The 57,671-nt window shown below is 45.4% G+C and carries 41 protein-coding genes, 1 rRNA gene and 1 pseudogene (1 of these 43 running past the window's edge); 12 read left to right on the top strand and 31 right to left on the bottom strand.

Going from position 1 to position 57,671, the window contains the following annotated elements; translation table 11 throughout:
• The 4 genes from Q0499_RS11235 to Q0499_RS11220 form a co-directional block, all read right to left on the bottom strand.
• A protein-coding gene (locus Q0499_RS11235) for a Calx-beta domain-containing protein (protein WP_299199344.1) crosses the window boundary here: on the bottom strand, nt 1-3,345 show its 5' portion. 14,007 nt of this gene lie to the left of the window's left edge; the window shows 3,345 of its 17,352 coding nt (coding positions 1-3,345); its start codon is at nt 3,343-3,345; the stop codon falls past the left edge of the window.
• A 77-nt stretch (nt 3,346-3,422) separates the two neighbouring features.
• Complete coding sequence (locus Q0499_RS11230) at nt 3,423-4,766, bottom strand: TolC family protein (RefSeq protein ID WP_299199342.1); 1,344 nt, start codon at nt 4,764-4,766, stop codon at nt 3,423-3,425.
• 975 nt (nt 4,767-5,741) lie between these two features.
• The gene (locus tag Q0499_RS11225; RefSeq protein ID WP_299199340.1) at nt 5,742-6,425 is read right to left on the bottom strand and encodes a response regulator transcription factor; all 684 of its coding nucleotides are present in this window, start codon (nt 6,423-6,425) and stop codon (nt 5,742-5,744) included.
• A 15-nt stretch (nt 6,426-6,440) separates the two neighbouring features.
• On the bottom strand, nt 6,441-7,802 hold the full coding sequence (locus Q0499_RS11220; RefSeq protein WP_299199338.1) for a HAMP domain-containing sensor histidine kinase: 1,362 nt from the start codon (nt 7,800-7,802) through the stop codon (nt 6,441-6,443).
• Nucleotides 7,803-8,190: 388 nt separating this feature from the next.
• Here Q0499_RS11220 and Q0499_RS11215 point away from each other — a divergent pair.
• Nucleotides 8,191-8,952 (top strand): annotated as a pseudogene (locus tag Q0499_RS11215) (IS5 family transposase); the annotation flags it as partial.
• 195 nt (nt 8,953-9,147) lie between these two features.
• On the opposite strand, the gene Q0499_RS11210 reads toward Q0499_RS11215, so the two are convergent.
• The 14 genes from Q0499_RS11210 to Q0499_RS11145 all read right to left on the bottom strand — a co-directional run bounded on the left by Q0499_RS11210 (nt 9,148) and on the right by Q0499_RS11145 (nt 26,001).
• Complete coding sequence (locus Q0499_RS11210) at nt 9,148-10,200, bottom strand: hypothetical protein (RefSeq protein WP_299199336.1); 1,053 nt, start codon at nt 10,198-10,200, stop codon at nt 9,148-9,150.
• Nucleotides 10,197-11,144 carry a DUF6625 family protein gene (locus Q0499_RS11205; RefSeq protein WP_299199334.1) on the bottom strand — a complete coding sequence of 316 codons (948 nt, stop codon included), beginning with the start codon at nt 11,142-11,144 and terminating at the stop codon, nt 10,197-10,199. Before Q0499_RS11205 ends, Q0499_RS11210 begins: the two co-directional genes overlap by 4 nt.
• Before the next feature lie 13 nt (nt 11,145-11,157).
• Nucleotides 11,158-11,967, bottom strand: a complete 810-nt coding sequence (locus tag Q0499_RS11200) for a glycoside hydrolase family 16 protein (protein ID WP_299199332.1) — start codon at nt 11,965-11,967, stop codon at nt 11,158-11,160.
• A 1-nt stretch (nt 11,968) separates the two neighbouring features.
• Complete coding sequence (locus Q0499_RS11195; protein WP_299199330.1) at nt 11,969-12,727, bottom strand: hypothetical protein; 759 nt, start codon at nt 12,725-12,727, stop codon at nt 11,969-11,971.
• Between the two features lie 467 nt (nt 12,728-13,194).
• A complete protein-coding gene (locus tag Q0499_RS11190; RefSeq protein WP_299199328.1) occupies nt 13,195-13,950 on the bottom strand; it encodes a hypothetical protein in 756 nt (251 codons plus the stop codon).
• A complete protein-coding gene (locus Q0499_RS11185) occupies nt 13,947-14,957 on the bottom strand; it encodes a glycosyltransferase (RefSeq protein WP_299199326.1) in 1,011 nt (336 codons plus the stop codon). The genes Q0499_RS11190 and Q0499_RS11185 overlap by 4 nt, the downstream gene beginning before the upstream one ends.
• Nucleotides 14,958-14,960: 3 nt before the next feature.
• Entirely contained in the window at nt 14,961-15,884 is a 924-nt protein-coding gene (locus Q0499_RS11180) for a glycosyltransferase family 2 protein (protein ID WP_299199324.1), read from the bottom strand.
• Complete coding sequence (locus Q0499_RS11175; RefSeq protein WP_299199322.1) at nt 15,874-16,893, bottom strand: glycosyltransferase; 1,020 nt, start codon at nt 16,891-16,893, stop codon at nt 15,874-15,876. The genes Q0499_RS11180 and Q0499_RS11175 overlap by 11 nt, the downstream gene beginning before the upstream one ends.
• An 877-nt stretch (nt 16,894-17,770) precedes the next feature.
• Nucleotides 17,771-19,255, bottom strand: coding sequence for an oligosaccharide flippase family protein (locus Q0499_RS11170; protein WP_299199321.1), 1,485 nt, complete (start codon nt 19,253-19,255; stop codon nt 17,771-17,773).
• An 11-nt stretch (nt 19,256-19,266) separates the two neighbouring features.
• Nucleotides 19,267-20,445 (bottom strand): glycosyl transferase family 1, encoded by a 1,179-nt coding sequence (locus Q0499_RS11165; protein ID WP_299199320.1) that lies wholly within the window; start codon nt 20,443-20,445, stop codon nt 19,267-19,269.
• Nucleotides 20,446-21,705, bottom strand: coding sequence for an O-antigen ligase family protein (locus Q0499_RS11160; protein ID WP_299199319.1), 1,260 nt, complete (start codon nt 21,703-21,705; stop codon nt 20,446-20,448).
• 1 nt (nt 21,706) lies between these two features.
• A complete protein-coding gene (locus Q0499_RS11155) occupies nt 21,707-23,587 on the bottom strand; it encodes an acyltransferase family protein (RefSeq protein WP_299199317.1) in 1,881 nt (626 codons plus the stop codon).
• Between the two features lie 16 nt (nt 23,588-23,603).
• Entirely contained in the window at nt 23,604-24,563 is a 960-nt protein-coding gene (locus Q0499_RS11150; protein WP_299199315.1) for an NAD(P)-dependent oxidoreductase, read from the bottom strand.
• A gap of 1 nt (nt 24,564) precedes the next feature.
• Nucleotides 24,565-26,001: an undecaprenyl-phosphate glucose phosphotransferase gene (locus Q0499_RS11145; RefSeq protein WP_299199312.1), complete on the bottom strand. Its 1,437-nt coding sequence runs from the start codon at nt 25,999-26,001 to the stop codon at nt 24,565-24,567.
• A gap of 262 nt (nt 26,002-26,263) precedes the next feature.
• On the opposite strand from Q0499_RS11145, the gene Q0499_RS11140 reads away from it, so the two are divergent.
• A complete protein-coding gene (locus Q0499_RS11140; protein ID WP_299199310.1) occupies nt 26,264-26,743 on the top strand; it encodes a hypothetical protein in 480 nt (159 codons plus the stop codon).
• Between the two features lie 63 nt (nt 26,744-26,806).
• On the opposite strand, the gene Q0499_RS11135 is transcribed toward Q0499_RS11140, so the two are convergent.
• Nucleotides 26,807-26,980 (bottom strand): hypothetical protein, encoded by a 174-nt coding sequence (locus Q0499_RS11135; protein WP_299199308.1) that lies wholly within the window; start codon nt 26,978-26,980, stop codon nt 26,807-26,809.
• 103 nt (nt 26,981-27,083) lie between these two features.
• On the opposite strand from Q0499_RS11135, the gene Q0499_RS11130 reads away from it, so the two are divergent.
• The gene (locus tag Q0499_RS11130; protein WP_299199306.1) at nt 27,084-28,181 is read left to right on the top strand and encodes an O-antigen ligase family protein; all 1,098 of its coding nucleotides are present in this window, start codon (nt 27,084-27,086) and stop codon (nt 28,179-28,181) included.
• A gap of 222 nt (nt 28,182-28,403) precedes the next feature.
• Here the strand turns inward: Q0499_RS11130 and Q0499_RS11125 are convergent, their stop codons facing one another.
• The 8 genes from Q0499_RS11125 to pdhR form a co-directional block, all read right to left on the bottom strand.
• Nucleotides 28,404-29,801 (bottom strand): MBL fold metallo-hydrolase, encoded by a 1,398-nt coding sequence (locus tag Q0499_RS11125; RefSeq protein WP_299199304.1) that lies wholly within the window; start codon nt 29,799-29,801, stop codon nt 28,404-28,406.
• Nucleotides 29,802-30,105: 304 nt separating this feature from the next.
• Entirely contained in the window at nt 30,106-30,402 is a 297-nt protein-coding gene (locus tag Q0499_RS11120; RefSeq protein WP_299199302.1) for a nucleotidyltransferase domain-containing protein, read from the bottom strand.
• Nucleotides 30,395-30,787: an HI0074 family nucleotidyltransferase substrate-binding subunit gene (locus tag Q0499_RS11115; protein WP_299199300.1), complete on the bottom strand. Its 393-nt coding sequence runs from the start codon at nt 30,785-30,787 to the stop codon at nt 30,395-30,397. Before Q0499_RS11115 ends, Q0499_RS11120 begins: the two co-directional genes overlap by 8 nt.
• Nucleotides 30,788-31,153: 366 nt before the next feature.
• Nucleotides 31,154-32,161 (bottom strand): NAD-dependent epimerase, encoded by a 1,008-nt coding sequence (locus Q0499_RS11110; RefSeq protein WP_299199298.1) that lies wholly within the window; start codon nt 32,159-32,161, stop codon nt 31,154-31,156.
• 216 nt (nt 32,162-32,377) lie between these two features.
• Nucleotides 32,378-33,718, bottom strand: coding sequence for a UDP-glucose/GDP-mannose dehydrogenase family protein (locus Q0499_RS11105; RefSeq protein WP_299199296.1), 1,341 nt, complete (start codon nt 33,716-33,718; stop codon nt 32,378-32,380).
• An 889-nt stretch (nt 33,719-34,607) separates the two neighbouring features.
• Nucleotides 34,608-36,569 (bottom strand): dihydrolipoyllysine-residue acetyltransferase, encoded by a 1,962-nt coding sequence (aceF, locus tag Q0499_RS11100; protein ID WP_299199294.1) that lies wholly within the window; start codon nt 36,567-36,569, stop codon nt 34,608-34,610.
• 33 nt (nt 36,570-36,602) lie between these two features.
• Nucleotides 36,603-39,314 (bottom strand): pyruvate dehydrogenase (acetyl-transferring), homodimeric type, encoded by a 2,712-nt coding sequence (gene aceE / locus Q0499_RS11095; protein ID WP_299199291.1) that lies wholly within the window; start codon nt 39,312-39,314, stop codon nt 36,603-36,605.
• Nucleotides 39,315-39,608: 294 nt separating this feature from the next.
• The gene (gene pdhR, locus Q0499_RS11090; protein WP_299199289.1) at nt 39,609-40,373 is read right to left on the bottom strand and encodes a pyruvate dehydrogenase complex transcriptional repressor PdhR; all 765 of its coding nucleotides are present in this window, start codon (nt 40,371-40,373) and stop codon (nt 39,609-39,611) included.
• A 392-nt stretch (nt 40,374-40,765) separates the two neighbouring features.
• Between pdhR and Q0499_RS11085 the strand changes: the two genes are divergently transcribed.
• From Q0499_RS11085 to mnmH, 9 genes are all read left to right on the top strand, one after another.
• Entirely contained in the window at nt 40,766-41,839 is a 1,074-nt protein-coding gene (locus Q0499_RS11085; protein ID WP_299199287.1) for a TRAP transporter substrate-binding protein, read from the top strand.
• A 293-nt stretch (nt 41,840-42,132) separates the two neighbouring features.
• Complete coding sequence (locus Q0499_RS11080; protein ID WP_299199285.1) at nt 42,133-42,663, top strand: TRAP transporter small permease subunit; 531 nt, start codon at nt 42,133-42,135, stop codon at nt 42,661-42,663.
• Nucleotides 42,663-44,048, top strand: a complete 1,386-nt coding sequence (locus tag Q0499_RS11075) for a TRAP transporter large permease subunit (protein ID WP_299199282.1) — start codon at nt 42,663-42,665, stop codon at nt 44,046-44,048. The genes Q0499_RS11080 and Q0499_RS11075 overlap by 1 nt, the downstream gene beginning before the upstream one ends.
• A 142-nt stretch (nt 44,049-44,190) precedes the next feature.
• Nucleotides 44,191-47,070, top strand: a complete 2,880-nt coding sequence (locus Q0499_RS11070; RefSeq protein WP_299199280.1) for an FAD-binding and (Fe-S)-binding domain-containing protein — start codon at nt 44,191-44,193, stop codon at nt 47,068-47,070.
• A gap of 19 nt (nt 47,071-47,089) precedes the next feature.
• On the top strand, nt 47,090-47,578 hold the full coding sequence (locus Q0499_RS11065) for a universal stress protein (RefSeq protein ID WP_299199278.1): 489 nt from the start codon (nt 47,090-47,092) through the stop codon (nt 47,576-47,578).
• A gap of 685 nt (nt 47,579-48,263) precedes the next feature.
• Nucleotides 48,264-49,646 carry a sodium:proline symporter gene (locus Q0499_RS11060; protein ID WP_299199276.1) on the top strand — a complete coding sequence of 461 codons (1,383 nt, stop codon included), beginning with the start codon at nt 48,264-48,266 and terminating at the stop codon, nt 49,644-49,646.
• On the top strand, nt 49,643-50,494 hold the full coding sequence (locus Q0499_RS11055; RefSeq protein ID WP_299199274.1) for a metallophosphoesterase family protein: 852 nt from the start codon (nt 49,643-49,645) through the stop codon (nt 50,492-50,494). The genes Q0499_RS11060 and Q0499_RS11055 overlap by 4 nt, the downstream gene beginning before the upstream one ends.
• Nucleotides 50,495-50,592: 98 nt before the next feature.
• A complete protein-coding gene (locus tag Q0499_RS11050; RefSeq protein ID WP_299199272.1) occupies nt 50,593-51,195 on the top strand; it encodes a DUF2238 domain-containing protein in 603 nt (200 codons plus the stop codon).
• A 43-nt stretch (nt 51,196-51,238) separates the two neighbouring features.
• On the top strand, nt 51,239-52,336 hold the full coding sequence (gene mnmH, locus Q0499_RS11045; protein ID WP_299199268.1) for a tRNA 2-selenouridine(34) synthase MnmH: 1,098 nt from the start codon (nt 51,239-51,241) through the stop codon (nt 52,334-52,336).
• A 362-nt stretch (nt 52,337-52,698) separates the two neighbouring features.
• Here the strand turns inward: mnmH and Q0499_RS11040 are convergent, their stop codons facing one another.
• From Q0499_RS11040 to rrf, 4 genes are all read right to left on the bottom strand, one after another.
• Nucleotides 52,699-53,646, bottom strand: a complete 948-nt coding sequence (locus tag Q0499_RS11040) for a porin (protein ID WP_299199266.1) — start codon at nt 53,644-53,646, stop codon at nt 52,699-52,701.
• 101 nt (nt 53,647-53,747) lie between these two features.
• Complete coding sequence (locus Q0499_RS11035) at nt 53,748-54,434, bottom strand: DUF2057 domain-containing protein (RefSeq protein ID WP_299199264.1); 687 nt, start codon at nt 54,432-54,434, stop codon at nt 53,748-53,750.
• A 271-nt stretch (nt 54,435-54,705) separates the two neighbouring features.
• Nucleotides 54,706-56,877 carry an esterase-like activity of phytase family protein gene (locus Q0499_RS11030; RefSeq protein WP_299199262.1) on the bottom strand — a complete coding sequence of 724 codons (2,172 nt, stop codon included), beginning with the start codon at nt 56,875-56,877 and terminating at the stop codon, nt 54,706-54,708.
• A 433-nt stretch (nt 56,878-57,310) separates the two neighbouring features.
• A 5S ribosomal RNA gene (gene rrf / locus Q0499_RS11025) occupies nt 57,311-57,426 on the bottom strand.
• Nucleotides 57,427-57,671 lie beyond the last annotated feature (245 nt).

The raw sequence follows: 57,671 nt of genomic DNA, 5'->3' as shown, positions 1-57,671 counted from the left end.
AGATAGCAACACATCGATTAGCTGAGTGGACTCACCCGGTGCAAAAGAAACGCTGCCCGATGGATAAACACCACCATCAAAATCGCTGGCATCGGCGGGGTTTTCACCCACGCCAGTTATCTGATAGCCAACTGTCGATGCCTGAGAGGTGTCGCCGACCCGGGTTACAAGAAACTGTGCTGTTCCCCCTTCGCCGGTGCCTTCCATTGTTGAAGCGGTAACCGCAGCGATGCTGTACTGCATCTCATCGCTTCGTACCTGACCTGAAATTTCACCATAGATAATCTGAGCGTTACCCGGTGCATTAGCCAGAATAATACTAAAGGTTTCATTCGCTTCAGGTATCGCATCACCCTGCACATACAGCGTAACGGTTTGTGTTGTTTCACCCGGTGCAAAATTAACAGTACCACTGGGCCGGCCTGCGTTGCTGTTTAGCAGATCCTGTCCGGTAACAAAATCGGCAGAATCAACACCGCTATCACCGGTTGGAATCAAGCGATAATCTATGCTGGATGCCTCATCAAGCACCGAAGAGCGAACAACCGTAAAGGTGATGGCCGTTTGAGAACCCGAAGCACCCTCGACCACATCGGTTACATCAGCAAAGATGCCAAAACCAATGTCGTCAGTCGCAACGATAGCACTGGCAGAATCAACACCAATAGAGGCATTATTACCCGCATTTTCAAGCACAACGGTGACCGTTTCATCGTATTCCAATGTCCGGTCACCAGAGATCTGCACCGTCACAAACTGCTCTGTTTCACCGGCAGCAAAACTCAGCGAGCCAGAAGGAAGTGTCCCACCGACAAAGTCACTGGCATCGACATCACCTCCCGTCGCACGCCAATCAACGGTTGTCGCTTCAAGAGCCGATGTCCGGGTGACTTTGAAGATAACATCGGTCACCTCGCCCTCTTGCCCTTCATCAACCCGTACCTGAGTCGCAGCAATGGAAATAAGCGCATCGTCATCCTGAACTACCGCGCTGGCACTGCTGGCTGTCGCATCAAGATTAAGGTTATCGCCGGGGCTGCTTAATGTCAGTGTCCAGTTTTCATCGGGCTCAATCACCCGATCCCCATTCACTGTCAGCTCAACCGTCGTACTATTTTCGCCGACAGCAAAGGTCGCTTCACCGCTGGGCAATGTTCCGCCGAAACGCAGAGGATCAAGACCCGATAGGGCCCACTCAACACTGCTGGCGGTTAATGAATTATCACGTGTCAGAGTATAGGTTAGCGTCTGGCTACCGCCCAAATCGCCTTCCAATATACTCACAGGGCTCACGGAAATGCCCACTTCACCATCATCATTAGTGAGCCTCGTGGTAGCCGAGGGAGTCGTAATCTCAAGGTTATCACCCGGATTTGACAAAGTGACCAGCAAGTTCTCGTCGGTTTCGATCGAACGATCACCTGCAACTGAGACTGTAAACGTCAAGCTGTCCTGGCCGTCGGCAAAATTGATCGTGCCATTCATCGGCTGACCGTTAGACAGATCAGTCTGATCCACACCGCTAATCGACCAATCAACACTATTCCCACCCACCGTGGTGCCTCTTAAAACGGTATAAGTCAACAGTGTTGCGTCACCATTAGCCCCCTCAAGAACCTCGGTACGATCAACACTGATCGACACGGATACGTCATCGTTAACGATTGTAGTATCGATCTGAGACCCGTCGCCCAGCGTCAGGTTATCACCGGGGTTGGAGAGGCTCACGCTGAGCAGTTCATCCGCTTCTATCGTTTTATCGCCCAACACTTCGACGGTGAAGGTCTGTTCCGCTACACCGGCGGCAAAGATCAGGCTGCCACTTTGGGCCTGGCCCTGTACCAGATCAGCGGCATCCAAGCCGGTTAATGCCCAGTCAACACTGGAGGCATTGACGGTATTGGTGCGGGTGACGGTATAGGTCAGCAGCTGGCTGGTGCCGATGCTGCCTTCCTCAATGCTGGTTTGATCAACAACAATGCTGACGGTGCCATCATCGTTAGTCACCGCGGTATCCGCTTGCGTTACCGTGCCCAGCGTCAGGTTGTCACCGGGGTTGGAGAGGCTCACGCTGAGCAGTTCATCCGCTTCTATCGTTTTATCGCCCAACACTTCGACGGTGAAGGTCTGTTCCGCTACACCGGCGGCAAAGATCAGGCTGCCACTTTGGGCCTGGCCTGCCACAAGGTCAGCGGCATCCAGGCCGGTCAGCGCCCAATCAACGCTGGAGGCATTTACGGTATTGGTGCGGGTGACCGTATAGGTCAGCAGCTGGCTGGTGCCGGTGCTGCCTTCTTCAATACTGGTTTGATCCACGGCAATACTGACGGTGCCATCATCATCAATAAGTCGTATTGAAGCCTGTGGCCCGATAATGCGCACGCTCGGATCCAGACTTTCGAGCAGTACAATATAATCAGCATCAGATTCAATTAATTTATCCGCATTCACAGAGACTTCAACAACCGCCATTGTTTGCCCAATGACGAAGTCAACAGTGCCAGTAACAGTGACGGCATCCAGCGCCTCTGCCAGACGCCATGTAATCTGAGTATCAGTGACCGGATTGGTTCTGTTAACCTCAAACACCAGGGTTACTAAACCTGACGTTCCCTCTTCATATGATGCAACAGGAGCACTGATCGAATAATCACTGGATAAATTCGTAACTGGAGGAACATCGCCCCCTCCTGCCGAGGAATCACCATAAACAAAACTTTCCGTCGTCAGTGAGGTGTTTTCTGCTCCTTGCTGGCCAGCACCAGTAGAAGAGGGGTTATTCGCATCCAGTGTCAGATAAGAGACTTCAGCAGCTGTCTGGGCTGCCGGCCTGCCAGTTATTTGTTCTGACGTCAGGCCCGTTAATTCAGGAAAGCCCAAATCAGCAGGGGGCTTAAAAAAGACAACATCTGGACTATCAGCAGGAGTATTAGCAGGGTCTGATGGCGGGACAGTGGCTGTATCAGAACCTGTTGCAGAACCTCTATCCGCAGCATTACCTGAGCCCGAACCACCGCCGGTTGCGAGATTTTCGCCCTGAGGTGTAGTCTCTGCAGCAACGGGTATCAGGCCGGTTAATTCTGCTGCAGTATCATCTAAAAACGTATTATTTAAGAACAGCTGAAAATCTTCGATTAATCCGGGGTCTTCAGGTTTTTCAAGCACCTGCTCTAAAAACATCAGAACTGCAAGAATATCTGCCTCATTTGCGCCACTGTCTCGCAGTAAATCAGCAATTTGCTGAGCAGCCTGCTGAATCAACGGCTCTTGCTCTTGACCAGCAGCAATTTGCTCTTTAACACTCTGCACCAGTTCAACAACGGCATCTATATTAATTGCATTCATGACAGATATCTTTCCTAAGGTTGCAATCGGATCATTTTTTTCAGTCGTCTTTCTCTCAGCTCAACCTGCAAACAGGTCTACGAGCCATTTCTGGCAATAACGACGCCGGATTTATCAAACAATCCAATATCAAGACGACCTGTAGCTCGCAGCAACCTGAAGGCAGATATCGTTTCATCAAGATGAGCCTCAGCAGCAGCACTTTCAGCATTGATCAATGCCGTTGCAGCATTAAGAATATCTAATAGAGAACGACGACCATAACCTCGTTCTTTGAGAGCCAGCTTTAGAAATAACTTTGATATTTCAACCTGATTGAGCAGATAACGTGTGCGATCCCGTGACATGCTCAGGCTATTCCAGGCATTACGTGCCTCTTCCAAAGACTGCACCAGAACATAGTTGGCTTTTTCTGATTCACTCAGCGCCTGAGCATTCGCAGCAGTCACCATATGGCTGGCTTTTAAGCCAGAATCAAAGCTCCAGCGGAAATTTAATGAAGCAATGGAGTCATCTCTACGCCCCTCCGTGCCATCCCGATCTTCATAGTGAGCATGGCTCAGCGCAAGATCGACCCGTGGCATATATTCCGATTTACTGGTAGCTTGCAAACTTGCCCGGGCAACCTGGCGCCGTGCCTGTGCAGCCAAAACATCAGGGCTTGCCGCTTTAACTAACTGCTCAGCCTCAGACAACGAGGCCGGTAATAAAGTCGCCGGTACATTAAGAGACTCCAGACTCACCCCAGCAGGAGGCAAAGCCCCATAGACGGCTCTATATCTATTTTCAGCAATATTGAGATCGCTATTCGCAACCACTCTTCGCGCTTCAGCAGCAGCCAGTTGCGCCTTTGCCTGCAGAACATCGGTCGCATACCCTTTACCCGCATCGACTCGCGCATTTTCCTGTTGCGACAGAACTCTTACATTCTCTTCAGACTTTTCAGCATAACCTTTCAACTTGTGAGCTTTCACCAGCTCAAGGTGAGCTTCAACCGCAGCGAAAATCAAATTCTGCCGTTGCAACGTGTTTTCAAGCGTCTCTTTCGCTGAAACCTGCCGAGCCACGGCGACTTTAGCTGAGGTGGCACCGAAATCATAAACCAGCTGATTTAAGCTTAAGCTGACCTCTTTAGGATCATACTCATCGCTTGCCCCGATATCCCTTTTAATGTCCTGATATCCCGTTGAGGCTTTTAGATCTAATCTCGGAAAATAAGCTGAACGCTCAACACCTACCTGAGCTTTAGCAGCCTCGAGATCAGCATCAACCATTTTAGCGAGGTAGTGCTCACTTAAAACAGTGTTAACCCGAGACTGAAAGCTATCTGCCGGAGCTTCTGCATGAACATTAGCCCCACATACTAAAGCCAGGCCCGCAACAAACGTTTTAGTATGCACCGCGAAAGAAACCCTTTTCATAAAAAACTCCAGACTGTTGTGTCTTTGCAGACAGCTTTGTCTTTTATAGTGATGCCTACATAAAGGGAGATTTATGCCCCTACATACAGGCAAAAAATGATGTTATATCAATGACTACGCACTAAAAAACCACTAACCGTTATCGCTACTATAGATGTTCTATTAATCGTATTAACACACCTATTTTCTGAACAAACGCTCTGAAATCATACTTCATTGCAACTATTCCCCGCTCACATTTCCTTACCTTTTAGCCTCCAGGGAAAGCAGCTTACAAAAGACTTCTGACGGCAATATGACTCTAGTTCAGAATACTATACATACAATGAAACAAGGGTAAACACCTACACATAATGGGTATTTATAGTTAACCAATTAGGATAACAAAACCGCTCATAAGCCCAACGTGTCTATAACTATCGTTGATCAGCAACTACCAGGGAAGATCTGTTCAAGCTGGCCGCATGAAACAGTGCACGTTGCACAAGATAAAGCCCACCTGACCATACGATCACTCCAATACCTCACCATCGTCCGGAACACCACGGTCTGGCCCGGCAGATTTCTGAAAAGGTCAATCCATGAGTGTCTGAAACCGCTGTGCTGCTTAAAGTAAGCTTACCTGTCGACCTCAGCATAATTGAATGTAGAGGGTGATCATATCACCCAGATTCAGGCGGCCAAATTTAGTGCGCCTCTACAGTGTTAAAAATGGGATTTAAGTTAGCAGAATATAAAAACTCAGTTGTAACAACATGTAACATTTTCAATCAAAACTGCGACCGTTATGTTCGCTTGATGAAGTGTCAAAAATTTGGGGTTTAGATCTGAGTTTTTGCGCTATTTTTTAGCGTGATTGATGCCGCTTCCTGACTGCGGGAATGTACATTATCAATTCGGTCATCGTGAGCAACGCATGGCATTCCAACAACGTGTGATCGATCACCGCTTACATTTAGGCTCGTTAGGGGCTGTTTAATCGGGTAAGCGACGTTCAATCAAGGCCTTTTCATTAAACAGATAACCAACGTTATGAACAGTTTTTATTGGGATGGTATAGCTATCTGCAGTAAAGCGACGACGGATACGTGCGATTTGAACATCCAGACTTCTATTTTCATACTGATATTCAGACACGCCTAAAGCTTCATAGAGCTGTTGACGAGAAACAGAATGGCCCGCTTTTGAGATAAGTACATTCAACAAACTGCGTTCATTTTTAGTCAACTTATGTCGAATGCCATCAGGAGTCGTTAACAGCCACATTGAAACATCTAAAATCCATAAGGCAGCATGTTCCTTGTCTTTCTTTCGCCTGTCCTTACGACTAAGGATCACCGCTAACAACTCTCTGAGATCTACCGGTTTGGGTAAATAATAATCTGCCCCAGCCGTCAGCCCATTAATACGATGTCCGACATCACCAAAAGCGGAAAGCATAATAATGTCAATATCTCTTGTTTGTTTTAAGCGATAAGCAATATCCAGCCCTGTTTCATCGGGCAAGTTGACATCAAGTAATACAATTTCAGGGGTGAAATTGATAAAAATAGCGTCCATTTCTGCAGCCGTTCCCGCTTCCTTTACCTGCATTCCATTGGCCGTTAAAAATGCATTAATGGGCTGCCGAAAACCAGTTTCATCATCAACGATCAACACTCGAAACATACCTGTTTAATGACCTCTCAAAACCGGCAATATCACTCTAAATATAGTGCCATGATCACACTCAACACTGATTGAGCCGCCATGTTTTTCAACAATGCGTTTAACAAAAAACAGGCCTAAACCAGAGCCCGATTGTGATTGACTGTTTTGTACACGGTAATATTTATCAAAAATTCGATCACGAAATTTATACTCAACACCTGGGCCATCATCAAATATTTCCACTGTTCTATACTCATTTGAAGGAAATAATTTTACTTCAACCAGATCTTTGTTACATGAATACTTAAGCGCATTGTCAATCAAACTAGAGAACAGAAAAGTCATAAGAGAACGATCACCTTCTATTTCAGCTATGCGATCAGGTATTGCCTCAACAAAGTTGACACGATACTCCTGACATAAGTCGGACAATATATCATTCAAATTCAGCCTTTCTACCGATAATTCACCTGCTTCAAGAGTATACTGCATCCATTCTTCATTGAGGCAAGTATCAACCAGTTCAGTAAGCCTATCTGACGATCTTTGTATCCACTGCAAGCTATCTTTTACGAATGGATCCATCTGTTTATCAATAGCGATAGCGGTATCTGCATTGGCTCTGATAATGCTCAACGGTGTTTTGAACTCATGTGACAACATAACTAAAAAGTTTTTATGCTCATGTAATAATCTATCAGCAATCTCTCGCGCTATTTCAGTTTCGTTAAGCTGATGTTTCAACTGCTCACGTAATCGTTCCGAGGTCATAACAATCAAGCCAATGGTGGTGGCTATGCTTGCGACGGTAGCCCAGATAAAAATAAGATATGCCGAATTAAGATCGAGAAAACTAATGCTTTCGATCGGTTCAAACCATACTGAAATTATTCTTAAAACAGAAATTAGACAGACAATAGCAAAAATGATAGCCATGCTGCGCCGTCCCGGTAAATTAACCTTATCTTTCCATAACATCCATGCAGGTAGCATACTAAGCAAACTGATACCTAGTGAATTAAGAACAATCCTTTCTCCAAGATTCTCATTGCCCGGAAACAACAAAAACATCGGTAATAAGATACCAATAACAGCACCAGGCCAACGCCATTCAGCAGCTTGGTTGCTAAGAAGACGCGTTGCTTGATAATAAAACGCATAGGAAAAGAAATAACCACCATTTGAAACCATAATAGAAAGCATGGGATCAATGCTGTCTCGGACAATCAGAAAGATCGAACCCATAGCCTGACAGCTGGCACCCATTGCCGCATATTTAAGACCAGGTGTTTCTGACAGTAAACGATAGAATAGAAAGAGTGCTACAGCAGATACTAATGTGACAATGGTAAATAGGACAACAAGTGTACGGATATCAAATATCACGACTCAAACATCACCTTAATCATTTTGTAACCACTCAGCCCTGAAATAATTCAAAAAAGTACTTGGCAGGGGGTTTAGGTTGAAAAATCCAATCATGCGGTTAGCTTTGATTGTATGCCTTTATTATGGATTCTGACAGCCTTGTATGTGCATTAACTATCCTGATTACCCATGATACGGAGTTGTTATGGCATCGAAGGCGTTACGGCAAGTTTGGCTGGTCCTAAAATCGGCGATAGCCTCGATGAGCGCGTTCTAGATAACTGTGAATGCGCCGATTGCGGCACTACCTTTCGACTCGAATAGTCCCAGCACTTCCCCTTAGGTTTTATTCTATCCCAATACATCCCATTGATAACCCTGACCCTCTGTCGACTAAGCCCTGTACTGGTAGAGCATTAGTGATCCTGCAATGGAAGATGCGTTATATGAAATTGCTTCCATACGTCTGTTTGCTGGCTTGTCTCTGGATAAAGCAATTCCTGACCACACAACCATCATGAGCTTTCGTCATCTACTGGAACGAAGAGGGTTAACGCGAAAGTTATTCAAGGAAGTGAATCAGTGGCTTGCTGAAGCAGGCGTTCTTCTAAAAGAAGGTACACTGGTTGATGCAACGATTATTGAAGCTCCGACCTCAACAAAGAACAAAACAGGTGAGCGTGATCCTGAGATGCATCAAAGGAAAAAAGGCAATGCGTGGCATTTTGGAATGAAGGCGCATATAGGTGTTGATCCCCCTACGGGCATCACTCATAGCTTCACCACGACAGCAGCCAATGAGCATGATCTTAATCAAGCAGGTAATTTGCTACATGGTGAAGAAGACTATATTTTCGCTGATGCAGGTTACAGGGGTGCAGAAAAGCGCAAGGAGCTAAGGCGAGTCAAAGCTGACTGGCATATTGCTGAGAGGCCAGGAACGATTCGAGAGCTCAGGAAACACCCTAGAATAAATAAGGTAAAAATTAGAACTGAATACCTTAAGGCGAGCGTCCGTGCCAAAGTTGAGCATCCATTTCGAATCATTAAATGTCTGTTTGGTTTTGTAAAAGCACGTTATCGAGGCTTGATGAAAAACGATAGTAAATTAGCGATGTTATTCACACTTGCCAACATCGCACGAGTCGATCAGATGCTGAGAGCTTAGGGTAGATCCGTCTGCATTCAGCGAAATCGTTATGCAGACGGTAAGATAAGAGAATTGCTTGGCTGAATTTTGATCATTTCTGCTAAAATCAGCGAATTAAGCAAAACATTGGCACTTAATCGCACCTTCCCTAGTTGCGAGAAACAGACTAATAAAGCGCTACATCCACTAACTAAGTCAAACCATACATATCGATTAGTGTGATTCATCATTTTTTCTCAACAACGATTTATACTTATTAATATATAACATTCCTAGTTTAGATAAGGACAAATTTCCCTGAATAAAATCTCTAGGAAGGAAATTCCCTTGAAGAAACTCATCACAACATGATTCAAACTCATCAATCGTAAAGCGAGTGCCACAACTATCATTAAAGTAAGGAACTGAAGACACAACAAACTCATTAGAAACTAATTTTTTTAACTCGGGATCAACCAGCTTCCCTTCATCCCAGGCAAGAACAGGAATATTAGAAGCTAACGCTTCCTGGCAGGCTAAACCCTGTGTCTCATGCTCGCAGACGAAAATCATCGCTTTTGAATCGGAGAGACCTTGCATAAAGTCATTATAGTGATGCTGCCCGTATCTCACTGAAGTATAAGTTAAACCCTTCTTATCTAGATAATTCAGGATGCGCGACAATACTCGATCCTCTTCAGTCTCCCTGTGCCACCGAATTTTGTCATAGATAAGGAAATCATACTTTTTAGGCCGTATAGATAAGTCTTGAAAGGACTCAACATCGATACCTGCAGGCCATCGGAACATCCTCCCAGAACAAAAGGGTTCGTACATTTGGCAAAACCAATCGCAAGGTTGAATAAAATACCTATAGCGAGAGTCCTTCGAAACGTCAAGGTCATCTTCACGGGGAAAACCGAAATCTCCAGGGCCAAAAATACGAGGGTTCTTCAGCCTGTCTACACGCGATAATATAGACGGGTACCCTGCGACGCCTATAGGATAATCCGGATATCTTTTAGCCAACTTAAAATCATTAACCCTAACATCACAACCAATAGCCTTCAAAGAATTCACTAACCCTATAAATGCCACATAAAAACCAGTGTAGGGCTGCTGCTTATATAGACGCCTCTTAGTATTACGCAAGCGATGGTGCAGCCATGATTGCACCTTTCCAATGAAGCCATCTCTCGCGTGCAGATCATAGCCATCAAAAAAAAGGAGAACAACAGGGCCTTTGCCAAAATCCATTAACGGGTACTTGTATGAATTAATGGTCATAGGATTCTTAATTTCCTTCTCACTCGCTTGAGTAGTTGCTTAGTATCTAAAATAAATGAACGTAACAAAACATATAGCCGATAAAAAGTTAATTGTGAATGCCAAAAATCATCTGATGAGAAAAAACCATGGGGTACTATGAAGTATTCATTTGGAATATGATTCCATTTAGGAAGAACAAACCTATCATGCCTCTTCTCTGAAACCAAATGATAATAAGTCAACTCCTGCCGATCTTTACGATACAAGCGCCCATCTAACATTTGGATATGATCATTATTTGCAAATATTTTTTCCTTCACCAGTTGTCGCTTAAACCAAACCTTCAGATCACCATTTTTAGCGGCATTCTTAACTAGATAAGTAAAAGATTGAAGCTCATCAATCTCCAATATATTTTCGCCTTGGCGTAAACGCTCATAAAGACAGTTACACTCGTCAAATGCATAATGTTTCTCTGATGAAAAGACCGTTTCCCAGCTCGAACTGGACATGTAAAGTTTATTTATATTCTCTACATTTCTAAAAATACACAGCGAGCCTGACAGCCATTCAGGGACCATTGAAACCACATCGAAGCTTCTCCAATTTTCAGGAAAATTATCCAAAAGCTGGCCGTATATGACATCGATATCCCCCATAGCCCAATAATCGTAGCCGATAATATAATCCTCAAAAATAACGCCAAAAGCTGGGCGAAAATCGCATAATTTGTAACCTTTATTGATAATTGCATCAACATCTAACTTGTCCTTGACAAGTCTTTTAAAATGCTGAATATTACTTTTTATAAAATGCAAATTTTCAGGCACATCACCTTCGTATGAGCAATCAGTGAACATATACACATGAATATTCGGATTATTTGCTAAGCTTTTAACATAAAAAGGGAAGCAATCTGGCAAGGATCCATAATACGGACTTAACAGGGCAATTTTTGTCATATTTAAATCCTTATCACTGGTAGACTCTAATATAATCTATCACATAATCTGCAGGATAAAGGTCATCTTCTGGCTGTCCAGCCCAACTACCCCCTATCGCTAAATTGACAATTAAGAAATGGGCTTTATGAAATGGGTTATTAAGATCACCTGCGATATCTATGTCGAAAGTTTTCCACTGTTGCCCATCAAAAATAAAACGGATCTCTTTATCATCCCATTCAATCTCATAGATATGAAACTCACCTGGAGTATCAGTAAATAAATTTTCACCCTTGACGGGCGTTAACTTACTTTTCGTATTTTTTTTATAATCAAAAAAATGCACTCCACCATGTATTTGCCTAGGGGAAGAACCTACATATTCCATAATGTCGATTTCGCCGCTCTTAGGCCAACGCACAGATGTGATATTATCCCCCAAAGTCCAGAATGCAGGCCATACCCCCTTACCCAAAGGAAGCTTTGCTCTCATGACCACTCGTCCATACTGCCAGGAAGCAATGCCTTTTGTTGTTAAACTGGCCGATGTAACAGGAAAAAAATTATTACTTCCGAATAACTTACCCCACCAATTCTGATTATCCACATGGCTTAGAGCCCTAATCGTCAGAACTCCACCTTTTACGAAACTATTGTCTAAAGAAGCACTCTTGTAATACTGAAGTTCATTATTTCTAACGTAGCCTGATTCATAAACCCATTTAGTTGAATCAGGCAAGCCTTGGTAATTAAATTCATCAGACCAGACCAAAGATGACTGAGCGGAAACAGCAGATGAAAAAAACAATAGAATACAGAAAATAAAACCAGGTGAAATCATCTTACATCCTATTCTGCAATGAACCGACCTGTTTGATAAAGTCATTATAAACATTATCCGCTTTCTCCAGCAAATCCTCATCTAAATAAATATCTTCTTGAGATTCTGTGTGAATAATCTGACCTGCTTTAATATTATTAGATGGATCACCCGCACCAGCGGTGCCGGTTTTTTCTCTTAAATCATAATTCGGCGAAAGATAATCAACCCCAATATACTTAGCTATTTTATTTAAACACTGTTCAGTTTCTTCAATGAAGCCTTCTGACGTTATAAAACAAAATGGAACTGTAGGTTGTGCTTTAAGCATGGCAAGGATATCTGACAACCTATTTATATAATATAAAAAAGCTAAGCTAGAATCACACCACTCACTTCCAGTTTTTTCGCCCATAACAACAATGCTCCTAATTGTAGCCCTAGGCTCTCTTACCATAACGATAACCAGATAGTCATCCAGATTTTTTGGATCACTATGACTATGTAGAACCTTATCATAAAGATATTCAGTAGCAGACTTTAACTCATTATCAACTAAGAGATTTGATTTTATTTTCTGAATAAAGAAATATTTTTTATGGTCGACATGCTGCTCATAATAACCCGAAATATTTACGTTTCCACCTATAACATGAGATAAGACTGAGGACCTACTTCTCATATGGCTTATCAAAATGATTTTTTGATATGATCTAAAAAACCTATAGGGATTAAGTGCAATTTTTATAATTTTTAACAACTTTCTCTTAATATGCATCATTAATAAACTCCACTGCTAAACGACTCACCGAAATATTTTCCAAAAATAAAAATTCAGAACTATTCTTTAAGGTAACAAAAACGACAGACTACATGTCCCTTTAAGAAATAGAAGTTTTTTTTCGCATAGCTATGAAATAATGCCCCCAAGAAGAAATACCTTTTCCGTAAGGCTAGTTAAGGTGGCCTGCATAAATCCATCTGCTCCAAATAGCCTGCATAACAAAATCGATCATCAGTATCATGATAGTGTTCTCGAAGAATCAGAGCACCACACTGTGAAAAATTATTTGCAATCAAATCCTGTATATAGTGTTAAATCTCATTATTGCGAACATAACAAACCTCATATGGCCATTAACTAACATCAATAAGACCTTGATAATGAAATTCATCGAACCACACTAATAACATCTGCTAAAAAATTTAACCTGTGCCTCAAAATCTAAAAGCCGTATGCAAATCGCTTTACATCCTATTGGGTAATGCCATGACCTTATGGATAAATTTTTCATAACATTTTTCGGCTTGGGCCAACAAATATTCATCTAAAACAATATCATCATGTGGTTTTGTAAGCATAACCTTTCCTGCTTTAATATTATCCGAGGTGTCACCAACCACAGCTATTCCTGTTTTAATACCTGAGGAATAAGAAGAGGACAGTTTATCAAGGCTGATAAAATCAGATATTTTATCTAAACAAACTTCTGTATCACCTACAAACTCTTCAGATGTTATAAAACAAAAATCAATATGCGGTTTTAATTCAAGCATGATAAGTATTTCATCGAGCCTGTCACTATAATAGGAACAAGCTAAAGCAATGTCACTCCATTTATCATCTGATTTTACACCCATCGACACAATGCTTTTTATTGATTCTTCAGGTTTTCTTACCATTACAATAACCCGATAAGAATCTAATGATAATGGGTCAAATCTTTTATGTAAAATCTTATCGTACAAATACCGAGAACCAGATTTTAATTCGTCATCGACCAATAGATTTTTTTTTATTTTTTCATTACAAAATCGTTCTTTATGATCGACATGCTGTTCATAATAGCCAGAAATACCTTCATGACCACCAATAATATGCGACAACACTGAAGTTCGACTTCTCATATGGCTTAATAATATAACTTTGTCATACTTCTTAAAAAATACGACAGGATTTCTCAAAATTTTGAATGCTATATGGAATTTAGACTTAATACTCATTTCTTGAGTCTCCACAATCTACTAGCAGGGACCGTTTTCCACAAATAAATCTTACGAGCAGTTCTTACTGGCAATAAAAGAAAAAACCACCACACACCCAGTTTCATTTTATACTTAAATCCTTTAATCATTTTCAATGAAGCTAACGCTTTTAAAACTAGTCTGAACCTTTTTCTACTATTACCCGAATCGAATAAAGCAACACACATTCTAGATTCTAAATGATATATATCATAATCTTCGTAAGAATCCCTAAAAGGCTCACCATTCTTTTTTGCATGATCTTTGAGATATTTATAGCGATACAGGTCATGAGATATCCGCCATTTCGCTTGTTTTAAAACATCCAAAGAAAAACCGGAATGATTAGATCCATGCTGCCGGTACCCTGACAACAAATGTTCAAAGCTTTGAATACTACCGTACAATGGAGCCAATATAGCTAAATAACCGTCACCTCCCTGCCTGAAGTCTTCCTCATTCATTGGCAGCACTTTCTCTAAAAAACTACGGTTGTATACCATACCTGAGGTAACTGATGTCTGATATCGGCCATAACGTAAAACATTCTTTTTTGCGCACTCTGTATTCCAAGATTGTGTTCTAACAGGAAAAATCCCGAAATCCTTTCGCCCCTCATCAACTAAGATCGTTCTATATTGATAAAGACTGACACCTTTCTGATAATTATTGACAGCTTCCTGTAATGAACCCGATAATAAGTAATCATCGGCATCAAGGAACATTATCAAATCACCTGTTGCCTTTTCAAAGCCTGAGTTGAAAGCCGCACCATGTCCTTGATTTATATTTTTGAGAACAGGCGTTAATACATCGCCATAAGATATTATTATGTCACTTGAATTATCTACTGAGCAATCATCTACAACAATAAGTTCTTTATTGATACAATCCTGTTTTAGAAAGCTATCAATTGCTTCGCTAATGTATTGCTCATAATTGTAACAAGTGATAATTACGCTTATTTTCATATTAGATAATTCCATAACTTATTTCTTAGCTTCGCCATACTGAACAAGCGTATCTTTACCAAGCAGGCTTGATACCACCCCGAGATGCAAGCCACCACGCAACCACCAACGACGCCAAGCAACTGGATTCCATAAGGTAAGAAGCAGCATTATATGACAAAACGAAGCCTTTACAGAGGCGATTAATATCTGTTTAAGCTTATCTGTTAGAGAAATCACTCTATCCGCAAGTAACATCCCATGCGTTTGACCTGACCGATAGCGACGCAACCAAAGCCACTTAAGAGATGCTCTTGGCAGTGTAATTGGCTCAATTAAAACTGCCTTTTGAGCATACTTAATAATACACCCTTGTTTATACAGCTCAGAAAAAAGGACTGTATCTTCACCTCCCGTCTTGCCAAGCGCCAAATCGAAATCGGCATTCTTAACACGTTCATCCCGGCGATCCAGCAGCACATTACAGGTATAGCCTGTCAATATCGCTCCATTAACATATACTGGACGTGTTTGATAAAAGCCCCCCTTTGACATCCAATCTTCACAAAATTCAGGATCATAACGAGCATCAACTGGACCTAGTACCACTTGGGCAGAAGTACTTGTTGCGGTCTGCATAAGTGCCTTAAGCCACCCAGGCATTGCTAATTCATCGTCATCGATGAACGCTAGCCATTGGCTATCACTCAGAGATAAACAAGCATTTCTAGCAATAGAAATATTACTTTGGGGAGCATGGATATATATTACAGGAATATTAGTCTGATCCACTGATAACACACGCTGTTGGGCACTAGGCACCGCATCGTTGTCGGCAACAATTATTCGAACCTGCCAGTCATTATCCAACTGTAACTTCTGTAAAGAGTTCAGGGTATCGATCACAGAATCTCGACGATAGGTACACATCGCTATATCAATGCTGATCTTGTTATCGACCATTATTCTTGCCCTGTTTTACGAATTTAGAGAATAGGTAATCATAGACGCCCAGAACAAAGCCCAGAGACCATGCAAAATGCATGGTCGCTGCGGCTAAACCCACTAAATAACGAATAGAACCGTATTCACTGAGGCTTTTATGACCTATCAAAATACCTACGACAAGACTCAGTATCAGCCAGGTAGAAAATGGGACTGCTATAGGCCAGCAAAACGTACCTAAGATGAATAATAAAAACAGAGGGAAAATTGACATTGGAATACATTGCCGTAGTTTCGGGACAACCTTGTGTTTGATTATATTCTTTGCTCTGCCTCGACCATAGCCCTTATACTGCTTAAACAATGCTGGTAACGTTGCACGTGGATAGTAAACAATATTGGTCTTACCCGTTAGCCAAATGTTAAATCCTGCTTGTCTTAAACGATAATCAAGCTCAGCATCCTCATTATGACTGAAACTTTCATCGTAGCCGCCTACCTGCTTGTAAGCCTTAACGTTTATAAGGGCGTGATGACCATGATCGATCCAACGACCTTCTGCAAGATTATTACGATGACCCGAGCCACCATTTCCCAGTACTGAATTTTGAGCTGCCGCTATAACCGCTTGCATGGGTGTCTTAGCCTGTGTATCCATTGTCACTACGACAGAATCTGCATGATTTTCCAGCGCTTCCAGCAACAGGGTTGACACATAACCGGATGGATAATCGGCATGAACATCTAGACGAATTAAATATTCGGCGTTATCAGCATAGGTTTTCACGGCTAGGTTTATTGCACAGCTCTGAAGCTTTGCTGGGTTTTGAAGATATATTACCGACGCATACTTCTGTGCATAGGATTTAATAATTTCTTGAGTACCATCAGAACTGCCACCATCTACCATGACAAGTAACGGCTCACTATCAGTAACACTAATGTTTAAATCAGCAATAAGGTAATCGATCAGATTAGCTATATATGGCTGCTCATTTAAGCAGGGAATAATGATTATATAATTCATAGAACGCATTTTTCCTTATACACATCAATGACGCAATTAGCCTAAAGACCACTCTTGCTCAACTTTAGGCAAAACATCAATTGACTCTCTCCTAATCCTTTTTTGGGTTAAAGCGCATTTATTCCTCAAGGAGTTCAACGGATCATCCATATTTATATCAAGCCTATCTGCAGTAGTCACTGGGCTACCTTTAGTGTAATCAATAGATTTTTTATCTGTAACCCTAGTAATACAAGTAATGATGAAAATTCTGAAGTTGAATTGATAATCAGACCCCCATATTTAACATAAGTAATATTTTCACACAGCCTAACCTCCCGCTCCTTAAGTGCCTGAAGTTTCGCGTCTTTAATAGACCCATCATTATAAACAGAAAACTCTTCCCATAATGCACATTTCTGCAACTTATTTTCTCGCAGATATAGTTTTGACAAAGTCGTTTCAGACTGATTTCACTCCCCAATCTGCATTCACTAGACTTTTTGCTACCAACATAGGATGTCGACTAATGTGAAGAACACTTTGGGATTGTACCTATTCACTAAACTAGGCATTATGAATTGAGCTCTGATGAATTGAGCTCTGATAAATTGAACAACCACTCGGCCTGCTACACATTTCTTTATCGACCTTCTTGCATAAATAGTTGTACAGTAACCATCTTGGACTAACTCCCTTAAACACTAAATCTAAATATCGCCAATACTCCTTGGTAAAGAACTCGACAATCAGAGAAATATATGGCGCTGGACTAGAATCAGAATAAGCACCTTAATATAAATGAAGTCGTATATTTTGCTCAAGTGACACAGACTGAGTTTTTCTAAAGATCAACTCTGCTACCACCCAGTGCATTCTAAATTGACCTTCGCTACAATTATTCAAACTTAACTTTCAACCAAGATTTCATCAGCAGCCAATCATTTTTTGCTAACAAAGGCAAAATTAGTATTGTGACGAGCAACACAATAAACCCTGAAAAAATTGAAGAAAGCACCATAGATTCAAAATAAAAACTAAAAAACTCATTAACTGGCCAACTTAGAGATAATAAAGTTATAAACCCGATAGTCACACCCTTAAATTCAAAAATTATAGATGAAAGACCACTGTTAACTTTTGTACTAAGTTTACTAACTGTTATCAACAACATTAATAGCTGCACTATCGCAAGTGTATAGGTAACGAAAACAATATCACCATCAAGTTCGGCTACGATATAAACAAACAGTAACGTTAATATCGCTCGGTATAAGGATAATTTAAGCACCAACCGGTCTTCACCAATACCTTTTAAAAAAGGATACACAGCACTAAGAAATACTCCGATAAATCCGAATACAGTCATCGCCCTAAAAACAGGCCAAAACTCATAAAAAGACTCACCCAGCACTATTATCACAACCGATTCTGCGTAAATCGCTAACAAAAGATAGACGCTCCCAAGAAAGTAAGTATTTATTTTTGTTACGAGTAAGAAGTCACGCCACACATGTTCCAGTTTGTGATTAAGAGTTCTGCTTTTATCTAAGCCCTTCTGACTATTAGCAACACCGGAAAAAACCGCTTGATCCAACGCATTTCCAACAACTTCCCTGGGTAGTTGAGCGAGTCGATTACTCACTTGATAACCTCCGACAGTTGACGCACCAAAAAAACGTCCAACGAAAAGAATAACTCCCTGCGATGAACACCACATCAATATATCTGAAGCAGTATTCCTCATTGCATAAGGCATTATTTCTGACAAGCGATCTCTCTTAAACTCTAGTTTAGGAATAAATTTGGTCATATACAAAAACCCTGTCATTAGAAGTACCTGATAGACTAATTGCTGGCAAATCAGACTCCATGCTCCTGCCCCAGAGTACGCCAAAACTAATGCAGATATCCCACCCAGCATTGAAGCAAAAAGTGTTACTCCCGCCATTTTTTTATATTCCATTTTAAGTAGCAGGAGAGAACGACCAACCTGCTCCAACAGCAATAGAGGTATCGAAAAACTTATAACTTCAATATAGGGTTTTGCCTTTTCTACTCCCGAAATTTCAGCTAGCCAGCCAGCATTCAAATAACACAGCAACGCTAATACAGTACCGAGGAAAAAATTAGCCCAAAACACAGTATGAACATACTGACCAGGGTCTGTATTCTCATAATACAAAATTGCAGCACCAAGCCCCCCTTTTCCAATTGCCATGACAATAAAGCTCATTATCGCGAGGGCTACCGCAACAACACCGAACTGTTCAGGAGACAAGAGACGCGCCAGAATAGGGATAGTCATGAACTTCAAGCCTAAGGACGTGGCAGAGCTCAATCCTCCCCAAAAAACTCCCTGAGTAATTTTTTTCTTATCCACAATAAGTAAACCTACAGCTCATACATATGGTTGATCGATAGCGTTTCATCTGAATCAAGACTTTCAAGAAAGACAACTAATTTCATGCACTCAGATCTGTCTGCTACCCATTTTTCACTAGGGATTTTTTGAGATAAATTTTTCAAACTTATATACTCATCTGTATTAAGCATCATAAAAAATTCATTCATGGCCATCAATATTTCATGTCTATGAAAACCAACACCAACGCCAATTGACTGTAATTTATCAGCTATCTGAGTTGAAAAAAGATATAGAGGTACTGTATTAAATGCTCCTCCTTCATAAATTCTGTTAGGTAATAACCACTCCGAATTACCACCCTCCTCAAAAAAATCAATCGCCCAGGTAAAATCAACAGAACTATAAAGCGCGCTAAGATCATCAGGGTATTGGTACTCACCCAAAAATGTAATAAATGGTGAAGTACTTACCTGATGCTCGAAATTTCTGAATTCACTATAGGCTGGCCGTCCCCTCAATTCTATTTTAAGCTTTCCTTCAAGTCGTACACATAACTCCTCCAGAATATCTAAGGACTTTTGACAACGAAGTGCTCCAAACCAACCGATAGTCCAAAACCCCTCAGATTGTCTTGGTTTACTTTTAAAAATTGAACTTCGATAGTTTTTCAATTCATCTCTACTTAAACCAAACAGCTTATTTTCTAATAATAGGTAGGGTATTTTATGTTTCGCAATCGGGTCAAAGTAATTTTTTATAAATGCAGGTGAGCTGGTAATAACAAGTTTACTAGACTTAACAAGCCATTTCTCAACACTGACTAGAATCGAGCTTATCAGACCTTTCGAAATCAATAATCGATGAATATCAAGGCACTCAAATACTAGTTTTGTACCTTTTTTTTTCCGCTTTAACAAATTATAAAGGCGTCGCCCCAGAATCAGCATTTCTAAATTCCGAGCTATCAACACATCGGTACCTTTAGCCATCTGATAAAGCCTACCCATTCGAATACAGCATATAAGGACCATTATTAATCGTTGAATGAATGCCCCATCCTTCGTATACCCTAGACAAAACCCATCCCTATGAGGCGTGCGGCTAAAACCGGCCAACACAACATCCGCACCACCAACACGAAGCATATTCACTCTTCGTTTTACAGCCGGGTCTGACAAATCATGTACCAAGTAAAGAATTTTCATCTACAGTACAACCCTAATACGCATGTATTGATCAAAATAAGTCCCCTTCGTTAAAACTATCCATGACCAACACAACATAAAAGTACCGTATGAAAATTGAGCAAAACCTAAGGTCTCAATAAAAGTTTTGGAGAAAGTAATTAGAAATATACAGGTAGAAAATGCTAGCGCTTCTGTCATATTAAATATCGCACCCCTGATTACACCCTGAAGGCCTTTAAAAAAAACCAAACACATTATCAGAAACCCTGGAATACCCTGCTCTATCAACCCCATAATATAAGTATTATGAAAACCAAACGGAGCACCAATCTCTACAAAATGAGTTTCCCATATTTCAATAGCCCCTATATTATCAGCTTGAAAGTATGATCCTCGCCCCACACCTCCCCACATATGTTCGGGAAAGGATTCCATCGCTATTAACCAAATATCAGTACGACCTGTCAAAGTAGGGTCTTTACCAATACTGTACATAAACTCTTCAAATGCACTGTAATCAAACATATATACGCACAAAGTTAAACCAAAAATTATAACAAAAACGAATATCATCAACTGGATTGTTTTTGTACTTAAACTTATTTGACTTTTCGAATACATATACAGAAAAAAGGTAATACCGATAAAGAAAAAAACTGACACGGTTGTACCCAATGAATTAGCCTGCAGAAAGGTTGCAGCAGATAATAAAACACAAGCTACTGCAAGGGCTCTAATCATTACACTTTCTCTGAAAATCATAAATACAGCTATTGCGCATAACATGGCAGTTGCAGCCGAGCCCGCCATATTATTCTTACTCCCAAACAATCCAACTCTAACAACCTCACCCGTAAAAGAAATAGTTACTGTATTATGGGAAAACAAGCTTAAAAACATCACACATGAAAGCGATATAGCTGCTGCTAAAATTATTTTTTTAAAGGACACTGTATAAATTACTGCTATAAACAAAACAATAGAAACCAGTAACTGAAGAGAGTATATAAATGCAATTTTCGGATAATCAGCCCAAACGGTAGAGAGCAAACCTAAAAGAGGATAAAGCAATAATGGCCAATTAATACGACATCCCGCTAGGACATATGGAAATCTCGTAACAACAAAAAACAAACCTATAATTAAAAAACCCAAAGTTGAAAAAGCACCTAAAAGCCCTGCACCCACCAAAAGCAATGTAAATAAAATAACCAAAGGTGTTTCTGCTTTGACAAATGGCATCGACCGTAGGCTTACCCTCTCCTTAATATCGGCCATATCAATACCGTTTATGCAAATAAGTCAAAAGAGGCCTAACTGACAATTTAGCGCCCTCTTTTGAGTAGTGACCATAATCAGAGTGAAGCAAAACACCTTCAAATTCATATTGACAGATAACACCTTGGCACCAAACATCCATCGGATTATAAAAAGCCCCAACTCCTATAACACTTTTAAGTTCATCATTAATTTTTTCATCATAAAAAACATTCCATACCGAGTTACTATCACCTCGACCCTTCCTATACTCTAATATACTTACATCCATTACATACTGAGGTGATTGTCCAATCAAAACATAATCTATTCCATTATTTTCAAGCCAATCTAATGTTGACTTTATTGCCATAAAACCTCTAGATTTATAATCAGTCCACCGTGCTGATAAAATTACGGCAGCTATATTTTTTTCCTTTATTATTTTCAGAGCATTTTGATTGAACTCATCACAATACGGCAATGCAAATGATTCAAAACTTAATATAGGAGGACAGCCTGCAGATGTATATTGATATAGATCGAATGGCAGATCGGAGCTCAGACTTTCAAAACCCGGGGCATAGTGTGCAGCAAAAGAATCGCCCCATAACAATACATTCTCATTTTTATCATCTCCCTCACTTAACTTACACTTATCGGCATCCCAGTGTTGATAATTTTTTGCATCCATGAGGAAGCAATTACGCTTTGATTTACTAACATCCTCAAAAGAAGCTCTAGAGGAAAAGTCCGGGTACCTCTCATCAAAACCACCATTTGTAAAACCCCAATAGCCAAATCCTACAGATATGACTATAAGTAGTGATGCTGGCATGAATACAACGGTTTTGTTTTTAATTTTAGTACTACGAAATGGTTGCTCTATAAAACGCCATGAGAACATCGCTAGTAACACGCTGGCTATAACAACCATTAGCATATCTGTATAGTTCAGCGGTACTAAACGATCATATTTCATAAATACGATAACCGGCCAATGAACCAGATACAGTGAATAAGATATCAAGCCAAAAAAAACAACCGGCTTATATGAAAGTAAGCGATACGCAAAAGGGAAACTTCCCTCACTGGCCACTCCCCTCCCAGCCACAATGATAAATACCGCACCAAGACAAGGAGCAAGTGCGCCATAACCAGGAAAAGGCATAGTCTTTTCATATAAGAAAACGGTGCCCACAATTAATATCAATCCCAGGCTGCCTAACAAATTTTTACCCCACTTTCTTTCTACTACTAGTCGAGGGTTCACCGCCACTATAGCGCCTAAAAGCAACTCCCATGCCCGTGTAGGTAAAAGATAAAAGTTTGCTGAAGGTGCTTTATCAATCAAGTAGCAGCTTAAAATAAAACTTATGATAATAATTGGCCAAAGACATAAGTTCCAATATCTATGGATATACTTAAAAATAACCCACATAGCTATAGGCATAAATATATAATACTGTTCCTCAACCGATAGTGACCATGTATGCAATAGTGGCATAAGATCAGATTGCGCGTTAAAATAACTAATTGTTTTCCAAAAATATATATTAGATACGAATAGCGCACTAGAGGCCATACTAGCCGAAAATTTTTCAAAAAATGGCGGTAATAGAAACCACCACGCAGCAATCCAAGTCAAAAAAAAGCTAAAAAAAAGTGCCGGAAATATTCGTCTTATCCGACGATAATAAAAATCGGATATTGAAAAACCCCCCTCTTCCAGGTTTTTCAATAAGCTTCTTGTAATAACATACCCAGAAATAACAAAAAATACATCTACGCCTACAAAACCGCCAGAAAAAACTGTTAACCCAGCATGGAAAAGTACAACAGGGATTACCGCTAATGCGCGCAGCCCATCCACATCTGGACGATAAGACAAATCATTGCTCATAAATACTCGAGAATCATTAGTTAAATTTTGAATCTTTATGCCAATCTGCTAGTGATTTTTCTAAATTATACTGATAAACATAACCATTCCTTTCCAACCAGCCGGGCTTAATATTGGTTGATTTAACTAGCTTTAACACTCGTTCAGGGTCTATGCCGATATTCATAAAATTAAACAGCCCGCACACCTTTGCAATTGACATAAGAGCCCATTGCGGTACTAAGAATGTTCTGGCTTCTTTAAAATGATTATCTATAAAAGTATTAACGATTAATTCAATTGTATACTTCTCTGAGAAGCTGCCATTAAAGAGTACATAGTTATCACGATGGTTACGCGCAAACTCTATCGCATTGAGTAATTCTTTAACGTAAATAGCCCCTTTAATCGTGTCTTTTCGACCAGGAAAGATAAAGAAGCCTTTGCGTAACATGGTAGCCAACCGAGTAAAGTTCCCACCCTCTCCGTCGCCAAACACCACTGCAGGCCGAACGATTGTCAGCTTGCGTGAACTATCTTCACGATACCACTGGCGGTGAATACCTTCTGCCTGCAATTTCGAATATCCGTAAGCAGATTGGGGAGCAGGCTTTGTCAATTCATTTTTTTCATCCTCTCCTGGCCCATAAGGAGAGATAGAACTGGTAAAGATTATTTCCTGGCAGTTTGCCCGTCGGGCAAAATCCGTCACTTCGAGTGCACCATTTACATTAGTATCAAAATACTCGATATCAGGATGCCCCGGTGTAGTGTGTATCGCAGCAAAGTTATAGATATGATCAACTGAGCCTTCAACTTCGAATCCACGCAGATCCCGAACGTCAGCAAATATATATTCGACCCCATCTAAACGCTCTCTTGGCCCTTTTATATCGACTGAGACAACGCTTACACCGTCAGAGGACAAACGTCTAACCAAGTGAGTTCCGATAAAGCCTGAACCACCAAAGACTATTACTTTACTACTAATTTCCATTTCAATAGATATCTTTTGATAATAATGATAGAGGGGTTTTAATTAATATTTTAATATCGAGAGAGATTGACCAGTTATTAATATAAGCCAGATCAAACTCTACCCGTTTTGCCATCTTATCCAGGGTTTCTGTTTCGCCCCTAAAACCACTAACCTGGGCCAAACCTGTTATTCCTGGCTTTATACGATGCCGTGCAAGATAGGCATTTACTTTGTCGGAGTAGTAATCATTATGTGCTACAGCATGCGGTCTTGGACCCACCAATGACATGGAACCTTGCAACACATTGATAAATTGCGGCAGTTCGTCAATAGAGGTTCGACGGATAAACGCACCTATCTTTGTAATGCGCGAATCCCCTTTGGTCGCCTGTTTAACCTCCGTATCGTCATGTAACCGCATGCTACGGAACTTCCAGACTTTAATAATTTTGCCATCAAACCCATGCCGGTCCTGTTTGAAGAAGACAGGGCCTTCAGATTCACGCTTGATCATGATTGCGATCACCGCCATCAGCGGACTAAATGCCACCAGGGCTATCGCCGCCAAAACCTTATCCATCAAGCTTTTTATCAGTATATGGCTTCGCCGCGACGTCATAGGGCTTTCATTCAGAGAGATCAGCGGCATACCTGCCACTTCGCGGATTGAGTGGTTTAGCAGGCTCAAGCCGAAGATATCTGGCACCCAGATAACATCGACATTCATATCCAGAAGATCGATATGCAGAGCTTCGATGATCTCGGATTCAGCCACCGGCAGCGCTACATAGATACGGCGTATTTTGTAATCTCTAATGTTCTGTCGGAGGCTTTCAGCCCCACCCAACAAAGGCAGAGGCAGCTCCATCACCTCATCATCCTGTAATGGGCAATCATCTGACTGAACAAAACCCACCACCCTATCCGGAAGCCAGCGGTTGCTATTGAGGTTATTGACAAGCTTAGAGGCCAGCTGGCCGGTTCCGATAACCAGAGAGGGAATCTCACGGGAAAACATCACTTTATAGCGCTTATATAGTGCGCTAAGCAGATGCATACTCATTAGCTGCAGGATAAAGCCAGAGACAGCCCACTCAATGAGAACTTCACGGGAAAAACTCTCACCGCTTTTTGTAACAAAGCCCACCAGCGCAAGCAACAACAAGACATGAAACCATGCGGTTAGCAGGCGGAATGAACTTTTATAAAAACCTAAAGACTGACGGTATACGCCACGGCGACGGTAGATAATCCAGACACAGAAAAGCGCTATAACGGCGAGAAGGCGATAGTTTGGAGGAACTTCACCCATTTTAAGATAGGCAAAGAAAAACAGTGACCCACAGACAATAACCAGATCGGCAAAATGCTGAACCCAGAATGCGAGTGATTCATGATTATTTAAAAGTCGCCGTTTACGAGCGACGGTCCCATATGGCGTCACACTAACATTCATTATTACGGCCCTCAACATGCACAATCAACGTATCCTTTATATCGCTAATTGCGCTCAAGCTTTTTACACTTTTGCTATCTACAGCTTTATTAAACCTAAGTCTATGCTGCACCGCAACATAAAGAATGCAATTACTTCATATTCTACTCTTTTTCAATCAAGAACATCAAATTATGTTTACATATGGCGACAGCCACTGTTAAGATCTACTTACATTTTATCATGATCAGTGCGACTATTAAGCGCACAAGGAGTAGCTACAATGCGCCAGTACATTTTTGGTGTTGTAGCAGGGTTGTTGTTACCACTGTCCCCTGCACAGGCAAATATCCAGACAGATCTTAGCTCAGGGTTACCTTTAACCGAGGTTATCCTTAACGCTATTACAGAAGCTTCTTCTGTAGATAAAATCTTATCTGAGCTTTTGGTTGACTGTCAGCCCGATGGCGATTTCATAACTTGTAAAGAAGGTAGTGCTGAAGCTATTATAAGCGCAGCGGCCAGTTCATTCTCTGACGATACTGACGCATTAGCAACTATCGGCCAGGCAGGTATTGATGCCGGACTTTCTGAAGAACAACTGACTCAGATCGCTATTAATAACGGTATTGATCCTACTGCTATTCTACCTGCAGCAGCAGCTGGTAACCCTCAAGCGCAAGCTCCTGGGCAAATTACTCCAGCCCCATTTGGTAACAACACCGGTGGTGGCGGCGGTGGTACAGCCAGCCCAAGTGCCTGAATGAATTTATTAAGCGCTGCGAAGCGCTTTTTTTCTGTTCAAAATATCTAATAGCCTGACTCCTCATAGCATGCAGCACTCATATTCCACAGACTCACCTGTCCCCACTGAGAGACCAGTCATGCATGACAGGTGGCTATTCTTTTCATTTTTATCGTTGTTAGTATGGCTGCCATTACCACTGGGTAGTAACAAAACCTGGGCGGTTGCGGTTTTGTGTTGCTGGACCTTATTCATATGCGCATCCTGGCTAACTCTGTTTAGCTTTCAGAAAGCTGCCATCAGTAACAGCCTGAAAAGAAGCGGGCCTGTTATTGCTTTACTCGGTACGGCACCTCTGATGGCACTTATTCAAGGAGTTGCCCCTGCTGAATTTGCGCTTAGTTCCATCGACTCAAGTGCAACATTACAACAATCACTGTCCGGTTTTTGCTATCTTCTGATTTTTTGCCTCACGCTACTGTTAACTAACACGCGGAAACGTATTAAGTTGCTCGCTTACACGCTGATATTCAGCGGATTATTTCAATCTGCTTACGGCAGCATGATGACACTGACAGGAACTGAATACAGTTTTCTTGTACCTAAGGAATACTATCGCAACCTTGCTACCGGTACCTTTGTAAACCGAAACCATCTGGCTGGCTATCTTGTGCTTACTCTAAGCGTAGGTATTGGCATTATGATTTCCACATTGACACGTCAATCTGCAAATAACTGGCGCGAGCGATCAAGAACGCTGATAACAACACTATTAGGGCCTAAAGCACGACTTAGGGTACTGTTGATAATCATGGTTGCTGGCCTTGTAATGACCCATTCCCGTATGGGTAATACTGCCTTTTTCAGCAGCCTTGCAATAGCCGGTGTCATTGCGCTTATCCTGGGTAAGCATTCCACACGCTCGACTATCATTCTGATCAGCAGTCTTATTGTTATCGATATATTTGTGATGGGTACCTTCTTTGGTGTAGAAAAGGTCGCTGATCGTTTACAGAAAACATCGGAACAGAGCGAAACCCGGGATGAGGTTAATCGTTATACGCTAGAAGCTATTCAAGATAATCTGCTAACCGGTAGCGGGGCTGGCACGTACTACACCAACTTCCCCTCATATCGCCAATATGATGCAGGGCCTCAGTTCTATAATCATGCACATAATGATTATTTCGAGTTTGCCAGTGAGTATGGCGTTATCGTTACCAGCTGCCTTCTGCTTGCTGTTCTACTTGTGTTTATCTCGGCCCTCAAAGCACTTAGAACACGCAAAAACCCATTAATGAGAGGCATCGCTTTCAGCGCAACGATGGCCATCATTGCTTTAGCGATACATTCAACCGTCGATTTTAATCTTCAGATACCTGCTAATGCGACAACCTTTATGGTGATTTTGGCGTTAGGTCAGATATCTTTACATCTTAAGAGCCGAGGTCGTTAAGAGCTAATTTTGTAGGAAGCGCGCCCTCACGGCGATTATCTGACCTGGTGCCTATTCGACGAGGTACCCAGAGGGCATGCTAGAGTCCCTCCTACAAAACATCTACCCGGTGGGAGGCGCGCCCTCGCGGCGATTATTTGACTTGGTGCCTGTTGATGGTTTTATCGCGACGAGGTACCCAGAGGGCATGCTAGCGTCGCTCCGACAGGGTACTTCGATTCTCTAAGGTATTAATATCTCTGCGGCCGGGCAGATTTTATCCAGCTCTTTCCTTAAAGCCTGCTTAGCCTCGTTATCGCCATGGACTATGCGAATCTCTTTGGGTTTGTGGCGCATTCGTTTAACGAAGTTGATCAGGTTTTTCTGATCAGCATGGGCGGAGTATCCGCTGATGGTGTGCACCCCTGCCCTGATATCTATTCGTTCATTGTCTAAGAAAACATAGCCTCCTCGTTCTCTGTATTTATCAGCACCGTATTGCTGGATATCACGCCCTGGTGTGCCGTTCGCCTGATAGCCCACAAAAACGACATCGGTTCTTGGATCAGCCAATAGCGCTTTGAGGTAGTTCACTATTCTTCCACCAGCACACATACCACTGGCGGCGATGACAATGGCAGGGCGCCCACTACTTTTGAGATAGTTCACCAGCTTTATATGCTGACGATGGGAATCGACGGTCATCAGTTGATCAAAGGTGAGTGGATGACGTCCATCCGCCTTTCGTGCTTTTGCTTCAGCATCCCAGAGATTACTTAGTTCTCGATAATGCCGGGTGAATTTTGCTGCCAGGGGTGAATCGACAATCACATCGATATCCTTCCATGCAGTGCCTTTTTGCCTGTGGATAATATCTTCCAGTTCGTACAGCAGCTCCTGGGTTCTGCCAATGCTAAAGGCGGGAATCAGTACCGTACCGGCATCTTTCAGGCAGTGCTGAATAACCTTTTGCAGCTGCTGTCGCCGACTACGGCGGTTTTCATGGGTTTTGTCGCCATAGGTGCTTTCTATAACCAGCCGGTCGGCCCGCCAGGGAGATTCAGGGGCCGGAAGTAACGGCGCATATGGAGCACCAAGGTCGCCGGAGAACAGTATGATTTCTTTTTTCTTATCACGACCGTATTCAAACTCGATATAGGCAGACCCCAGAATATGACCGGCAGGTTTATAGCGGAACCGCAGGCCACTGATGGAATCGACCGAATACCACTGTTTATACTCTACCGGTTGAATGAGCTTATTAAGCAGCTTAAGAAACTGACTGATCAACTTTTCATCTCGTGTGACGCCAATCTTCAAAGCATCTTCAAGCACCAAGGGTAATAACCTGCCAGTCGCTTTGGATGCGTAGATCGACCCACTAAACCCCGCGGCAATCAGTGAAGGGATTCGTCCGACGTGATCGATATGACAATGGGTTATAAACAGCGCTTTAACCGTATTAATGGGAAAAGCGATTTGCAGGTTTGAAGATTCAGTGTGTTTAGTTTCAGAAGCTGTGGCTTCAGCCCCCTGAAACATACCACAATCAATAAGAACGCTGGTTTCGTTATCTAAAACCAGTTCATGACAAGAGCCGGTAACGCCTGTGGTTGCACCGTGGTGCTTTATATCAATCATATGAACATCCTTGTTCTTTAAGTGTCGAAGTCTGTAGCCCGAACGCTTCGCTTGTCTGAGGTCAGGAAGAGCATAAAGCAATTTTTACCCAGGGGGAAAACTGATTTTGTAGCGAGCCATGCCCTCATGGCGATTTGTTACATATGCTTAAAGGATTATTCTTTTAATGCTCTTCTCGGTGGCCTCTGTGTCCTCTGTGGTGAGTCTGTCTAATGAACAAAAAAGCGGACAAGCAGCCGCAGGTTGCGTTCGGACAAATGCAATAATCAGACTAGCGCAGCGATCGGGACCTCTGTCTTTAAACCTACAAAATCCTGACCAGCTGCGGCTTTATGTGATCCTGAAACTCTTCGCTTACCCGGTTCCAATCCACCAGATCCGTTTTGAAGGGAAGATCGGATTCAGAAAAAGCCTCTTCAAGCAAAGAGAGTGAGCCATAATCAATTGGATCTGCTGTTTTGATTAGCAGGTCCAGGTCTGAATACTTTCTTGCCGTCTGTTTTGTACGCGAACCAAAGGCATAAACTTCTGATTTTTGTGCCAGATTTTTCGCCAGAATAGCCTGAACTTCAGCCAGCTGCCCATCACTCAGATCAAGCATGCTTTAACTCCAGCTTATGCAGTAAATATTGAGCATCTATCACAAACTGTAGTGCAACTTTGTAGGTTTCTTCTGCGATTTTCTCATTATAGGTATGCGATGTCTCATTACGGGCTTTATGATAGGAAAACCAGGGCAGAGGGTCGGTGATAAGGCCTTTATCAGCAGCAATACGAAACAGATCTTTACGGTTTAGTCCATTAATGGCTTCACTGCCAACATCGTCGACAAGGTCACACTTGATGAACTTCCAGGCCAGTTCATAGGTATATTCAAAACGCTGGATAACCGCATCGCGTATAAATTCATTCTTCGGCTGCGCAATCGCATTAGCCAGAGACTCTGTCACCTTCTGTAAGGGCGTTAAAATTAACGACTCCGGCATAGTTAGAGCCTGCCAACAATATGAGTAATGTATTGATTCTACAATATTGTCCTGGAGTAAAGAAGCTGGGGCCTGAAAAGTCGAAATCCGTAGTTCGAACGCTTCGCTTGTCCGGGGTCCGGAAGAGAAACCCCTGTGGGAGGCGCGCTGGCATGCCCTCTGGGTACCTCGCGGCGATTATTTGACCTGGTGCCTGTTGATGGTTTTATCGCGACGAGGGCGTCGCTCCCACAGGTATAGCTGTTGCATATTGCTTTTGTAGGAGGCGCCTGGCATGCCCTCTGGGTACCTCGCGGCGATTTGTTTAATTATTTTATCACCGTTAAAAAGGGCTACTACAATAGATCAGGCCTCTGCCCTTTAATCTTAAGCCTTGTAATACGCTTTATACCATTCTACAAACCTCTGCATGCCGTCTTCGATGGTGGTGCTGGGTTTGAAGCCGGTGGCTTGTTGCAGGCTGTCAATATCGGCGTAGGTTGCTGGTACATCGCCAGGTTGCATCGGCAGGTATTCTTTTACTGCGGTTTTACCCGCGGCTGATTCAATCGCTTGGATAAAGCGGCTGAGTTCAATCGGTTCGTTGTTGCCGATGTTGTACACCCGGTAAGGGGCGCTACTGCTGTCCGGGCTGGTCCTTGGGTTATTTTCATCCACCTGAGGAATCACATCCTGAATGCGGATAACACCTTCGACAATATCGTCTACATAGGTGAAGTCGCGCAGCATTTTCCCGTGATTGAACACCTTAATTGGGCGGTCTTCCAAAATGGCACTGGTAAACAGGAATGGCGCCATATCCGGGCGGCCCCAGGGGCCATAGACAGTAAAGAACCGCAGGCCAGTGGTAGGAATGCCATAAAGGTGTGAATAACTGTGGGCCATCAACTCATTGGATTTTTTCGTGGCGGCATACAAAGAGACCGGATGATCAACACCGTCCTGAGTCGAAAATGGCATTTTGGTGTTCATGCCATACACCGATGAAGATGAGGCATACACCAGATGCTTTACATTATTCTGACGGCAGCCTTCCAGAATGGTCATCATGCCGGTCAGGTTGGAATCAACATAAGCAAACGGGTTTTCCAGTGAATAACGCACCCCTGCCTGAGCAGCCAGATGGATAACCCGATCGAAGCCGCTTTCAGCAAACAGCTGAGCCATCCCTTCGCGGTCAGCAAGATCCAGTTTTTTAAAGGTAAACTCAGGATATTGCTCCAGACGTTTCAGGCGGGCATCTTTCAGGGCTGGATCATAATAATCATTCAGGTTGTCCAGGCCGATCACTTTATGGCCAGCCTGACACAGGCGTTCTGAGACGAAGTTGCCGATAAAGCCGGCAGCGCCGGTGACGAGGTAGGTGAGTTGCATTGGGCTGTACCTGGAATTCTGATTAGATGTTTTATTCTAACTAATCGCGACGAGGTAGCCAAAAGGCATGCTAGCTCCTCTCCCAGAAAAAACCTACTCGGTGGGAGGCGCGCCCTCGCGGCGATTACTCAGATTAGTGCTATCTGATATTTTATCGCGACGGGGGCGTCGCTCCCACAAAAATCTACCTGTAGGAGGTACGCCCTCGTGCCGATTTTACCCTTGTTTTATCGACAAACCCCGGCCAATTGCGTAGTAGCTGAAGCCACGATCGGCCATGCGGTGCGGATCATACAGATTACGACCATCGAAGATTACCGGTTCGGCCAGTTGCGCTTTGATCAGGTCAAAATCCGGGGCACGGAAGCTTTGCCACTCGGTACAGATGACCAGCATATCTGCACCATTCAGAGCGGCCTCTTTGGTGCCCATGAGATTAAGATCAGCACGTGAACCATAGATACGTTGAGTCTCTTCCATCGCTTCAGGGTCAAATGCCTGCACTTTTGCGCCGGCAGCCCACAGCAGTTCCATCAGTACACGACTGGATGCTTCGCGCATATCATCGGTTTTAGGCTTAAATGACAAGCCCCAGAGAGCCACCGTTTTTCCTGCCAGTTCACCCTTAAAATGACGGCTGATCAGTTCAAACAATTTAGTTTTCTGTTTCGAGTTAACCGCTTCTACCGCTTTCAAAATCTGCGAGTCATACCCAATCTGCTCAGAGGTTTTCACCAGCGCCTGAACATCTTTCGGGAAACATGAGCCGCCATAGCCGCAGCCTGGGTAGATAAAGTGATATCCGATCCGTTCATCAGACCCGATACCGTTACGCACGTTTTCTATATCCGCACCAACCATCTCTGCGATGTTGGCCATCTCATTCATAAAACTGATTTTGGTCGCCAGCATGCAGTTAGCTGCATATTTAGTCAGCTCGGCACTACGGATATCCATAAAGATGATACGGTCGTGATTACGGTTAAAAGGAGCATACAGCTCAGTCATCACATCTTTAACATGATCACTTTCCGTACCGATAACAATCCGGTCTGGGCGCATACAGTCACTGACTGCAGCACCCTCTTTGAGGAATTCGGGGTTAGACACCACATGGTATTCAATCTCTGCGCCCCGCTCAGCAAGAGTTGCCGCTATTGTCGCCTTAACCTTATCCCCGGTACCTACCGGTACAGTGGACTTATCAATCACAATTTTCGGATCTTGCATGTAGGTAGCAATTGTTTTTGCGACCGCCTGCACATACTTGAGGTCAGCAGAACCATCTTCATCTGGCGGCGTGCCTACCGCAATAAACTGTATTTCACCAAACTCAACAGCGGCTTTCGCATCAGTGGTAAAAATCAAACGTCCGGCTTCATAGTTTGACTGTACTATGGGCGTCAGGCCGGGTTCGTAGATAGGAATGATACCATTTTTAAGGTTTTCAACTTTCTGTGCATCGACATCCACGCAACAGACTTCGTGACCTACCTCAGCCAATACTGCAGCCTGAACCAGCCCTACATAACCTATACCAAAAACCGTTACTTTCATTAACCGCCTACCTTCTTACAGCAATTTCACTTGAGGCAAAGTATACCTGCTAACGTAACGCTCTTGCGAAATTATTCTGGATCGATTGTATGAACATTGATGGCGCGATTTTACCATAGGATTGTTTAAGAGCCGAGGTCCTTAATAGCCGAGGTCCGTGGTCCGAGCGCTTCGCTTGTCTGAAAAGCCGAGGTCCGTGGTCCGAACGCTTCGCTTGTCTGAAAAGCCGAGGTCCGTGGTCCGAACGCTTCGCTTGTCCGAGGTCAGGAAGAGCAACCCTTGTGGGAGGCGCGCCCTCGCGGCGATTGATTTGACCCATCGCCTGTTGATGGTTTTATCGCGACGGGGTACCCAGAGGGCATGCTAGCGTCGCTCCTACAAAAAATCTACCCGGTGGGAGGCGCGCCCTCGCGGCGATTTATTTGACCCATCGCCTGTTGATGGTTTTATCGCGACGAGGTACCCAGAGGGCATGCTAGCGTCGCTCCCACATAAAGGGAAAACAGATTTTGTAGCGAGCCATGCCCTCATGGCGATTTGTTACATATGTTTCTTTTAATGCTCTTCTCGATGTCCTCTGCGCCCTCTGTGGTGAGAGCAAAAAATGCGGACTAGCAGCCGTAGGCTGCGATCGGACAAACGAAGTGATCGGACTTCGGACAAGCGTAGCGATCGATCAAAACGCTGATCAAAAAAAAGCCCCTGCTCAATGATGAGTAGGGGCCCGAGTCATGGGTACAAGAATAACCATGGAAAAGAAAAATAGAGGTCGATGCGACAGCCTGCACGCTGTCGCATCTGATTCGGTGGTTAACCACCGAATCACCGATAGCCCGCGGGGGATAACCGCTGAGCTACCGGAATTCAGGTAATCACTGGAAACCCAGGATTACATCACCATGCGACGGACATCGCTCAGCAGCTGGTTGAGGTAGGTCAGGAACTTACCTGCATCACTGCCGTTGATGGCGCGGTGATCGTAAGACAGGCACAGGGGCAGCATCTTACGGGGTTCGAACTCTTTACCGTTCCAGCGTGGTTCGATATCCGCTTTGGAGACACCCAGAATCGCCACTTCAGGGGCATTAACGATTGGCGTAAAGCCAGTACCGCCAATACCACCCAGACTTGAAATGGTGAAACAAGCGCCCTGCATCTCGGCAGGTTTCAGCTTACGATCTTTCGCCTTACCGGCCAGCTCGTTCGCTTCCAGAGACAGCTCATAGATACTCTTCTTGTCTGCGTCCTTAATCACCGGAACCATCAAACCGTTTGGCGTATCTACCGCCATACCGATATTGATATATTTCTTGTAGACGATGTGCTCACCATCGGCATGCAACGAAGCATTGAATTTCGGATGCGCTTTCAGTGCAATCGCAATCGCTTTCAGCATGAACGGCAGCGGTGTCAGCTTAACGCCATTGCGCGCGGCTTCGTCCTTCATCTCAGCGCGGAATGCTTCCAGATCGGTGATATCCGCTTTATCAAACTGAGTCACATGCGGAATGTTCAGCCAGCAGCGAGACATGTTGGCCGCGGTTAGCTTGTGGATCTTGGACATTTTCTCCATCTCGATTTCACCAAACTGGCTGAAATCGACTTCTGGAATGGCCGGGATACCCGAACCGCCGGTCACAGCTGCGGCAGCAGGCTTCTCAGCCAGTTGCTTCAGCGCGCCTTTCACGTAAGCCTGAACATCCTCTTTGAGAATACGACCCCGTGGGCCGGTACCTGAAACCAGAGACAGATCAACACCGTATTCACGGGCCGTGGCACGAACGGCCGGGCCTGCATGTACGGATTTGTTTTTCTTCTCCAGCGCTTCGCGATCAACGGGCGCGCTTGCCGCAGGAGCGGGAGCCGCTGCTTTCGCCGGAGCGGCTGCTGGTGCTGCTACCGGAGCCGATGCCGCAGGCGCTGCTGCAGGTGCAGACCCACCAGCCACTTCCAGTTGCATCAGCAGATCGCCTTCGTTAACGGTTCCACCCTCTTTGATCTTCATGGATTTAACCACACCCGCTTTAGGTGCAGGGACTTCCATTGAAGCTTTATCGGTTTCCAGTACGATCAGGGAATCGCCTTCGGCAACGGTATCGCCGTCCTTTACCAGGACTTCAACTACGTCAACGTCGGTCGCGCCACTCAGATCAGGGATCAGCACATCTTCCACACCACCCGCAACAGGTGCTGGAGCAGCGGCAACAGGAGCCGGAGCCTCTGCTGCGGCAACCGGTGCAGATACCGCAGCAGGAGCTGCAACAGAGGCACCACCAGCAATCTGAATATCACACAGATGATCACCTTCGTTGGTGCTATCACCCTCTTTAATCTTCATCGATACGATGACTCCGGCCATTGGAGCCGGAACTTCCATCGATGCTTTATCGGTTTCCAGCACTAACAGGGAATCGCCTTCCGCAACGGTGTCGCCATCCTTCACCAGGACTTCAACCACATCTACGTCAGTCGCGCCACTCAGGTCAGGCACCAGCACTTTTTCAACCGCGCTAGTTGCAGCAGGAGCAGCCGCCACTGGAGCAGCCTCTGCCGCAGGGGCTGCAGCCGGTGCTGCTTTGGCAGCCGGAGCCGGATCGACCTCGTCAACCACCAGACCGGTTTCCAGAACCACAATTACCTGGCCTTCGTTGCAGGTGCCGTCCGCTTCAACCAGAATCTCTTTCACTGTACCCGCGTGGGTAGATGGCACCTCCATCGATGCCTTATCGGTTTCCAGGACGATCAGAGAATCGCCCTCAACCACTGTGTCACCAACCGCTACACAGATCTCAACAATATCTACGTCTGCGTAACCACCAATATCAGGAACCGTAATGTTTACAGTACTCACGTCATTATCCTCTCTTAAAAGTTCAGCTTCGGGTTACACAGTCCATGGGGCTGGTTTTTCCGGGTTTATGCCAAACTTCTGCATCGCTTTGGCTACAACAGTACGTTCAATCTTGCCCTCTTCTGCCAGCGCAGTCAGTGCGGCAACCGTCACGTAATAACGGTTCACTTCAAAGAACTCACGCAGCTTGGCGCGGGTATCAGAGCGACCAAAACCATCGGTACCCAGTACTTTATAGGTGCGAGGGATATATTCACGCAGCTGATCAGCATAGATGCGCATATAGTCAGTGGACGCAATAACCGGACCCTGACGGTCTTGCAGACACTCTTGCAGGTAAGAGACACGCGCCTCATCTTCAGGGTGCAGCATGTTCCAGCGGGATACGCTTTGTGCATCACGACGCAATTCATTGATTGAGGTAGTGCTCCAGATGTCTGATTCAACCCCGAACTCATCACGCAGAATATCTGCCGCAGCAATCACTTCACGCAGGATCGTACCGCAACCCATCAGCTGTACTTTCATGTCGGAATCTTTACCTTCCTGCAGAAGGTACATCCCTTTCACGATACCTTCCTCAGCACCAACCGGCATGGCTGGGTGAGCGTAGTTCTCGTTCATGGTGGTGATGTAGTAGAACTTGTTCTCTTTGTCCTGGAACATCCGCTTCAAGCCATCCTGGACGATGACTGTCAGCTCATAGCCGAAGGTCGGATCGTAAGAAACACAGTTTGGAATCATTTGCGCCATGAGGTGAGAGTGACCATCCTGGTGTTGCAAACCTTCACCATTCAGTGTGGTACGACCCGAAGTCGCTCCGATCAGGAAGCCTCGGGCCTGCATATCACCTGCCGCCCAGGCAAGGTCCATAATCCGCTGGAAACCAAACATAGAGTAATAGATGTAGAACGGCACCATGGTGCAGTTGTTGTTGCTGTAGGACGTAGCACAGGCCATCCAGGCAGACATCGCACCCGCTTCGTTGATACCCTCTTCGAGAATCTGACCGGTCTTGGACTCTTTGTAGAACATGATCTGATCAGAATCGTGTGGCACGTAACGCTGACCTGCTGAGGTGTAGATACCCAGCTGACGGAACATACCTTCCATACCAAAGGTACGGGCTTCGTCTGGCACAATCGGCACAACCCGCTCGCCCATGCTCTTATCTTTTACCAGTGTGCTCAGTACCCGGTTCAATACCATCTGGGTTGACATTTCACGCTTACCGCTGTCTTTCAGCTGCGCCGCGAAGGTATCCAGTGGTGGAATTTCAAGAGCGTCGAAGTCGCTGCGACGGGTTGGGTAAACACCGCCCAGTTTGTTACGACGGTCCATCATATACTTCATCTCTGCAGAATCAGGCGATGGACGGTAGTATGGAACCTCTTTCAGCTGATCATCGGTCAGCGGAATATTGTGGTGGTCGCGGAAGTCTTTCAGATCATCCATTGCCACTTTCTTCATCGAGTGGGTGTCGTTCTTCGCCTGGCCCGATTTACCGGTACCATAACCTTTAACGGTTTGCGCCAGAATAACGGTTGGCTGACCTTTATGGTTCATCGCTGAATGATAAGCCGCATAGACTTTATATGGGTCGTGGCCGCCGCGGTTCAGGTTCATGATATCGTCGTCTGACAGATCCTTAACCATCTCCAGCAGTTCAGGGTATTTACCGAAGAAATGCTCACGGGTGTATGCACCACCGTTCGCCTTGTAGTTTTGCAGTTCACCGTCACAGACTTCGTCCATGCGTTTCTGCAGCAAACCTTTTTCATCATTTTCAAACAGTGGATCCCAGTGACGACCCCACAAACACTTAATCACGTTCCAGCCGGCGCCGCGGAAGACACCTTCAAGTTCCTGAACGATCTTGCCGTTACCGCGAACCGGGCCATCCAGACGCTGCAGGTTACAGTTAACCACAAACACCAGGTTTTCCAGCTGCTCACGTCCCGCAAGCGAGATCGCCCCCAGAGATTCCGGCTCATCACACTCACCATCACCCAGAAACGCCCAGACTTTACGTTCGCCACGAGTGATGAGAGAGCGAGCCGACAGGTAGCGCATGACGTGCGCCTGATAGATCGCCTGAATCGGGCCAAGACCCATCGAAACCGTTGGGAACTGCCAGAAATCCGGCATCAGCCATGGGTGTGGATAAGAGGACAGACCCACGCCATCCACTTCACGACGGAAGTTATCCATCTGCTCTTCGGTCAGACGGCCTTCAAGATAGGCACGGGAATAGATACCCGGAGAGATGTGCCCCTGGAAAAACACCAGATCACCTTCGCGGTCGCCTTCAGAACCGTGGAAAAAATAGTTAAAACCGATATCGTACAGCGTGGCAGAAGAGGAGAAACTTGAAATATGGCCACCCAGACCATCGGAGTTATCGTTGGCGCGCATTACCATCGCCATCGCGTTCCAACGGATAAAGGAGCGGATGCGACGTTCCATAAACAGGTCGCCCGGCATCCGGACTTCATCTTTTGATGTAATCGTATTGCGGTATGGGGTGGTCAGGGTGGTACCTGCACTAACCCCCATCTCTGAAGCTTTTTCACCTAGTTTCTTGAGCAGGTAGTGAGCGCGATCTCCGCCTTCATTTTTGGCTACAGACTCGAGCGCCTCAATCCACTCACTGGTTTCAATTGGGTCAATATCGTCGATAAATTCTTGCACTTTGCCTTTCTCCACTATTCTTGTCTTGCACTCAAAACCGGGTATCCCAATCATCCCGGCATTAGGTAAACTCTGTTAAGAATAGAAGTTATCAGTAAAAAAGCAGGCAAAAAAACAGCAAAATCTGCTGAACCCGATGATATTGTGGATTTTTATCACTTTGCCCCGCTCACCAACACTTCTGTGAATGTCTTAATGAGTTTGTGAACAGGTTTCATGCTGCGCCGCAGCAAGCCTGTCATTTTTTGTTATCGTTTTTATTTTGTAGTAATACTACAAAAAAACAAAATTAATGTCTATAAGCGCTATGCAAATAGCCAATATTGTAGTTTTTATACATAACGTAGATTACAGCGGTGTTACATCTGCACGCCGCATCGCCCTTTTCAGCCGGGTGTTCTCTTTTCCCTGTTCCAGCAGGGCATCTTCGACATAGGCCAGATGATCATGTGCCGCCTTACGTGCCTTCTCTGGCTCGCCTGCAATAATTGCTTCCATTAGCACTGAGTGTTGTTCATGTATCTTGCTGCGAATATCAGTTTTAGGGTAGATATCCTGGAGGTTTTCCCAGATATGCTGACGCAGCAAGCTGAACAGGGCGCGCATCATATGCAGCAACACCATATTGTGCGTTGCTTCAGCGATGGCAAGATGAAAGTCCACATCCGCATACACCTCTTTATCAAACTCTTTGCGGTCATGAAACCCCTGCAAGGCGTCATAACGGGCACGGATATGCTCTTTATCTGCGGGAGTGCTGCGCAGGGCAGCGTAATACGCTGACACCCCTTCCAGCGCATGGCGAAATTCCAGCAGGTCATACTGCGCTTCGGGATGGGTTTTGAATAGCTCCAGCAAAGGGTCAGAAAACGCTCTGCCGAGCTCTTCCGAGATATAGGTTCCGCCACCCTGGCGACTCACCAGAACCCCTTTTGCCGCCAGTTTCTGAATCGCTTCTCTTAATGAAGGACGCGACACTTCAAACTGTTTTGCCAACTCCCGCTCCGGAGGCAACTTCTGTCCAGGCTTAAGAGTACCTTCCAGAACCATCTCTTCCAGCTGCCCCATGATTACATCCGAAATTTTCGGTTGCTTGACTCGCTGATACGCCATCTGACCATCTCCGCCAATTACTGATATTACTCAAAACTGACTCTGTAAATTATTCATTCACGAGCATAGGTGTGGGCCAATTAACAGGACACAACCATACACCCCTACCGGGATCATAAATATACCAATCCACTACGCCACCTCTGAAATTGGTCTGACCTTCGTGCTTGTTATTGATTTCTATAAAAAATTAAGCTTTTTCTGAAAAAGCAGCTAACTTTATTATTCATAAAAGCATTGACAAGGCACCGCACTAAATTTTAAGGTAGCGACTAATTGCATGGTAAATTGGTCTTACCAATTATTCAAGAACAATTTTTCAAGGCTTCCGAATGGCCTGTTCTGAATCCGGCAAATAGAGATAAAAACAACAAACATCCTGAGGCAAGATCATGAATAAATTCGCAAAGGCACTGGTATCTACTGCTGTCATCACTACAGCGATAACGGCTACCACCACCGCAGTTCAAGCGGCAGATAAAATACTTCTGAAGACTCCTATCGCCTTCGGTTCTCACCTGCCAGCACTGGGAACTCCGATCAAATGGGTGTCTGAACAGCTGCCTATTATGAGTGATGGCTCACTTAAGATGAAAATCTACGAGCCGGGAAAACTGGTGGGCGCTAAAGAGATTCTCGGCGCGGTGTCATCTGGCAAAGTGAATTCGGGCTATGCCACTGCCGGTTACTGGCAGGGTAAGATCCCGGCTGCTGCGCTGTTCTCCGCAGTACCTTTCGGACCTGAAGCCGGCGAATATATGGCCTGGCTGTATTACGGTAACGGCCTGAAACTGTATCAGGAGATGTATGACTCCAACGGTTACAATGTTCACGTAATGCCGTGCGCTATTATCTCCCCGGAAACGTCCGGCTGGTTCAAAAAAGAGATCAATACCCCTGAAGACCTGAAAGGCCTGAATATGCGCTTCTTCGGCCTCGGTGCATCGGTTATGGAGAAACTGGGCGTATCAACTTCCCAGCTGCCCGGCGGTGAGATCTTCGGAGCCCTGGAAAAAGGTGCGATCGATGCAACTGAGTTCTCTCAGCCAGCGATTGATCAGCGTCTCGGTCTGTACAAAATTGCTAAATACAACTATTTCCCAGGCTGGCATCAGCAGGCAACTATCTTTGAGTTGTTAGTGAACAAAGATACCTGGAACAGCATGAGTAAAGGCCAGCAGGCAATTCTCGATAATACCTGTAAAGCATCCGTCACTAACGCCATCGCTGAAGGTGAAGCGATGCAGTTCGATGTTATGGCTAAAGCGAAAGAAAACGGCGTGAACATTCGCTATTGGAATGACAACATGCTGACAACTTTCGAAGAGAAATGGAACGAAGTCGTTGCTGAAAAGACCGCTGAGGACCCGTTCTTTAAGAAAGTGTGGGATGACCTGAGCACCTTCCGTAAAGGCTATGACCTTTGGGAAGCAAACGCCTTCCTTCCTCGCGCAAAAAACAACTGAGTGATAAACCCGAAACGCAGGGGCAGATCTGCCCCTGCGTTTAATTTGTTTACTGTGTCAGCATAAGTCAGAGAACTTATTGTTAAAAATCACATAGACACGCAATTAGTTAAAAGCACTGAATTGAACGCTCTGAGTTGAAAGAACTGAGCTGAAAGAACTGAGCTGAAAGAGCTCTGTAAAGCTGCGACACCGGTCTCGCAGCTTTACAGATTTTTTTCTGCAACGTCCTCATACATTGACGTTAACAACGTTAATCCAAATACAATAAAAACCGGTAAAGGTGCATTATCGTGAACGAGCCTAACAGCCTGCCCTCTGTCCCCCTGGCGGACAGTATTGATCGGGCCATCCAGAAAGTCGGCCATATTATTGCCTGGGTCTTTGTACTCCTGGTGATGGTCATTGTTACTCAGGTTATTCTGCGCAAGGGTTTTTCCAGCGGACTCATCGTTTTAGAAGAGTTGCAATGGCACCTGTATGCATTGGGGGTTATGTTTGGCCTGTCATACGCACAGACAACAAACTCGCATATCCGGGTCGACCTGTTTTACTCCTCGTTCAGATCAAACACCAAGTACATTATCGAAATTCTGGGTATCCTGTTGCTGGTATTACCGTTTATCTCGGTTATTTTTATCCACAGTCTGGATTTTGTTGCCGACTCCTATCGTATTAACGAACACTCAGAGTCTCCTTCGGGCCTGCCTTATCGCTGGCTGATGAAAAGCGCGATTCCGGCCAGCATGTTTCTGCTGGGGCTGGCGGTGCTTTCACGTCTGTATCGCGACACGGTTTTACTATTTAAAGGGGATAACGCGTAATGGAAATTAATGAGATTCTGGTTATTGCGATGTTCCTGTCATTCATCGCGCTGCTGTTTACCGGGATACCGGTCGCATGGGTTCTGGGGGGCGTGGGTGTTGCTTTTGCACTGATTGGCTATCTGGCGGACACCTATTTTGACACCATCACGGGTCTGGACTTTCTGACTCTGGGTCTGGTGGTTAACCGCCTATGGAAGATCATGGACAACTGGATTCTGGTTGCCCTGCCAATGTTTATCTTTATGGGCATCATGCTGGATAAATCCGGTGTCGCAGAACGACTGATGAACTCGATGCAGGAGCTGTTTGGCCGGGTGCGTGGGGGTCTTGCGATAACAGTCACCGCTATCGGTATTATCCTGGCCGCCTCTACCGGTATTATCGGTGCATCGGTGGTATTGCTGGCAGTGATGTCGCTACCCTCCATGACCAAGCAGGGTTATTCCATGCCTTTAGCACTAGGCACCATCGCCAGTGCCGGTACGCTGGGTATTCTGATTCCGCCAAGTATTATGTTGGTTATCATGGCCGATCAGCTGGGCTTGTCAGTGGGTGACCTGTTTATGGGCGCGGTATTCCCCGGCCTGATGCTGGGCGCGATGTACATCATCTATATTCTGATTGTCGGTAAGCTGAAACCTGAAGCTGCTCCAATTCCACCGGACACTAAACCAGTCACCCTCCAGACTGTTATCTCTGTGTTGAAGGCTGTCTTACCTACTCTACTGCTGATCTTTGTTGTACTGGGCTCCATTTTTGGCGGTTTCGCCACGCCGACAGAAGCCTCTGGCGTAGGCGCATTCGGCGCAACACTGCTGGCCGTTTACAACCGTAAGTTTAACTTCCGGGTGCTGAAAGAGGTGATGCAGGGTACTTATAACACCACCGCCTATATCTTCGCGATTTTCATCGGTGCCACCTGTTTTGCGCTGGTGCTGCGAGAGCTGGGCGGGGACGAGCTGATTGAGTCATTCCTCACCGGTCTGCCATTTGGCCCTTACGGTATTATCTTCTTTATACTGGGGGTGATCTTCCTGCTGGGCTTCTTCCTTGACTGGATTGAGATCACGCTGATCATTCTGCCACTGCTGGCACCGGTGATCTCGGCACTGGGACTGGATATTGATGGTTATGGTGTAGTGGATAACCCGGAACTGGTGTGGTTTGTGATGTTGGTTGCGATGGCGTTGCAGACCTCATTCCTGACCCCCCCGGTGGGCTTTGCGCTGTTCTATCTCAAAGGGGTATGTCCACCGAACGTTAAGCTGAGCGATATCTATAAGGGTGTTATTCCGTTTATCCTGCTTCAGCTTATTGCCCTGTTAGTTCTGGTGTTCTGGCCTCAACTAGTGCTGTGGTTGCCTGCGGCGGCTTACGGCTAGATCACTCATGTAGTTAAGCGTGTAATGTCAGAAGGAGCCCTGCTCCTTCTACTGTTCCATTTCATCCGGTCGTCAGGCCACAAGATAACCGGGCAGTCCCTGAGTCAGCCGAATCAGACGCTGCCCAATGCGAGGCATTTCAATGAAGCAGGAATATCAACAATTCAGGCAACTATTGCAGGAATTTCTGCCCGCTACACAGATTATTTCCGACCCGCTTCGCACCCTGGCATACGGAACTGATGCCAGTTTCTATCGGCTGATTCCTCAGCTGGTCGTGCGCCCTGAATCTGAACAGGATGTTGCCCGCATTGTTAAGCTGGCCTATAGCCATAAAATTCCGGTGACCTTCCGCGCAGCAGGAACAAGTCTGTCAGGTCAGGCAATTACCGATTCGGTGCTGATTCAGCTGAAAGATGGCTGGAAAGGTTACAGCCTAAATGACGATGCCAGCCGTATTACACTCCAGCCCGGCGTCATTGGCGCCCATGCGAATAAATATCTGGCACCGTTTAATAAGAAGATCGGCCCGGACCCTGCGTCTATCAACACGGCTATGATCGGCGGAATTGCAGCCAATAATGCCAGCGGCATGTGCTGCGGAACCGCACAAAACAGCTATCGCACTCTGCACAGTATGAAACTGATTCTTGCCGATGGCACCACGGTTGATACCGGCGACAGCGATTCTGTCACTGCATTTAAAACAAGCCACAGCAGCCTGCTGACCGCACTGGGAGCCCTGGCCGCACAAACCCGAAGTGATGAGCCGTTACGGCAGCGAATTGAGCATAAATACCGGCTGAAAAACACCACCGGTTATGCTCTGAATGCGCTGGTCGATTACCAGGACCCGATAGAGATCATGCAGCACCTGATGATCGGTTCTGAAGGCACCCTGGGTTTTATCAGCAATATCACCTACAACACCGTGGACGAACATGCGGATAAAGCCTCTGCGCTGATCTTTTTCCCCACCGTACATATCACCTGTGAGGCGGTTGCGATACTGAAACAGACTCCGGTGTCCGCCGTCGAGATGATGGACCGGGCGGGTCTGCGATCAATCGAAAATAAACCCGGTATGCCCGATTTTATTAAGACGCTTCCGGATGATGCTGCCGCGCTGCTGGTTGAAACCCGGGCCGGATGCAAGAACCATCTGGTAGAGCAGGTCGAGCAGATCAAAGCCTCCATCAGTTCGCTGGAGACTATCCACCCGGTTGAGTTCACCACCGATCCCCTTGAATACTCTAAGTACTGGGCGATCCGTAAGGGCCTGTTCCCCGCAGTCGGGGCGGTGCGGCAAACCGGCACTACCGTGATTATTGAAGATGTTGCCTTCCCGGTGGAGCGGCTGGCCGAGGCGGTGCACGACCTGCACCAGATATTTGAGAAGTGGAACTATGATGAAGCCTTGATCTTCGGCCACGCGCTGGAAGGTAACCTGCACTTTGTCTTTACCCAGTCGTTTGATGATCAGACTGAGATAGATCGCTATGAAGGCCTGATGGATGATGTGGCCAACCTGGTTGTTGATAAATATGATGGCTCACTCAAGGCGGAGCATGGTACCGGCCGTAATATGGCGCCTTATGTCGAGAAAGAGTGGGGCTCTGCCGCCTATGCGCTGATGTGGGAGATTAAAGAGCTGTTTGACCCGCACAACATTCTCAACCCCGGCGTACTGTTGAACCGAAATGCCCATGTGCATCTGGAAAATCTGAAACCGCTTCCCGCTGCCGACCCACTGATCGACAAATGTATCGAGTGTGGTTTCTGCGAGCCCACCTGCCCCTCCCGGGATCTTACTCTGACACCACGTCAACGGATTGTGATCTGGCGTGAAATTGCCCGGCTTGAAGCCAGCAATGAAGATTCACAGCGTCTGGCAGAGTTACGTAAAGAGTACCTTTATCAGGGGATAGATACCTGCGCCGCCTGCGGGTTATGCTCTACTACCTGTCCGGTAGAGATTAACACTGGTGATCTGACCCGCTTGTTACGCAGCAGGAACAATGAGAGCCATACGAAACTGGCACAATGGCTGGCGGAGCACTACGGCGGCGTAATGACCGCCAGCAAGGTTGCCTTTAAGGGCGCTGATCTGGCCCACGGGCTGATCGGCACAAAAGCGATGGGCGCGATCTGCGACACCACTCGCAAACTCTCAGGAGGACGGGTGCAGCAGTGGACGGCATCCATGCCAACTGCGGCACCGAAAATCAATACCGCTCGCCCGGTTACGGATGCCAATGCACCGAAAGTTGTCTATCTGCCCAGCTGTGCCAGCCGGGCGATGGGCCCCGCACGGGGAGATGATGAGCAAACATCGCTAGCGGAAAAAACTGAGCAGTTATTACGCAAAGCGGGATATCAGGTGATCTACCCGGATAACCTGGATCAGCTCTGCTGTGGTATGCCCTTTCAATCCAAAGGGATGTTTGATGCAGCAGCGTATAAGGCAGCTGAAACTGAAAAGATGTTACTTAAGGCTACCAATGGCGGTGAGTATCCGGTACTTTCTGATACCAGCCCTTGCAGCTTAAGACTAAAGGATAATACAGATCAACGTATTAAGCTTTTTGATACGGTAGAGTTTATCCATGAATTTTTGCTCGACCGGCTGGTGATTACACCGGCTGAGGAAACCGTCGCACTGCATATAACCTGCAGTACCACACGAATGGGGATGACGGAAAAGCTGAAAAAAATTGTTGCCGCCTGTGTAACCAATCTGGTTATTCCGGAGCAGATAACCTGTTGTGGATTTGCCGGTGATAAGGGATTCTCTACACCAGAACTGAATGAGTCTGCACTGCGCACACTCAAACAGGACGTAGAGGGCTGTACGAGCGGATATTCGACCAGCCGCACCTGTGAAATTGGACTGTCACATCATAGCGGTATAGATTACAAATCGATCATCTACCTTCTGGATCGTGTCAGCCAGTCAAAAGCGGACGCGGCTAATCCGACACCAGAAAACAGACTGATTCAGCACAGCTCTGCTGATCAGTAACTTATTGAGGATATTGAGCATGCCACTTCCTGAAATTAAGACAATTTTATACTCCACCTCTTTGGGCAAACACACCCGCCCGGTTTTCAGACAGGCGGTGAACCTTGCTCAGACCATGAAAGCACACATTATTATGCTGCATGTGATCGAGCCTATTGGCGAACTGGGACATGCACTGATCCAGAACTACCTGCCCGAAGATGTGGTCAAGAAGATGCACGACGAGGGTATCGACCAGGTAATGCAGCAGATGAAAACCCGGGTTGAAAAGTTCTGTGAAGAGGAGCTGGGGTCTCTCGAAAAGATAGTTGATCTGGATATCGAGCACCTGATCGTTGAAGGTAACTATACCGACTCCATCCTGAAAGTCGCCGCTAAGCGGAACGTGGATATGATCGTAATGGGTTCTGAAAACACCTTTGGTCACCACAGCCAGACAACCCGTCAGGTAATTAAAGGCGCTAAAGTACCTGTAGTTGCCGTCCCGACGGGTAAAAAATTCGTGTGATGATTTCCTTCTGAAAAGCCTGTCAAACGACAGGCTTTTTTTTGTCCATCGCATGTAACGCAAAAGGACATATTCATTTTTCACCTCAGAAAGCACAGAGGGCATGCTAGCGTCGCTTCAACATTCCCACATAAAGCGAAAAACGGATTTTGTAGCGAGCCATGCCCTCATGGCGATTTTTTGAACCCGTGCCTAGTGACGGTTTTATCGCGACGAGGTACCCAGAGGGCATGCTAGCGTCCCTCCCACATAAAGCGAAAAACCGATTTTGTAGCGAGCCATGCTCTGATGGCGATTATTTGAATCAGTGCCTACTGACAGTTTTATCGCGACGAGTACCCAGAGGGCATGCTAGCGTCCCTCCCACATAAAGCGAAAAACCGATTTCGTAGCGAGCCATGCCCTCATGGCAATTATTTGAACCCGTGCCTACTGACGGTTTTATCGCGACGGGTACCCAGAGGGCATGCTAGCGTCGCTGCTACAAAAAACCTACCCTGCATGACCCCTTTAAATTCCGTATGGGTCTGCGTAATATAGCTCAACTAGTAACTACCACGATGTATGTCCTTTCCCGGTGAGGCTCGAAATACCTTTTCCCAGAATTTATATAACTATTTTTCATCGCCATTTCAGTTTACTGGGCAATAATACTCAAAATATCTAGCAGCACTCAGGGTTGTAAATGGAAATATCTCTTGTCATTGCGGTAGCCGCTGTTGCAACCGTCTCTATCTTTATCAGCCCCAAAGTAAAAGATGGCAGTGCTTTTTTTAAGGGCCTCTCGCCTGAAGGAAAGCCCCCAGGCCTGCTGATGCTGACCTTTTCACAGGTGACGACCTGGATCTTTGCCCGCTCTCTGTTGAATGCAGCGATTTTGGGCTTTTACTACGGCATCTGGGGGACTCTGGCTTATGCGGCCTACTATCTCTCTTTTCTGACCGGCGCCAAGATTATCGACTCCGTCAGGTTTCAGCACGGGTTTAACAGTATCCAGGCATTCCTCACCGACCGCTTTGGCCGCTGGGGCACCCGCTGTTATAACTTTGTTATCGGCGTGCGCCTGATTAGCGAAGTATTTGCCAACATACTGGTTATCGGTATCCTCTTCGGCGTCGCTGGCAGTACCTCCTACACCACTGCCGTCGCGCTGTTTGCGGTGGTCACACTGATCTATTCAATGCTGGGTGGGTTGCATGCATCCCTGCGTACCGACCTGTTTCAGATGATGCTGTTTCTTATTTTACTGGGGGCTCTGACTATTTTAGTTGTCGCTACCGGACAGCTCACCACCGCAACCCTGCTGTTTAAAAGCTTTATTATCACCGATCCTGGCCCGGTGTTGATTCTGGTAGCGCTGCTACAGATCTGGAGCTATCCAATGCATGATCCGGTGATGATGGACCGGGGCTTTCTGGCGGATCGGGAAACCACCCGTAAAAGTTTCTACCATGCCGCCTGGATCAGTTTTATCTGTATAACACTGTTCGGTTGCTTCGGTATAATGGCCGGTGCACATGCAGTCAGCGGTGAAGCGATGAATGATGCGCTGATGCGTCTGCTCGGAGAAGGCCCGATGCTGCTGTTCAATATCACCCTGGTCATCTCAGCAATGTCGACTCTCGATAGCACCCTGTCCAGTGCATCCAAGCTGGTTGCCGTGGATATGAACTGGATAGAACCCTCCGTGGCTAACGGGCGGATCACGATGGCGGTGTTTGTCTTACTGGGCTTACTGCTGGTGTTCTCGGGCAATAAAGATCTGTTCAGTGCGGTCGCCGTCAGCGGCACGGCATCGATGTATCTCGCGCCGGTCATCTTTTTCTCCCTTTGGGGCAAGCGGACGGATGTCCCATTATGGAGCTACCTCAGCTGTTTTATTATGGCACTAACAGGTGCAGCTCTTTATTTCACCGAGTCATCCGGCTATACCCAGCTACTCGGCGAGAGTCATAAATACACCAAGCTGCTGTTTATCTCTATTAGCGTTCTTGTCGGGGGCTGCCTGCTATTCTGGGCAGGCATCGTTAACCAGAAACAACCATCACTGACTGAAACTGCGGTATGACATCATTCACACCTGATCATTCGAGCCCGCTGTTAATCTTTGGCGGGCCATATAGCAACCTGCAAGCCACTCACGCGATCAGACAGGTGGCAGACTCTCTGGGCATTCAGCCTGGCAATGTACTCTGCACCGGAGACCTGGTTGCCTACTGTGCCGAACCGGATGAGACCGTTGAGCTGATTCGCGATTGGGGTATAGCGGTGGTTGCCGGAAACTGTGAAGAATCAGTCGGCAACGGCTCTGCTGACTGTGGCTGTGGCTTTAGTGAAGGCAGCTCCTGTGACCTGCTATCTGCACAGTGGTATAACTTCACCCTCCCCCGGGTCAGCGAAACGAATAAGGCATGGATGCGCCAATTACCCGAGCAGATACGCTTCAACTACGGTCACTATAGGTTTACAGCGTTACACGGGGGATTTCACAGCAATAATCAGTTTATCTTTGCATCCGGTACGGCAAACGAAAAGTCACGGCAACTGGCGCTCACTGAAAGCGATATTATTCTGGCTGGACACTGTGGCATTCCTTTTGGTCAGGAGATCGACAACGGTTATTGGTTAAATGCCGGTGTTATCGGCATGCCCGCCAACGATGGCACCCCTGACACCTGGTATATGCTGATCACCTTAATTGAGCAGCAACTCGTTTGCAGCTGGCACCGGCTAACCTATGACCATAGCGCTACAGCGGCACAGATGATCTCATCCGGCCTGAACAACGGCTATATGAAGGCTCTGTCAACCGGCCTTTGGCCCAGTCTTGATGTATTACCAGAGAGTGAAAAGGCATTGACGGGGCAGCCGATTACTCTGTCAACAATGACAATTGGCAGCGCTGATTCGTCATAAGCTAACACCCTTGCAACCTGTCAGCCTGGATAGAACAAAACCGGCAAACCTCGCGGGCAACGCTATTGCAGACTTGCTAAATAATTTATACTGCACTGATGCGAATACTCTGGATCATCACATTTACCGCGGCGCTGCTATGGTCGGCAATCAACCCCAAGGATCAGTTCACCTGGTTTCTTGAAGTTGTTCCGGCGTTAGTCGGTGTTGCTGTGTTAGCGATGACTTCGAAAAAATATCCACTGACTCCGATGCTGTATGTACTGATTCTTACCCACTGCATCATACTGATGGTCGGTGGACACTATACCTATGCTGAAGTGCCTCTATTTGATCAGATTTCTGAGCTGTTCGGCTGGCAGCGCAATAACTACGATAAAGTAGGCCACCTGGCACAGGGGTTTATCCCCGCGATGATCGCCCGAGAGATAATGATTCGCGCAGATGCGGTGAATGGCCGAGCATGGCTTAATCTGTTCACGATTAGCTTCTGCCTGGCATTCAGCGCACTCTATGAGCTGATTGAGTGGTGGGTGGCTGCGCTGACCGGTGAATCAGCCGAGGCCTTTCTGGGCACCCAGGGTTACATCTGGGACACCCAGTCAGATATGTTGCTTGCGCTGATCGGCGCCTGTCTGGCCGTTCTGTTACTGAGCCGCTGGCATGACCGACAGTTACAACAGATGAACCTGCACATTTAAATAATCTCAGACAAATCAGATCGACAACTAACCTAAGAGCCCTATGCGCGAAGATACCGACAATTACCGTAAGCTATTTCTTAATGATATCCCTATGGTTGATCTTCGGGCACCGGTTGAGTTTAGCCAGGGAGCCTTTCCAACGGCAATTAGCCTTCCGCTGATGAGCGATGATGAACGGGCACAGGTGGGCACCTGTTATAAACAGCAGGGCCAGGAAGCAGCAATTAAATTAGGTCACCAGTTAGTCAGCGGCCAGATTAAAGAACAAAGGATGGAGCGCTGGCTGTCGTTCTGCCGTAACAATCCTGAAGGTTACATTTACTGCTTCCGGGGTGGTCTTCGCTCGCGCACCACCCAACAATGGCTTAAAGATGCAGGAGTGGACTATCCACTGGTATTGGGTGGCTATAAAGCCCTGCGAAACGCTCTGCTGACGGTACTGAGTGAGGTGTCTGAGAGCCTGCCCTTCTATATTGTCGGCGGTAAAACCGGATCGGCAAAGACGCTGATGGTTAATACCCTGGCGAATGCCATCGATCTGGAAGGCGCAGCGCATCATCGTGGTTCCAGCTTTGGCAGTTTTGTTAACCCACAAAGCACCCAGATCAACTTTGAAAATATCACCGCTATCCAGATGCTGAAAAAACAGCATGCCGGATTTCAGCAACTGGTGTTTGAAGATGAAGGCCGGCATATCGGCAGTGTTGATCTACCGGCCCCGCTCTACCAAAAGATGCTGGCAGCACCGGTTGCGGTTATCGAAGACCCGTTTGATATTCGGCTGCAGCGACTACTAAAGGAATACGTCATCGATATGGTCGCGGACTACACCCGCGTTCATGGCGAAGAACAGGGCCACATACTCTGTGAAGAGTATCTGCTGTCCGGACTGGATAAAATCCGCAGAAGGCTGGGTAATGAGCGTTGGCAGATCCTGCGGGAAACGATGGAAAAAGCAATTAAGCTACATCAGGCAGGCGCAGGATATGACGCCCACCTGGACTGGCTGACACCGCTGCTTGAGTGGTATTACGACCCGATGTATGAATATCAGTTAAGCCTGAAAGCAGACCGGATTATCTACCGGGGTAACTGGCAGGAATGCCATGACTATCTGAAGCACCAGTCAGCAAGCTAATAGCCTTAGTCCGTGGGTCCGAGCGCTGCGCTTGTCCGATCATTGCATTTGTCCGTGCGTTGTCGCTGACAACTTGTCCGCACAAAAACAAAGTCAAAGATCTGATTCACCACAGAGGAGACAGAGAGCACAGAGGAAAATAAAAACTCTTCTCAGTGAGCTCTGTGTCCTTAGCATGCCTTTGAGTACTTTAGTAAAATTTGCCCTCTACTCCCCAAACTCGGACAAGCACAGCCTTCGGACTTCGGATCACGATTTTTTAACAAAAAAAGGCCGGTTAAAAAACCGGCCTGAAAAAATAGTCATTCAAAGCTCGAAGGGGTGACCTAAGAATAAACGCTGTTTTTCTGCAAAGCTCAGGATCAGAACTTAAGACGCATACCTGCCAGGTAACCCATCTTAACGTCATCCTCATCGGTATCAGCAATCTCAGCAAAGACAGATACGTTTTTCTGAGTTGGGAACTTGTAAACAACGTTTACGTACCACTCAGACACATCGTCCTTACCATCTTCTTCAACCTTAGTCAGACCAAGGCCCAGATCAGTTGTCGCTGCAACCGGGATAATAGTAATAACGTTATACTGACTAGCTTCGACAGTACCGTCATCAGACTTACTGTAATCAACGCCAAACTCAGCAAAACCTGCATCGTAGATGGCGCTTACACCCCAAACATCAACATCAGGGCTAGTGGCTGTTTTCTTGTCATTGAAAGTCTGATATGCAGCACCCAGCTCAACACCTGCTACAGCGGTAGACATGAAAATATCAAAGCCTTTGCCATCAGCACTTTTCTCGCTGTCTGCTTCAAGCTCGGTAGACAGGATCAGAGTGAAGTTGTCCATATTCACGTCAACACGAACCACATCGTTGCCATCAGTTGCGGTCGCATCAAAACGATCTTCTTTAAGTTCATCTTCAAGCTGTTCATCAACACCGAAGCTATCTACAGCAAAGTTTTGCTGACCTACAGACACCGATACGTTACCAAACTGCATGCCAACATAAGCTTCTTCCAACTGGCTGCTTTTTTCTTTATCTTTACCGTTTGCTGCGTTCTTATAACCAAAATCCAGCTGGCCAAAGGCCTTCATGTCGTTACCCAGATCATAGATAACTGAGTTTTTCAGTTCCAGATCATCGAAATCGACATTCAGGTTCTGATCTTTACCCACATCTTTACGAAGCTGAATCTGAAAGTCACCTTTCAATTTGTAAGTCAGACCTTTACCTTCGTAAATAGTCGCAGCGCTTGCAGAACCAGCAGTAGTCGCTGCAATAACAGCGGCCAGGATAAGCTTTTTCATTTCTTTCTCCAGTTAAGAAAAGATAAAAGTTAGTTAAGTTAAAATATTAAAAAGGCGATCCCTGCCACCTCATCGACATAAGGTAAAGATCCAGAATTTAATTATTTATTGCCAATCCAGGTTTTAAACCTTTCACGGGTTTCAGCGTCAGCCTTCAAATACCAATACTGAAGCAGTCTCTCAGGAAGATTCATAGAACTATCACTATCAGCAGATCCACTTGATAATGAATTTATCTCGACACCCGAGGCTGAATTATTTATTGATGATCTGACGGAGGAGCGGTTAATTGATGCAAAGTTATTGATCGAAAGTGCATCACCCGACTGGTTAAAACGTTGAAGCTCAGCTGCATAGTCACGGCTAAGTTGAAACCCCTCTTTAATAAGAGGTTTAGCCTTATAACGGATGGTATGGCCAGTGCTATCAGTAAGCTTCCACTGCTGGCCTTTATCAAACTCATTGAAATCTGCCAACCGTGTAATATCAGGAGCAGAGAGTTGAATTTGGCTATCTTTTGCTTGTAAAACAATAATATGAGGATTTGCAGTCTCTATTTCCAGGTCACCGGATGATTCTATTTCTGCCGAGTAGTTAACCAGAATCTGGCTAATGCCGTTGGGCAGTGTAGCGGATACATTATTTCCAATGAGAGAGTCACTTTTTACTTCAACGCCATTTACAGCAATGATAGAGATACCGCTGCCCGCTGATAATCTGACTTCAGCAAGTGCCGATGTAGATATTAATAATAAAGTCGTAAGAAACAAATTCGAACTAAATCGCATTACTGGTGCCTTATATATTTGAACAAAAAATCTTTGGCAGCGATAATAATTATCAACTATTACAGAAAAGTTACCTCGCGGTTAAAGTAATAATTAATAGAACAAAATATCCTAAAAAAACAAGATCAATAAAGACATATTAAATATTTATTATATTTTTATTATTTATCATAAAAAATATGAAGATTTACAACGTATGTTTTAAAACAAAGCAGACTTAAAAACAAAAAAAGGCGATCAATGACCGCCCTTTAATAAATTTATTTAAAATTTACATCTTACCGATACCGAAAAACAGCGTTTCACCAGAACTATCGTCTACACCATCATTATCTGTAATGGCATAGCCATTTCCAGCAGCATCAACGGTAAAGCCTTCAATTTTATCCTGCACATAACCATTCAGAGACTTCAGATCAGGGAGAAAATCATGAACCAGTGTTTTCTTAACAACGGGCAGTTCAGAGCCGATAGCAGCTGGCTTCAACTGATCTGCTGACACACTGTATAAGCGCTTCACAACAGCAGACTCTCCCAGCTGATTGTCCCGCTCGATGATATATACCTGACCACCATGGCTAACGATCTCAGACAGACCCACCCAGCCTTTGTCAGCATGTTCTAATGGATAACGCACAGCCCCCCAGCTGTTTGTCTTCAGGTTATAAGCTAACAGCTTAACCTGATCAGCAGGGTCATCCTTCCAGGGACGCTGAATTGCAACCCACAAAGTATCACCGATCAGTGTTATCCCTTCAGCACCATATTTCATTTCATGCTTCAGCAACTCAGCAGGGAAATCGATTGTGCGATCAATCTCTCCCTGACTATTTACATGATGAATAGCATGAGGAATCTCTTTCTCAGTTTTACCTTCAGAGGCTAGCCAGAAACCGCCTTTAGCATCGACAGCAATCCCTTCAAGGTCAAGTTTCTTAGCTGCTTTACCATCACGTAAAACAGGCATAGCAGCAGTAATCTGAGCAGGCGTCTGATTGGCATCAATACTGAAAATGGTAGGCTGATTAGAATAAAAACTATCGTTAACGGCATACAGCATACCCGGCTTTGATGAATCTGCTGTCAGGCCTGACAACGCCCCCCAACCGATCGGCATCCCTTCACGGGTACGGGTAGAGACAATCTGTGGATAAGCAACAGGGGCACCTGAAAAGCTATACAGCATGACATGCGCACGAGGCCCTTTATCCTCAATCAGATCTTTCTCATTGGCACTGACCAATAGATTTCGTTGCGGAATCACAACCGCTGATTCAGGTGCAATACCCGATGGCAACAACTGAACAAACGCAGGCGCCGCTCCAGTGTCACGGTAAACACCAATCACAGAAGCGCGTTCGGAAAGAATAAAGATGTAAGTTTCACCACCGAACTTACCGATAGCCACACCTTCAGGCTCACTGCCTTTTTTACCAGAACGCTTTTCAGGATAGTGGCCTGCAAGAATTACCTGCTGTTCAAAAGAGCTACCGGATTCAAACAGCATACGTCCGTCTTTATGAAAGATAGTGAAACCACGGGCACCACCATTCATATCACCTTCGTTGGCTATCACGAAACGATTGTCATCAATCCATTTAACAGAGTCAGGCTCACGCAGGCGAGTCTGGCTACCAGTAAAATCAAGTTTCTTATCTTTCTTGATATCAATCCCTTCCAGCTCAACACTGCCTGCAGAGAAGTGATTTATAACTTTACCACTGGCCGCATCAATAATGGCCAGGTGATTGTTTTCCTGCAGTGTAACAACAATCTCATTTTTACCGTTAAAATCAACAAATTCAGGCTCTGGGTCAGTAGCACCGATCTCAGCCAGGCCGGTCATATCAACCTTAGTCATCTTATCGCATTGTGGCAGACCGTTTTTAACAGGAACAACAGTCACCCAACCTGCTGGCAGTTGCGGTAACTCACCATCATTAAGATCTTCATCACGCTCGTTCTCGATAGCAACTGCAACGTAGCCGCCATCCTTAGATACAGCGACTGAGTCTGGCTGGCCTCCCAGATCACAACGTGCCAGTTCGTTTCGCTTCCCCAGTCCCAGCGCAAGCAGATAGCCAGAAGGCTTAACGTAACTTTCAGAAGTATTAACACCGGCAAAAACGGTCTGACCACCGATAGCCACAGACGTTGGCTCGCCGTCCAGCTTAACAATACCGCCAGCAAGCGGATTTTTTGCATCAGTAATATCAACAAAACCAAGCGCTTCAAATGGGCTATCAGAGTAGACAAGAGTATTTCCATCTGCACTGGCGGCGATAATCTCCGGCGAAGTCTCCTGGCTCTGATCAGAACCTTGCGGCAGGTTATGGATAGCACCAAAACTTGCAATACGATTAAATGAATCAGCGTGTGTAACAGTGGCTAAGGCAGCAATTGAGATCGTTAATAACGATTTCTTAAAACAGCTGGCAGGCATAGCAGATCTCCAGGGTTAATTTTATGACCCGAAGAGCCTATAGCCAGAGAATGACAAACCGGTGACCTTAGGGTTACGAAAATAAGTCTTAAACGCAGCTGCTAGCGGTAAAGAGCAGTAGATCGCTGCTTCGCAGCTCGCTAGAACGGAGCCTGCGGCTCCTGCTATAAAAGCCGGGTCGGCCACTGCAAGACTATCGCGACGAGGTACCCAAAGGGCATGCTAGCGTCGCTCGCTACAGGATGAGATGACCCCCGCCCCGCTAAGAAGGCTTTTGCTCTTCCGCTTGTTCTAACCACTAGCAGGCGCGCAGCGTCGTTCTAGCAAGCGACGCAGTCGCGTCTCGCCACGTCTTTGTTTCAGTCCACGTAGCGGCGTCTAAACGAAAAAAGCCCCGATCATGTTAATGATCGGGGCTGTTTCGTAATTAGGTGCTTGGCGATGACCTACTCTCGCATGGAGAAGCTCCACACTACCATCGGCGCTAAGACGTTTCACTTCCGAGTTCGGTAAGGGATCGGGTGGTTCCATCTCGCTATTGTCGCCAAGCAAAACTGGTTGCTCTAACGATTTGAACTCAAGCTTTAGCTTGTGGTTCAAAGCGTCATTCGAATCCTGTAACTTCTTAGTCGAGAAGAGTATGCACAAACTCTAATCCGTGCACTGTTTTATTCAGTGCCGCTCTTTCGAGCACAATGTATCTTTTCTATCAGCTAACCAAACGCTTTTGGCGTTATATGGTCAAGCCTCACGAGCAATTAGTACTGGTTAGCTCAACGCCTCACAACGCTTAC

Origin of the sequence: uncultured Amphritea sp. (assembly GCF_937127095.1) — a bacterium.
In the GTDB taxonomy this organism is placed as follows: domain Bacteria; phylum Pseudomonadota; class Gammaproteobacteria; order Pseudomonadales; family Balneatricaceae; genus Amphritea.
This window is presented reverse-complemented; position numbering and strand designations above follow the sequence as displayed.

What these genes read in the sequence shown, in the direction of transcription:
- Q0499_RS11115 (WP_299199300.1), bottom strand. Translation starts at nt 30,787, where the DNA reads ATGCCGGAGTCGTTAATTTTAACGCCCTTACAGAAGGTGACAGAGTCT.
- Q0499_RS11085 (WP_299199287.1), top strand. Translation starts at nt 40,766, where the DNA reads ATGAATAAATTCGCAAAGGCACTGGTATCTACTGCTGTCATCACTACA.
- Q0499_RS11075 (WP_299199282.1), top strand. Translation starts at nt 42,663, where the DNA reads ATGGAAATTAATGAGATTCTGGTTATTGCGATGTTCCTGTCATTCATC.
- Q0499_RS11040 (WP_299199266.1), bottom strand. Translation starts at nt 53,646, where the DNA reads ATGAAAAAGCTTATCCTGGCCGCTGTTATTGCAGCGACTACTGCTGGT.
- Q0499_RS11105 (WP_299199296.1), bottom strand. Translation starts at nt 33,718, where the DNA reads ATGAAAGTAACGGTTTTTGGTATAGGTTATGTAGGGCTGGTTCAGGCT.
- Q0499_RS11200 (WP_299199332.1), bottom strand. Translation starts at nt 11,967, where the DNA reads ATGATTTCACCTGGTTTTATTTTCTGTATTCTATTGTTTTTTTCATCT.
- Q0499_RS11145 (WP_299199312.1), bottom strand. Translation starts at nt 26,001, where the DNA reads ATGAATGTTAGTGTGACGCCATATGGGACCGTCGCTCGTAAACGGCGA.
- Q0499_RS11155 (WP_299199317.1), bottom strand. Translation starts at nt 23,587, where the DNA reads ATGAGCAATGATTTGTCTTATCGTCCAGATGTGGATGGGCTGCGCGCA.
- Q0499_RS11030 (WP_299199262.1), bottom strand. Translation starts at nt 56,877, where the DNA reads ATGCCTGCCAGCTGTTTTAAGAAATCGTTATTAACGATCTCAATTGCT.
- Q0499_RS11125 (WP_299199304.1), bottom strand. Translation starts at nt 29,801, where the DNA reads ATGATTGATATAAAGCACCACGGTGCAACCACAGGCGTTACCGGCTCT.
- Q0499_RS11165 (WP_299199320.1), bottom strand. Translation starts at nt 20,445, where the DNA reads ATGAAAATTCTTTACTTGGTACATGATTTGTCAGACCCGGCTGTAAAA.
- Q0499_RS11070 (WP_299199280.1), top strand. Translation starts at nt 44,191, where the DNA reads ATGAAGCAGGAATATCAACAATTCAGGCAACTATTGCAGGAATTTCTG.
- aceE (WP_299199291.1), bottom strand. Translation starts at nt 39,314, where the DNA reads ATGATTGGGATACCCGGTTTTGAGTGCAAGACAAGAATAGTGGAGAAA.
- Q0499_RS11055 (WP_299199274.1), top strand. Translation starts at nt 49,643, where the DNA reads ATGACATCATTCACACCTGATCATTCGAGCCCGCTGTTAATCTTTGGC.
- Q0499_RS11110 (WP_299199298.1), bottom strand. Translation starts at nt 32,161, where the DNA reads ATGCAACTCACCTACCTCGTCACCGGCGCTGCCGGCTTTATCGGCAAC.
- Q0499_RS11160 (WP_299199319.1), bottom strand. Translation starts at nt 21,705, where the DNA reads ATGGCCGATATTAAGGAGAGGGTAAGCCTACGGTCGATGCCATTTGTC.
- Q0499_RS11195 (WP_299199330.1), bottom strand. Translation starts at nt 12,727, where the DNA reads ATGATGCATATTAAGAGAAAGTTGTTAAAAATTATAAAAATTGCACTT.
- pdhR (WP_299199289.1), bottom strand. Translation starts at nt 40,373, where the DNA reads ATGGCGTATCAGCGAGTCAAGCAACCGAAAATTTCGGATGTAATCATG.
- Q0499_RS11150 (WP_299199315.1), bottom strand. Translation starts at nt 24,563, where the DNA reads ATGGAAATTAGTAGTAAAGTAATAGTCTTTGGTGGTTCAGGCTTTATC.
- Q0499_RS11060 (WP_299199276.1), top strand. Translation starts at nt 48,264, where the DNA reads ATGGAAATATCTCTTGTCATTGCGGTAGCCGCTGTTGCAACCGTCTCT.
- Q0499_RS11185 (WP_299199326.1), bottom strand. Translation starts at nt 14,957, where the DNA reads ATGGAATTATCTAATATGAAAATAAGCGTAATTATCACTTGTTACAAT.
- Q0499_RS11175 (WP_299199322.1), bottom strand. Translation starts at nt 16,893, where the DNA reads ATGAATTATATAATCATTATTCCCTGCTTAAATGAGCAGCCATATATA.
- Q0499_RS11120 (WP_299199302.1), bottom strand. Translation starts at nt 30,402, where the DNA reads ATGCTTGATCTGAGTGATGGGCAGCTGGCTGAAGTTCAGGCTATTCTG.
- mnmH (WP_299199268.1), top strand. Translation starts at nt 51,239, where the DNA reads ATGCGCGAAGATACCGACAATTACCGTAAGCTATTTCTTAATGATATC.
- Q0499_RS11210 (WP_299199336.1), bottom strand. Translation starts at nt 10,200, where the DNA reads ATGACCATTAATTCATACAAGTACCCGTTAATGGATTTTGGCAAAGGC.
- Q0499_RS11180 (WP_299199324.1), bottom strand. Translation starts at nt 15,884, where the DNA reads ATGGTCGATAACAAGATCAGCATTGATATAGCGATGTGTACCTATCGT.
- Q0499_RS11190 (WP_299199328.1), bottom strand. Translation starts at nt 13,950, where the DNA reads ATGAGTATTAAGTCTAAATTCCATATAGCATTCAAAATTTTGAGAAAT.
- Q0499_RS11130 (WP_299199306.1), top strand. Translation starts at nt 27,084, where the DNA reads ATGGCACTTATTCAAGGAGTTGCCCCTGCTGAATTTGCGCTTAGTTCC.
- Q0499_RS11035 (WP_299199264.1), bottom strand. Translation starts at nt 54,434, where the DNA reads ATGCGATTTAGTTCGAATTTGTTTCTTACGACTTTATTATTAATATCT.
- Q0499_RS11065 (WP_299199278.1), top strand. Translation starts at nt 47,090, where the DNA reads ATGCCACTTCCTGAAATTAAGACAATTTTATACTCCACCTCTTTGGGC.
- Q0499_RS11140 (WP_299199310.1), top strand. Translation starts at nt 26,264, where the DNA reads ATGCGCCAGTACATTTTTGGTGTTGTAGCAGGGTTGTTGTTACCACTG.
- Q0499_RS11205 (WP_299199334.1), bottom strand. Translation starts at nt 11,144, where the DNA reads ATGACAAAAATTGCCCTGTTAAGTCCGTATTATGGATCCTTGCCAGAT.
- Q0499_RS11135 (WP_299199308.1), bottom strand. Translation starts at nt 26,980, where the DNA reads ATGAATAAGGTCCAGCAACACAAAACCGCAACCGCCCAGGTTTTGTTA.
- Q0499_RS11230 (WP_299199342.1), bottom strand. Translation starts at nt 4,766, where the DNA reads ATGAAAAGGGTTTCTTTCGCGGTGCATACTAAAACGTTTGTTGCGGGC.
- Q0499_RS11050 (WP_299199272.1), top strand. Translation starts at nt 50,593, where the DNA reads ATGCGAATACTCTGGATCATCACATTTACCGCGGCGCTGCTATGGTCG.